This window comes from Ruegeria sp. AA6, from assembly GCF_056542865.1.
This window is the reverse complement of sequence record NZ_JBQGAN010000019.1, coordinates 1-57,671: the sequence shown is the minus strand read 5'-3', so window position 1 is coordinate 57,671 and position 57,671 is coordinate 1. Positions and strand designations below refer to the sequence as shown.

Sequence of the window (57,671 nt, the reverse complement as noted above, 5' to 3'; positions counted from 1 at the left end):
GGACAGGTGATGCGTCAGATAGGTCTCTGTTTCCGTGCGCATGGCAGGTGGTTTTTCCGCTTTCAGCAGGATCGGGTTGATGCGCCTGAACCAGTTGTCATGTAACTTATGGCGTATTTTTTCCGACAGCCCCGTCTCTTGCCCCATGTGATTGCGATAGCGTCCGGCGACAATCCGGCCTCCGATCCGGTTCAGCCATTGCTGACCCTTGGGCACGGTCGGATAGTAGGTTCGGTTGAACCAGGTCTGCACCGCCTCCACCTCCATCTCGGGCGCGCCGATATGGGTGGTGATACGGTCCAGGAAAGCCTGCTTGTCGGTCAGAAAATCCTCGAACATGGCGACATGCACGGCGTCACGCCCGAACACATCGAAATATCCGGCAATATGGGGCGCGTAAGTGGACCCCAGAATGATCGAACTGTGCCGGCTCAGGGCCTGTTCGAAGTTGCAGCTCAGCCGCCCGCTACAGATCAGATGCCAATATTGCGAATAGGCACGTTTGACCGGGTCGCGCAGCAGAAAAATCAGACGCACATCGGGCAAAAGCTCTTTGATGCGCCGCGCCGCCACTGCCGAAAAAAGATAGGTGGTGGAATCTTCTCCGATCAGCAGCTTGTCCTGAAACCCGGCAAACCGGGATGCATACCAGTCAAGGTTCGCTGTATGTTCGGGGCGCGTATCAAACCATTTCAGATCCGGCCCCCGTGCGTTCAGGAAATCCGGATGTGTAATTGGGTCATCCGCGTCAAAATAATGGATTTCGTTGTCCGGTATGCCGATCTGCGGGTTTTGCCCAAGGATGAAATGAAGGGAAGTCGTGCCGCATTTGGGGGCGCCGCCGATAATGAAATCAGGTAATCTTGTCAAAGTCCTGAGCTCTTTGGTCATCTGAGTATCTCAATAAAAATATACTGCGGCAAACGCGGCTAAAGAATAGACCGCGTCCGGTGGGGAATCCAGATTGCGGACCCAGCCTGTGCAAGAACGCTGGCGACATGCCGCACGGGTCATCTCTTTTTACCTTCTCAAAGCCTGCATTTAGGCGGTCGGGTCACAGGCGTGCGCTCAAACAGAAGGCACTCCGGCGGCCTGCAGAAGTTTTGTTGTTGTTTCCGATCCTTCAACAAACGTGCTTTTGGGCAAGGATAGCAACTTATTTTGCAACTTCAGCAAAGGCGAACGATCCTCAAGCAATTTGGCAACTTCAGCCTCCAGGGCTCGGTCCACCGGCTGATCCAGCAGAATCCCGCTGCCATGCTCATGCAACCAGCGCGCAGTCTCGGTCCCCGCAGGGGCCAGCGATGGCGTCGCGAAATACCCTCCCTCGTAGATCCGGTTGGGCAGCAGCCAAACGGAATTGGCCCCGGCTTCGTACCAGTCCCCGGCCCAGACCAGGTCAACCGCGCCATACAGAGCCGCAAGATCCCCAGGGGCGGAATACCGTCCGCCGAACGAGACATTTTTGTAGGGCCTGATCTCATCTTCGAAATTTGTGAACACACCGGGCGCAGGATAGCCGCGCAGGTTGATCGTGACATTATCGGGAAAGCGGCGCGCCAAACCCAGCAGCAGATCCAGCGAGCGTCGGCAACGCAGATTGCCGAACCACCCGATCCGCAGCGGCCCATCGGGCGTATACTCGATCAATTCGGGGCGCGGCGGGAAATCATCCCCTTCGATCATGAGGTTTTCCAGCAGGAACGCCCGATACGCCCCCGGATAGTGCACCGCGAAATGTTCGGTTTCGAAGCGCGGCGACGAAATCACCACAAGTGTACAATGCTTCAGCAGGCTTTTCTCAAACCGCCGCAGCGCCTGGGCAAGCGCCGTTTGACCCGTCAGCTTGTGGTGGACATCCAGACATTCGTAAATCAGGGGCGTACTCAGACCCAGCTTGCTGCGAGCGCGCACCGCCATTGCCAGCATATCCAGGTTGCGGGCATAGATGGCATCACATGTCTCCAGCAACCTACGTTCCCGACCCGCAATTGAAGCGCCGCGGAAAATCGACATGATCCTTTGCCCATAGGCGTTGTCGCGGGTTTCGCCCAAATCAACAACCGGCCAGTCCGTGGTTTGTTTGGCGCCCCGGTGCGGCATGAAACCGACAACCTCGTGCCCCGCACTTTGGAAAGCTTTGGCCCGCCGGCGGATGGCAGGTTCATTCGAGTTATGGCCGAAAAAAGCGATCTTGGACATGTCAGTTCAGGGTCTTTCGCTGACTGCGGAATGTTCTTCGGTCTTTTGTCTGCCCTGCAGCAGCCGCAACAGAAAGCCCAGCCCCCACGCCAGATGCATTGTTGCAAGCGCAAGGCTGGCTGCCAGACCGCAGAGGGATCGATGGCGCAGGGCAACCTGCACGCCGATGCCCGAAATGACGAGGCCATAAAACAGAGGCCAGAGCAGAAACAGCCGGGTCACCGGCAAGGCCAGCACGCTCAGCACAACAAGGCCCGTGTGAATGGCGGGTATGAGCTGCCTTGGACCCGGCCGGACCTTGTGTTTCAGGCAGGTCTGGGCCCGCCCGGTGCCATAGTTCCAGTACTGCTTCCACAGGCGCCTGGTCGACCGCCTTGGGAAATAGCCAATGCGCAGATCGGCATTCAGCCAAATCTTTCCACCCCCGCGGGTCAGTCGCAAATCATATTCGGCGTCCTCATTGGCAATGAACCCCACATCATAGCCGCCCAGGGCGCGAAAACTGGACAGACGAAAGGCAGCATGATGCCCATGGTCGTAATAGCCCGATGCAGTACCGCCGCGATGGGGTGACCCTCCGGCCCCCAGCTTGCTGTCCGCCACCCAGACAAGTCCACGCTGAAAGCATCCCCCGCTGTCGGCAATAGCGTCCATCGGCACCACGACCGAATCCACCTCTTTTTCAACAAGACATTGGGCAAGGCCACTGACATATCCGGCGGGGTAGGCCGCATGCGCATCGCATCTGATGGCAATGTCGAACCCGCCGAATTCCGGCTGCAGCAAAAGATTCATCGCCGCCGCCTGCGTTTTGCCGGGGTTGTGGATCAGACGCAGATTGTCAAAGCGGTCCGTCAGTTTTGAAACGATCGCACATGTGTCGTCGTCACTGCCACCATCGGCCACGATGATCGGACAGCGCGATGCGACCGGGTCGCCCTGTATGAGATCGCACAGGACGTTTTCAATCTGGGCCGCCTCGTTCAGGGTGGGGATCAGAACGACAACACGGGCCGGGTCGATGCTGTGCGATGTATCGGTCACCAGTTGTATGCCTCATCCTCAAGACGATCCAGTTCGGACACATCCCCAACCTCAGACGACGGCCGCGGGCGCGATCCGGCACGGGCACAAAAAACTGCGATGCGGGCAAACTGCGCGAACTCGCGCCCAGCCAGAGCCTCGCGCGCGCGCCAGGCAGAGCCGCGCCCCAGGGCGTTGACGATCGTTTTGCCCGTCGCCCCCCTTTGCGCCAGTGCCAGCAGTTGTTCGCGCACTGGGGAAAGGTAGGCCTGCCTGCTGCCGTGCTTTCCGGCCAGGGCCCGAATAACGATGTCGATCTCGGTCGCGGACAACCCTTTGGACGGCTCGATCTCCGCCGCTGTTTCAAAATCTTCAATTGCGGCGCCCCAATCACAGCGACGCGCGTACACGCATCCGCGTTGCAGATAACCTGCGCGCAGCGCCAGATCCTGCGACCCCGCGCGGAACAGAGCGGCATAGAACGTTATCGGCAACCGATCTCGCAAACCCGCAAAGATGTCTCTGTCGCTCTCCAGCCAGACGGCGTCCGACCGGGCCGCGGAATGCTGCTGCGCTGCAGGGCCACGCGCCCCGTCGTGCTTGCGCTGAAAGAACAGAACGTCATTGATCATTTCGATCGGATACCGGGTGCCCAGTCGGACAAACATCTCATAGTCAATGGATCGGCTAAGATCCTCGCGAAATGGGCCTATTGTTTCGTAACAAGACCGCCTGACCAGACACGCATTCTGGAAAAAAAATATGTCTTCAAGCAAGTGCCGAATGACACTGCCGGAGGAAAGATCGGGCCAGTAACCGGTCCCGAAAAAGGTCTTTTCCGCGGCGTGGTTCTCTACTGTAAACCGGGCATGTGCACCGGCTGCAATACTGACATCGCTGGTGTCCAGAACATGCGCCAGCTTTTCGGCAGCGTCCGGGCAGGCGATATCGTCGTCGTCGCATATCCATATATAATCGCCGCGAACTTCTTTCATCGCAGCATTCAACGCCGCGGATTTCCCCTGATTTTCGGCTCTGAAATATTGAAGAGATCCGGTTTTATCCGCCTCCATCGCCTTGCGCGCGACGTCCGGCGTTTCGTCGGTAGAACCGTCGTCCCAAATGACGATCTGACTGAGGGGCCTGGTCTGATTTAACAGCGCATCGATGGCTTCACCCAGAAACCTGCTTCTGCTGAAGGTCGGAATAATCGCCGAAATAGAACCTTGCAATGAAACGTTCCTTAAGTGAAATTTTGGCGGGCAGCCCAAAACAGAGAAACATGGGACATTTTCATATGTCTAGCGCTATGTGGCCGGGCAAGCCTCTGTTTGTTACTGTGATATTGCCGCGCCGTGCGGAAGGAACAAAATTATGCTTCGACTGCTTGTATTTTGCCTCGCAACCCTGATCGGTTCATCCTTGGGATATGCTCAATCGGAGGGAACATACCGCCTTTCCCCCGGAGATAAGATCAACCTGCGTGTGGTCGCCTGGAACGAGGATGAGCGCGATTACGTAATCTGGCAGGCAGTCAGCGGCGAATATCTGGTTCAGAACGAGGGGCGGATAATGGTGCCGCTTGCAGGTCGCATTCAGGCGGCGGGGCATACACCCGAGGAACTTGCCGACAATGTTGCAGACGCACTGAAGACGCAGATCCGCAGCAACAGCCTGCCATCAACAGCCGTCGAGGTGGTGGAATACGGCGCCTTTTTCATCATGGGAGCGGTCGCCAACCCTGGTGCTTATCCGGCACGCCCCGGGTTGACGGCGATACAGGCGTTTGCACTGGCAGGCGGCCAGCGGCGCCTGGGTGAACTGAGTGTAGACACTTTGGGAATTCTGCGCGATTCCGGCTCGCTGGAACAGATTCAGGCAGAGCTGTTGCGCGCCAAAATCACCGCAATCCGACTAAGAGCCGAGATTGAAGACCGGAGCGAATTGCATTTTCCCGAAGACTTGTCCCAACCGGACGGCCCAGCAGACCTGAGCGTTATGCTGGAAGAAGAAAGCAGGATTTTTACCGCACGCAAGACCGCACTGGAACGGGAACAAGCCTCTTTGACAGAACTCATCTCGTTGCTCTCCACTGAAATCAAATCCCTTAAGCAGAAGATCGAGAGCCACAAAGAGCAACTGGACCTGGCGGAAGAGCAGATGCGGAATACACAATCCCTTGTCGATAAGGGGTTGGCCAGAACACCTCAGCTGACACAAGCAAAACGGGCGGTCTTCGATCTTGAAACACAATCACTTGATCTGCAGAACAGCTTCTTCCGGGCCAGCCAAAGCATCCAGGAAGCCAAGCGCGACATCCTTACATTGATCGCAAATCGCACAACACAAGCCGCCGTAGAACTGCAGGCGATAAACGCGCGGATCGAATTGCTGAACAGCCGCCAGGACACCGCACGCAGGCTGCTGCTGGAGCGAGGCTCGGTCGGGTTTGAAGATGAAACCCGGCAATATGACACCATCTTCAGTCTGCAACGCGGTCGCGGAGATGGGCGCAAGGTCTTTCAGGGACCCGACACAATCGTTGTGCCCGGTGACGTTATCATGGTCGAACGGGTGCTGATCGATGCGGGCAAAGCCCCTCCCGGCTAAGTCGGCGCGGCAATCAGTCTACGGACTTCAGATAATCCAGAAGCTCGTCATTTTTCATCCGCACTTGCAGGCTGGACATCACTGCCTGCGGGTTTTCCTTTGTGCAGTCCTGATCGGAAATCATCGAGATCAGCGTTGATATGAACTCCTCGGGTGTGGACACCGCCGTAACAAGCCCCTCCAACGTGTCGCCATAGGCTTCGAGTGTTTGTTTGAACGTAAGAACCCGCATCCCGAGTTCCAGATATGTCCCGATCTTGATACTTATCCCGCTGGTCACCAGCATCGGCGCGATGCCGATCACATTCCCATTCCCCAATTCGCGCAGGTCTTCGATGAAGCCGAAACATCGCACGCCTTCGGGCTTGCCCCTGACCCAGTCCGAGATTTCGCCAACAATCCACAGCTCACAGTCCACCTCGGCCCGGACGCGCGGCCAGATCTCGGTCAGGATCAGATCCAGCGCGGCCCGGTTGCCGCCATGACTGACGCCAATAAACACGACGCGGGGCGTCGTGTCGGCATTGCCGGTGTTTTCAGTGATAACCGGACGCATCCAGATATGGTTGATTTGCGGCAGCATCTGTTGCAACTGACCCGCCTCAATCTGCGAGGCATGAATGCACAGATCAACCTGTTCCAGACGCCCGCATTCCTGTTCAAGGGTGATCGGAATGTGGTCTGGTGATTTGCCCGCCTGCTGAAACGACTGGGCGCGGCTGGAAAACAGGTCATGGAGCAGGACCGCCCGTTTTTTCGCCTCGCAACCACCAAGCAAGGGCGCAAGCGACGAATACTCGGCAACAACCACATCGCCGGGTACCTTGTTTGCCGCATCCTGAACCGCGTGCGCTTCTGACGGTTTCAGCGTTTTGCTCAGATCGCTGGGATAGGGTTTGCGAGTTCCGCCAAACCAGCGGGACGGCAGAGAAACCACGTAATAAGCCGCGCGGTGCAGGGCCTTTATCCAGACAGCAAGACGGGCTGAAAAGTAGACGCCCCCGACCTGAAACGTTCCGGGCCATTCGACCGTGATCCCGCGCTCGGCCAGAATCTGATCGGGCCTGCAGAATGGAATGCGACCGAAGCTGGTCACCGGGGCAAGCACGATCCGTATATCGTATCCCGCATCTGCCAGGCAGGTGCACAGACACATCAGATGCACACCGCTGCCTGACTGAAGGTTGTTTATCCGGCGATGCATCAGAATCGTTACACGCCGAGGCCTGCGCTGAGATTTCGAATTGCCTTCAGGAAGAAGCAAGATCCCGGTCACCTTAATGATGTATCATTTGCGAACCCGTCGGGACCCGACTGATCCAAATCTAATTTTGTTTTATCGTTGTAATCAATAAAGATATTCAGAATTGAGATTAGCTTGCTGACTTCAGGCCAAGTTTCTTGCCCGCGCTCTCGGCCAATTGGCGTGCCACTCTGGGCAAGACCGCTGGATGTTGGCCCGCAAGCCGCATCACATCACCCAGATGCATTGACTTCAGCGCCTGCATGATCCGCTCCGATTCCATCATTTCCCGCAAGCTGGTTTCACGAGCGCAAAACAAGGCAGCCGCCTCGGCGCTGATATTGTTTCTGTGTCTTTTAACAAATGCGTGGTCTGCCTTGATCAGAGCCTCAAAGTGATCTGGATTGATCCGATAGGACACCGAGCCTCGTCGAACCGTATAGAGGTAATCAGCCTCAGGCCAAATACACACCTTCGCCCCATTCGCCAGAGCCTCGAAGATCAGATGGCAATCTTCACCGTTGCGCAACGTGGGATCGTATCGCAGCCCTGTCCGCTCAAGAAAGGAACGGCGGATGAGCGGTTTGAGATATCCCAGACTTCTGGAGCGGCGGGACACCAGGTTGTCTGCGACATAGTCTTCCAGAGTAATGGGTTTCGCTGGATCAATAACTTCCAGCGGCACGAATGGTACACCGTCAAGCGGGCGACCGTCGCCATCGACCCTGAGGAAATTGCCCAGAACAATATCCGCCCCGACCTGTTCCGCCATCCCAATCATTCCGGTCAGCCTGTCCGGCAGCATCGTATCGTCTGAATCCAACACACAAGCCCAGGGCCCCTGGGCCAAATCCAACGCCGCATTCCGCGCCGCGGCAGGCCCTCCGTTTTCTTTCAGACGATGAACGATGATCTCTTCCCGATCCGGGAGATGAGCCGTGATATCATCATCGGATGCGTCATCTGCGACAACGATCCGGACGGATACCGATCGCTGTGCCAAAGCGCTATCAAGTGATCTTTTAATCGTTCCGGCAGCGTTCCACGCCGCTATTATTACCGTTGCATCGGTCATATGGCTCAACTACGATTTGGACGATTTCAATACTTTATATAGCGGGTTCGAATGATACACAGTTTGTGCCCTGCCGATGCAGGGTATGCAACATTTTATGGTGTCTCATTGCGTTCGGCCCATTTCCGTTTCTGCAAGGCCGCGCAAGACCGGCCTGCCATGCCCCCTGAAACCACACTGGTAGCTTAACCGTGAAGGGGCCCGGGAAACACGTCCAGATCGCCGTGATCATCCCGGCCTGGAAGGCGCAATCAACACTTCGCAGGGCAGTCAGTTCCGTTTTGACACAGGAGCAGGTGACGCTCGAGGTGCTGATCGTCGATGATGCATCCCCGGACGGGACGCTGGACTGCGCCAGGGTTCTGGCCGCGCAAGATGATCGTGTGCGGGTTTTGGCCCAACCCGAAAACCAAGGACCCGCCGCGGCCCGCAATCTGGCTTTGAACAACGCCTCAGCCCAATATGTGACCCCGCTGGACTCGGATGATTTCATGGAGCCGGGACGCCTTGCCCGGCTTCTACACATCGCAGGGCAGGGCGCGTGGGATTTTGTGGCCGATGATCTCTTCAAAGTGCCGGAAACCGATGTCGAAGGGCCGCGCACCCGGCTGTGGTCGGAGGATGAGATTGGCATCCAGCCTCTCGACTTTTCCACCTTCGTGCGCGGGAACCTGTCCAGTCAGCGGGGCGGGCGCAGAGAGTTGGGATTTCTCAAACCCCTGATCTCCACGGCATTCCTTGATCGGACGGGCCTGCGCTATGACGCCGATATGCGTCTGGGCGAAGACTACATGCTTTACGCGTCAGCGCTGACGCGCGGCGCACGCTTTTGCCTGACCGACCCGGCAGGGTATATCGCCGTGACGCGTCCAACCTCGCTGAGCGGGCAACATTCCACGCGCGATCTTGGAGCGATGGTCCGGGCAGATCAGAGACTGATGGACATCACCGGGCTATCTCAGGCAGAACAAGCTGTCCTTAAGGACCATTACATCGAAACACTGAAGACATGGCATTGGCTGCGTATGATCGACGCCGTCAAGGCACGCGACCTGGCAGAGGCGATACGCTGTTTCCGCGCGCCGCCGGCCGTAATCGGTGATTTGCTCGGCAAACTGGGAGAGCAGGCTCTCATTCGCGGGTCAGCGAAACTGCCGTTCCGAGCGGCGGGCGCGGCTGGCATGAAGGGGACGGACAGGAAAGGCGGAAGCCCGTGACGGTAACCAAGATTCGATGGGGTATTTTCGGGTCCGGGGGCATCGCCCGACGGTTCGCCCGGGATATGCAGTTCAGCCAGACCGGCACGCTTGCTGCGGTGGCATCACGGAATCCGGACAATGCACAGCATTTCGCAAACCTGTTCCCCGGCACCCGGGTTTTTGATGATTACAGCGACCTGGCCACTTCTGACGTGGTCGATGCCATTTATGTCGCCACCCCCAACGCCCTGCATAAGCAACACAGCCTGATCGCGATCAACGCGGGAAAAGCGGTGCTGTGCGAGAAACCCTTTGCCTGTAATGCAGCCGAGGCGCGCGCGGTCATCGAAGCCGCAGCTGCAGCCAATGTGTTCTGTATGGAGGCCATGTGGACCCGCTTCCTGCCGATCATGGCTGACCTGCGCCGACGCATCGCCTCGGGCGAATTGGGAGAGGCGGTTCACCTAGAAGCAACCCTGGGATTTGCCCGCACGGAAACCCCCGGCGATCCGATCACCGACCCATCACTGGGCGGCGGAGCCCTTCATGACCTGGGCTGTTACGGGGTGTCGATTGCAGAATTCCTGTTGGGGCCATTTCAGCTTGAGGGCGGAACAGTCGCAAGGTCTGAAACAGGGGCATCCAGAACCGCAGCATTTGTATTGCGCCATTCCAACACGGCAGTGTCGTCGATCAGTGTCAGCCACGCCACGCAGATGGGCAACACGCTTGTCTTGTCCGGGTCAAAATCCCGGGTTGTGCTGGACGCGCCCTTTATTCAGGCCCGGTATGGCGCCCGGTACCCGGTCAATTTCTCAGCCGCCGGAACAGCGCCTGAGACGCTGAAATCGCGTCTTTCCAACTCGCTGTATGGGCAAAAGCTGAAACGCGCGGTACGGACGGTTTTGCCGGGTTACAAGAAAATTTCGGCGCCGTTTCCTGGCAGCGGCCTGCAATTCCAAATAGACGAAGTCGGCACATGCCTCCATAATGGCAAAACAATCAGTGAGATCATGCCTCCAGCAACCACGATATCCGTATTGGAGGTTCTGGAGAAACTGAATGGATCATGCGCCTCGGTTCCCTGATGACGACTGCGCCATATCAGTTGGCCTACTACTGCTTTCAACACAGTTTTGCCATTCTCCTCCATTTGGAACACAGTTTTGCCAATGTTCGGGCGACAATATGCCATTTTGGCCGTTTATCCACAGGCTGAATGGGTCGTTGCATGCAATGACCGGCGGGATCTCGGGCGCGGTAAATTCCGTGTCATGACTCGGGATCTGAATATGTCGGGTACTTGTGTTTCGTCGGCCAAGCAAAGAGTGCGGATAGGCGGAATATGGAACGGCATCGATCAGTTTCACGCAGAAATTTGCCGATCTTTGTATCGTCGTTTGCGCGCTATGGTTCTTATGATTTTGGCCCGTTACGCCAGAATTACAGGCCTGGAGCGACACACTCACCCGCTTCGGCATCACAACAACACCGAATGCAGGACGGCTAAGGCCGTTCTCGCTTTGTGCGTCGGCCTTCTGGCCGGGCTTTCGGTATGCGAGGCGACTGGATCAGTTATGGACGACATGAATCTTACTATGGGGATGGAAGATCATTCCGGGCACGAAACAGGCGGGGCCGAACAGGATCTGATCGGATCCGGCAGCACCACTCTCGCCGAGGCGATCACATCGCAGCAGGAAATCCTGTCACATGCGACCCACTCTGCGCATACAGACGATTCCGTGAAACAGGGCGAGCATCTCAACTTGCTGAATCTGTTTCCGGACGCCAGCGACCCGAACACAGCCGTCGCAATCAATGGCGGGTCATGGTTCGAAGGGTCAACCTGGGCAAGCGGCACAGTACCCGGAGCGGGTGCGGATGTATATATTCCGCAAGGAATCTCAGTTGTTTACGATGGGGTAAGCACCGCCGAACTGGGCACTGTAGGTGTAGACGGGGGATTGCACTTTGCCGTCGATACAGACACACGGCTCGAGGTCGATTCCCTGCTGACCGGCGCGTCCTCCACTCTGACGATCGGCGTTCAGGAAAACCCTGTGCATCCGGATGTGTCCGCCGAGATCGTGATTAATGATAGTCCAATCGATCTTGCCGAGGATCCCACCCAACTAGGCCACGGTGTCGTCACGCATGGCGCGGTTGAAATTCACGGGGCTGCGAAAGCCCCCTACCTCAAGCTGGCGGTGGAACCTCTGGCAGGTGATACTACGCTGACCCTCGAAGGGGATGTCGGCAGCTGGCAGGTTGGTGACAGCCTTGTGGTCATGGGTACTCAGTATGTTGGCAATGATTCCGACGGTATCCTGCAAACACAAGACGAAGAGGTCACAATTGTTGCGATTGACGCCGAAACCGGCGTCGTCACCATTGATCGGGCGCTCCAGTATGATCACACGACCCCGGATTATGTTGGTCGTGACGGAATCGACAACGAACTGTCCGTCTATGTCGGCAACTCTACGCGCAATGTGACGATCTCGTCCGAGAACCCCGAAGGGGTGCGTGGTCATGTGATGTTCATGCACAACGCAGATGTCGAAGTGCGCTATGCGGAATTCCACGAACTGGGTCGGACTGACAAGTCGATACCAATCAACACCAACGAGCTTTGGGACGAAAACGATTGGTCAAATCGCGGCCCTGGCATCAAGAACGGGCCCGGCGAAGAAGTTATCGGCACCGCACGCAACCCCGGCGACGAAAACCCCGAAGGCCGCTATGCGCTTCATATCCATCGCACGGGTTCGGAAGCAGATTCGCAACTCGCGATTATCGAGGGCAACTCGGTCACCGGCAGCCCCGGCTGGGGCATTGTCCACCATGATAGCCACGCGGCCATCGACTATAACTTCGTGTATGGTGTCGCAGGTGCGGGCATCGTTTCGGAAGATGGGAATGAAACCGGCCAGTGGATCGGCAATTTCGTCACCTCTACAGTCGGCACTGGGCGAGACCCGGATTATAATGGCGATGCCAATGTCCTGACCTTGGAGAAAACCGGCGATTTTGGCATTGAGGGCGTCGCATACGAAAGTCAGGCCCGACAGATCCTTCAGCAGGATAACATCGCTGCAAACTCCAAGACCGCCTGGATGTTCAACACGTCCGAGACCAGCACCCAAGGCCCGACCGTGGATGTTATTCAGTTCGATCCTTCGGGCGATCCGTTCAAAGAAAAGGAACGCTTTGACGAAGAAGATACATCCATCATCGGATTTTCCGGCAACGAGATCATCGCGACCGAACAAGGCATCTTCACCGGTCATCGAAATATCGATAACGCAACCGACATTCAGCAAACATTTTCAGATCTGACAGCATACAACGTCCATACTGAGGCCGTTCACATCTTTAACTACACAAATGAATATGTGTTTAAAGACGTGCTGTTCGTTAATGTCGGACGAGCATTCAAAGTCGGAGACAAGGTCGAAGGCATCAACCTGTCGAATGTCCATGTCGAAGACTCATTCGAGCTTTTCAACGCACGTGGCTATAATGCTGACGGTGTCTATATTGACGTCACGACCCGGGATGTTGAACGCGGGATTACAGCACGCGATATGAATGGGAATCTGGTCAGCTTCGACAACCAGATCATTGACAGCGCCGATTTGACGCCAGTGGATCAAATCACCTTCCGGGCGGACTCGGACGCTAAGATGACAATACGCGCGGGCGGATCCGACCTGGATATCCGTGGCACCCTAACCGACAGCGCTGGTGAGTTCAGATTCCATGCGAACACCTGGTATCGTCAAGATGTACATACGTTCGACGGATTACAAACGACCATCCAGTCGCGTGATATTGAGTATATACTCGAAAAATATGGAGCGATCGAAAACAGCGATGGCAGCTGGGATCTGGCCTTCTACTGGTGGACCGGAGACCGGTTGACCGGCGAGAACCAGGCCGTGTTCATCCCGCTGCAACTTGAAGGGTTCGAAGATTCATATCTTGAACAATACAAAATCGATGGTTTCACACCTCCGTCGAACGAGATCCTGCCTTACTATGCGGACGGGATTCAGACCTTTGATCAGGACTTTTCCAGCGGGACGGACCATTCCGGTCACGGAACAGACGGCAGCGACGACGGTGGCACCGATCATGGCACCGGTGGAACAGACGGCAGCGGTGACGGTCACACCGATCATGGTACCGATGGAACAGACGGCAGCGGCGACGGTGGCACCGATCATGGCACCGGTGGAACAGACGGCAGCGGTGACGGTCACACCGATCATGGTACCGATGGAACAGACGGCAGCGGCGACGGTGGAACCAATCTGTACGAGTTTTCTGGAGACCAAGCATTCAACGGCCAGACTAGCGATGTCCTGAACCTGGCTCCGGAAGCGATCGGAGCCGCCTCTGACGTTGATATCGCGTTTTCATTTAATGCCTCGAATCTGTCGGGCACCCAAGGCCTGCTGTCGCGCGATGCCAGCGGGTTCACAGGGACTGGTCAGCATTTGAGTATATATCTGGAGAATGAGGAACTCGTCTTCCGCTTCCAGAACGGCGAAGCCTCCTATTTCGTCAGGTTGCCGGGGATCAAAGCCGGGCAAAATTATGATGTCGAACTGTCAATAGGTTCTGATGGGGTTGTAGCTTCCGTTGACGGTGAGATCATCGGACAAAATCCCGAGTTCGCCATGACCTGGAACGACAACCCCGAATATCTACAGATCGGTGCGCTTGGTTGGCGAGCTGATACTGGCGCGCCCGACTTTGAGGATGTCTTCAACGGCACGATTTCGGATCTGACAATCACCGATGGCAGCGGCGACGGCCACACCGACCACGATACCGGCGGAACCGATGGTAGCGACGATGGTCAAACCGACCACGATACCGGCGGAACCGACGGCGGCAGCGATGGCTCGATGCAGGGAACTGACGGAAACGATACTCTGAACGGCGGCACCGGCGACGACTCGGTCACAGGCTCAGGTGGCGACGACAACATCGACGGCGACACCGGCAATGACGAGCTCTGGGGCGGCGATGGCAGCGACATTATTTATGGCGATGACGGCGACGACAAGATCGGTGGCGGCAGGCAGAACGACCGCCTGAGCGGTGGCGGCGGCGACGACACCATTTTCGGCGGTGGCGGCAACGACGTGATCAGCGGCGGCGCCCAGAATGACAAGCTGGGCGGTGGTCGCGGCAACGACACCATTTTTGGCGGTACCGGCGACGATCAGCTCTTTGGCAAAAACGGCGATGACGAACTCTGGGGCGGCGATGGCAACGACTGGCTGGATGGCGGCAACGGCAATGACATCCTTCGCGGAGGGGCCGGTTCGGATATCCTGGTATTCTCGAAAGGCGCAGATCAGGTGTTTGGCTTTGATTCAAATGACCAGATCGATCTCTCGGGCGTGGCCGAGCTCAACGACTTTGACGACGTGCTGGAGCATCTGTCCGGCACTGAGGATGCGGTGATCGACGACGGGCGTGGCAACACCATGACGTTGATCGGCGTCAGGGCCGAAGAGCTGGAGACAAGCGACTTCATTTTCTAAGTTGTCTTCACAGCAGGCCGGTCCAGCTTCCAGTGATCGGCCTGCTCTGAAATCCCGAACTGGTGTTCGGAGCAGACCGTAATCGCGCTCAGCACCATTTGCATCCGCAACACACAAATCTGCCATGCACTAAAACCATCATCTCGATGGATCACAGACCAACGATGCACTAACAATCAACTTGATCCAGTCAGATGAGGCTACTCAGGACCCAACCGCATATCCATGCCGCCTCCCACATAATCAGTAGGTTATCGACGTCAGGTAGGTACTCGCTGGCAGTTGGTGTGCAGAGTCTAAGCCATGTCCGGACGGTAATGAGGATAGGGGAGAAGCTCAAACCGCAACACATGGGGTCCTTTGACCTTAAACTGAAATTCGGCTTCCTCTCCCCATTACTCCGTCTAATAGAAACCAATTTCTGTATTCTGGTAACCAATATGTTCCGTGGAAAGTAATGGGAAACCGGAGCCTAGTAATCAATTTTTTAATGTCACGGTTGACCTGAAGCCTAACTTGTTCCCAGCAACATCTGCAAGCTCTCCAGATTATTGATTATATGAAATAATTGACATGTATTGCGAACAGGCAGGTATTTACCATAGTCATCCGCAATGTTGTGCTCACGGACGCTCAAGACCAACTAGTACAGGATTTGGTCGCGTCCGGCCGCTATCAGAATTATAGAGAAGCGTTGCGCGCCGGCCTTCGGCAACTGGTGCGAGAAGAGGCGGGACTGGTATTTCTCAGACAACGCATATAGGAAGGCCTGCCTCAGGTGCAGGCCGGAGATCTGGCCGACGGCATCGGTGTGGATCCGATCCGCGGTGCCTTTGCAAGGCGCGACCCAAAGCGTGACCAAGTCTTTTTGAGTGACGCGCCGCGCAGAAGCCAACCGCACGGAGATCGCCCGATAGACCATCGAGAGGTTTGGACGGCACCAAGCCGATCTTCATGAACAGGAGTTGATTGCGCGCCGCCAGAACATCACAGAGGGCGGGGGAGCATTTCCTAGTCCACTTGGCTCAGCCGGACATGGTCATCATTGTTTATATCCTGCATTCTCGCTGCGACACGTTTTCGCGATGGCGATGTTGCCGGGTGCGGCAGGGGGGCGATGGTTAGATCGCTTAAATTCAGATTTCGTCCGGGCAGGGGCGTGGCGCCGCTTTTTACCCGTGACGCCCGTTTCCAGGCAAAATAAATCACACCTGAAAAGGGGAAACCTATACTGTTTGGCTGCATTTTCGGTTCCCATTAAGCCTTCGGATGGCCGAAGATCTTCTTGCAAAACCTGGGATCATTATCTCGCATCAAACAATCCGACTTTGGGCCGGGAAATTCGGGTGACAGTTTGCTAAAAACATCCGCAACCGATCGTCCGATCGCTTCTCCGACAAGTAGCGTCTGGATAAGGTTGCTGTAGTGATCTGGGGTAAGAAGCACTAGCCTTGCCGGGCAGTGGACCCGGATGGGTTCGTTTTAGATGTCTTGGTTCAAAACCGGTGTGATATAGCTCAACTCGAAGCCGCGTGAATATCGCGATCAGCCCAAGTTTCGCGACCGATCAGTTAACTTACAGTGCCCCTTGGCTCAGTTCCGCCTGCTGCTGCGCAAGCTATCGATTTGACCTCCGGGCTGCCTTTCAAGGCGTTTGCATCTGTTGAGGCCAAACGTGGGGACCTGTCACCCCTGCCTCGCTACGTGCAACATGGGCTGTGGCAAACATGTTATGATGTTCATACCGACTCTCGTAACACCAAGGACTTCAACCCGGAGGGCTGACTGACAACCTATCGCTGCATCGCGGATTTGATGAAGATTCGCCAAGAGATTCCCGCTTTCTTCGGGACATCCTGGTTTTATGATCCTGCTCTTATCGAGATCAGCCCCCGGTTGGCTTATCTTCAGGAAGTTCCGAAATCGGGCGGCGCATTCTTTATCTGGAATGGGCCAGGTCAGATTCATACGGACCGTGCGACGCTGACATCCAAGACGCGCCGAAAACTCTATGAAGCTGGGAAATACCTGCCGACTTGCTACACTATGATTTGGCCACGTCAGGCTCTGATCGAGTGGTCTGAAACGCTGTGACTGATCATTTGGCTATATATCTGCCTGTGAGCCGGGTGAGCGCGACTTTATAAATGCTAGTTCAATTCGGACTCTTCGGTTAGGACTCATGTCAGTGATATTTAAAGTAAGAGGCCCCTGATGGGTGTTAACAGCACGTTTTCCAAGCCTTTAAAGAACGCGATTGCTCACGGTTTGAACTTTCTACCCAAGACAGCCCGTAACAAAGCAAAATACATGATTGAAAATGCGTTCTGGAAAAGGGTTCTGAAAGATTCGAACCAGAAATTCTACAATGGACACATGGAGAAAGCTTTTACTGACGTCTTCCAGCTCGACAAATCCTTTTATGACAACAAGAAAATTCTCGACATCGGATGCGGCCCAATCGGCACTCTGGAATGGGCTGACAATGCGCAGGAACGCGTTGGCGCAGACCCACTGGCAGAATCTTATTTGAAAATGACGCAGGGCAAGCAGCAAATGAAATATGTGCATGCACATGCCGAACGCCTGCCTTTTGACGATGACTATTTTGATGTCGTCTCCATTTTCAACGCCCTTGATCATGTGGACAATGTGGATGAGGCAATCTCTGAGGCGTGCCGCGTTGTCGCGCCAGGAGGTACGTTTTTGTTGATTGTGGAGTTAAATCACAAGCCCACAGTCACCGAGCCCCATAGCATTGATAAAAATATCCTGGAAAAATTTGGATTTGATGTCGTTTTCGAAGGAACATATGCGCTGCGTGACGACCACAACGTATACGGATCTCTGTTCGATGCGCTGCCCCCAAGCGATCCAAACGCACCGGCTGTAATGTGCGCGCGCATGGCGACCTGATCACTTGGTACCCGGGGCAACAACACCGAATACGAAGCTGAAACGCGCGGTTTCCTGAAGGGCAGGAGTGAATCCGGAAGGGCTATTAAAGAAACAATTATCATGGCTTTTGCACTTCGGTTCCGGTCGCAGAACGATCCGGCGGCGTCAAAAACCACACTGTGTTTTTGTTTTGAACTCCGGCTTTGCTGACCCCAAAATGACTATATAATGGGCCTTGTGGTACCCCGCCGCCACGCGCAGGGAGATTATGCTTTCAACCACGTGCTCATCATGATGAAGAATCACCTTTATGTTTATAGTTCTTGTAAGTTTGTAACGATTTAGATTTGGAAGGTTATGGTGCCGACTTTTGCAGTGCAGAGCGAACCGGCGGGCTCTCGGGATTTGCCTGAACCTGGTCACACAGACGTGCCTCTGATCGTCGATCTGGACGGAACCCTGACCAAATCCGATACCATGCATGAGGCGCTTTTGCTCTTAATCGCCCGGCATCCGGCCAGATTGCCGCAGATCATGGGCTGGTTGTCCTCTGGGAAGGCCGGGTTCAAGGACAAGCTCGCGTCCGAGATCGTGGTTGATGCGGAGTCCGTTCCTTTGCGCGACGAAGTTCTACAGCTCATTGGCGTGGCCAGGGCCGAAGGACGCAGGGTGCTGCTGGTGTCGGCTTCAAACCAGCGGCAGGTCAGCCAGATCGCAGAGCAGCTGGATTTGTTTGACGAGGCTGTGGGCTCGGATGCATCGCATAACCTGTCCGGCAAGGCAAAGGCCGACTGGCTGGTTGATCGCTTTGGCGAAAAGGGCTTCGACTATGTCGGGGATTCCAGCGCGGATCTCAGCGTGTGGCCCCGGGCGCGCAAAGCGATCACGGTCGGCTCAAACACTGCACTACGGCGGAATGTAGACGACATGGGTATCGACAGCACCCATCTGACCGGTGACGATGCTGACAATCTCCTCGGTCGCACCCGGCACTACGTCAAGGCGATGCGCCCGCATCAGTGGCTCAAGAACCTGCTTGTATTTGTGCCCGCCCTTGCCGCGCATGACTTGGCTGCTTTGCTGCCGTCTCTTTTTGCCTTTGTCGCATTCTCGCTGGCGGCCTCCAGCATCTATCTGATCAATGACATGCTGGATCTTCATGTCGATCGCCAGCACCCGCGCAAATGCAAACGTCCCTTCGCGGCCGGAACCATACCGGTTTCACACGGCGTGGTTCATTCCGCAGTGCTGTTTATGATTGCGATGACCATCGCGGTCTTCCTGTCCCCGTCATTTGCCATGGTTCTGTTGGGGTATGTCGCTCTGACATTCGCATATTCGCTTGTGCTCAAACGCAAGCTCATGGTCGATATCTGGACGCTGGGCGCGCTTTATACCATCCGGATCGTGGCCGGGGGGGCCGCCGCCGGTATCGCCCTGTCGGAATGGCTGCTGGCATTTTCAATGTTCGTGTTCCTGTCTCTGGCCGCCGTCAAACGGATTTCTGAACTGAAAGATCTGGAGGCGCGAAACCTGACAAGCACGGATGGCCGGGGCTACCGTGTCGCAGATCTTCCGGTTGTTCTGGGTGCCATGCTGGCGTCGGGGTATTGTTCAGTCGTCATCCTGGCGCTTTATGTTTCGAATTCGAACGTGGCCAGCCTTTATTCTGAACCCAAGCTGCTGTGGCTGGCCTGCATGATGCTGTTGTATTGGATCAACCGGGTGGCCATCATTTCATACCGGGGTGAGATGGATGACGATCCCATCGTTTTTGCCTTGCGCGACCGGGTCAGCCTTGCGGTGTTTACGTGCTGCGGCGCGATATTCGTAGCGAGCGCACTGCTATGACACTCACCCAGCTTGTGTTTCGCTACAGCGCCTTTGCGGTTGTGGCCACAATCATCAACCTGCTGACGCAACGCCTGTCGCTAGCGCTTTATGGGGGTAGTTTCGCGATCCCGCTGGCGATTTTTGCGGGTACAGTCACGGGGCTGGTCGTCAAGTTTCACCTCGACAAGCGCTGGATCTTCTTCGACATGGCCCACAACGCGCAAACCCGGAAATTCGGTCTCTATACGCTGATGGGCGTGGTGACGACCATCATCTTCTGGGGCACCGAATACGGGTTCTGGTTGATCTGGCAAACCGATCTGATGCGCGAGGTGGGCGCGGTGTTGGGACTGACCGTCGGCTATTGCACCAAATATCACCTGGACAAACGTTTCGTCTTTGTTCCGCAGCCCGGGTTTGGACACAAGGCATGACCAAAGTTCAATCCTTGTCAGGCTGGGCGCGCTGGCCCCGAAGAGAATGCAGAACCGCGCCTCTGGATCCGGAATCCGTTGCTGACCTGGTCCCGCTGGCGGATCGGGGCATGATCGCCCGCGGGCTTGGGCGCTCTTACGGCGATATTGCGATGAACCCTGGCCTGACGCTGATGGGCGCCCAGCGAAACCGCATCCTGTCCTTTGATGCAACCAGCGGAAAGCTGGTCGCCGAGGCCGGTCTGAGCATCGCCGAAATCCTGCAGATATTTGTCCCGCGCGGGTGGTTCCCGGCAGTCACCCCCGGCACAAAGTTCGTGTCTCTTGCAGGTCTCATCGCGGTCGACGCCCATGGTAAAAACCACCACAAGGTCGGCAGCTTCGGCGATCACGTCGAATGGTTTGACCTTTATTGTGCTGATGGCCAGATACGCCGCTGTTCACCCACAGAGAACACCGATCTGTTCAACGCCACAATCGGCGGGAACGGTCTGACCGGACATATCCTGACGGTCTGCATCACGCTGCTGTCGATCTCATCGGGCTGGGTCGCTCAGAAAACCCTGTTGGCCAGCGATCTGGATCAGGCCATCGAGATTTTCGAAACCCATAGCAACGTCACTTATTCCGTCGCATGGATCGACTGCCTGGCAAAAGGGGCCGCGCGCGGGCGGTCTTTGGTGTTTCTCGGCGAACACGCGACACCTGATGAGTTGGACGGCGCCAAAGCGGACCGCCCGTTCGACATCCCTGCCCATCGCACTTTGCGTATGCCGATGGACGCCCCGTCCTGGGCGCTGAATTCATACACGCTGCGCGCGTTCAATCGTTTGTATTACAAGGTAAACTCCGGAAAACCGGACACCCGGTTGATTGACTACGACAAATATTTCTACCCGCTGGACGCCATTCTGGAGTGGAACCGTCTTTATGGTCGCGCCGGTTTTGCCCAATATCAATGTGCGCTCCCGCTCAACGAGTCCCGCGAGGGTCTTCTGAAGCTGTTGACGGCCATATCCAACGCGGGTCTCGGCTCATTCCTCGCCGTCCTCAAGCGGTTTGGGCCGGGCGCCCCAGAGCGCCCGCTGTCCTTCCCAATGGAGGGCTATACCCTGGCGCTGGATTTCCAGATGGCTCCCGATGCCTTGACGCTGATGACGGCCATGGACGAGATTACCTGTCAGCATGGCGGCAGGTTGTACATGGCCAAGGACAGCCGCATGAGCCAATCTACGCTGGAAACCGGATATGCCGAAGGTGTGTCCGCCTTTCGCGACCTGCGCGCGGCCACCAGATCGCGCCCGTTGTTTCAATCCCTGTTATCCCAGAGGTTAAATCTGTGACACCTGCCAATGCCCCCGCTCTGATCCTCGGTGCCCGCTCCGGTATCGCACGCGGCATCGCCATCGCACTGGCCAAACGGGGCCATCCGCTGATGCTGGCCGCGCGCAGGGCAGGGGAGCTGGACAGCGATGTGTCCGACCTTTCGATCCGCTACAATTGCGAGGTCACCGCACATGAGTTCGACGTTCTGGACCTGGATGGGCACGAGGGCTTTCTCGATAGGCTGCCATCGACCCCGTCAATCATCGTCTGCGCCATCGGCGTTCTGGGAGATCAGGAACAGGATGCCGGAGATGCCGCGGCCATGAAGCTGATCGTGGACAGCAATTATCTGGCGCCCTGCCTGTTTCTGGAACAGGCCGCCGCGCGTATGGCACAGGCGGGCGGCGGCTCGATCGTTGCCATCGGTTCTGTGGCCGGGGATCGCGGACGCGCAAAGAACTATGTCTACGGATCGGCCAAGGCGGGTTTCGCGACCTATATCTCGGGTCTGCGCCAGAAATATGCCGACAGTGATCTGCATGTGATGACCGTGAAACCGGGCTTTGTCAGAACCGCGATGACCGAAGGCATGGACCTGCCCGGACCGCTGACCACCGACGCCGAACCCTTTGCCGAACGGGTGGTTGTTGCCATGGGACGTGGCAGGCAGGTCTATTCCGACCTGCGGTGGCGCGCCCTGATGGCAGTGATCACACATTTGCCCGAACGTATATTCATAAAAACGAAATTCTGAAGAGGCCGGACACGACAATGGCATTGGAACGACGTTTTGAAGATTTTCTGCTGGCACTGGCTCTGACCTGCGCGGGCGCGGCTTTGGCCTGGCTGCTCTCGGGCGGGCTGCCTGCCATCGGTATCGACGATGCCGCCATTACGCGGTCTTATGCGGAAAACGTCGCTAATGGTGCAGGCTATGTCTACAATGTCGGCGGAGAGCGTGTCGAAGGGTCCACTGCATTCTTATGGGTCGGCATTCTGACTCTGGCCTACAGCCTGACCCCAACTCCGGAACTTATCATCATCGCGCTCTGCGGCACGTTTGCTCTGGCTGCGGTCTATATTGCGCTGAGGCTGATCCGCGCCATAGCCGATTGGGTGGGCATCGAAGCCGCCCCGGCCATCTGGGTCTTGTCTGTCTGCCTGATCGCCAGCCCGGGCTATTTCATGTGGTCCGTCTGGACGATGATGGAACTGGCGCTCTGGTCGATGCTGCTGATCTGGATGGTGTTCCTGCTGGCACGGCTGGTCGAGGATGACCGAGGGCCGGGCAACACCGTCTGCCTTCTTCTTGCCGCCGTCCTGATGCCTCTGGTGCGCCCTGAGGGGATTGCCGTTGCGGTCGGTCTGCTTGCCCTGAGCCTGATCCTTGCACCACGGCTCTGGCGCGCGTTGGGCGCGGCTGTTCTTGCAGCTATCGCTTCCTTCGTTGCGGTCACTTCGTTCCGCCTGTCCTATTTCGGCCAGCCCTTTCCCAATACGTTTTACGCAAAGGTCTCCTCGGACGAATTGCAGGGCCTGAAGGACGGACTTAAATATCTGGTGGATTTCCTGCTGAATGGTCCGTTCGTGGAAATCTTCGTTGTGGTCTGGGTGGGAGGCGCCATCTGGGCGCTGATAGGGGTCACACAGGCCCGACCCGGGGCGCGGGCATTGTTGGTCACTGCGGCCGCAGTATTCGGGATGCTGTTGATCTATGCAGCACTTGGCGGCGATCACTTTGTTCTGTGGCGCTTCTATCAGCCCGTGGCCCCGCTGATGCCGGTCTGTCTGGCGCTTCTGATCGCCACGGCCGCCTCATCCACTGCAGCATCCGTTCACCGAGGTCCGGCCGTGCTTGCCGCGGGCGCCGCCATGATCGGTATCATCGTGGTTGGATGGATGCATTACTACCAGTCCCGGTTCGACATTCGGAAAGAATACACGCTGGTCGAGCAGGGCTTGAGCTTTGGCAATTTTCTTAACGGAATCGAACCGCTTCCATCAATCGGAGTTGGCCCCGCGGGGGGCATAGCGCTGGCATATGACGGTGAAATCCTTGACCTGCTGGGCCTGAACTGGGTGGAGATGGCCCACGCCAATCCAGTCAAGGTCGGCATGCGCAATCACGCAAGCTTTGATAAAGGCACCTTCTGGAAGCACGCACCCGATGTGCTGGCCGCTTTCAACCGGTCTTGCACGAAGGACAATTCACTGGCGTTCTGGTCACATGCCGACAATGCCTTTGACGGGATATTTTCAGATGAAAAGTTCCAGCGCTCCTATGTACCCGTCGCCTTCGTACAAGGGGCCGAATGTTGGCCTGGCTTCGCCCAACCGCACTGGTTGTCCGAAGCAAACCCTGATAAGGCAATCAGGACTTTTGACTGGGCGGATGTGAAAACCCTGGATTGATCCGAAATGGCCAGACAGCAACCTTCCAATGGACATCCCGCCAAAGGATTTTTTGTCAATGTCAGCTCGCTGGTTTCGGCACGTCTGTTTCTGGCTCTGTCCCAGGTTCTGGTTCTGCCGATCGTTGCCCGTCATCTGAGTGTCGACGAATTTGCACTGATGGCAATGGCCATGTCGGTCGTGATCTTCTGCAGCGTGCTGAGCGACGCGGGCCTTGGGCGCTCGCTGATCCGCACACCAACTTACGATCACGACGAATGGGTCAGCGTTTTCTGGCTGCTGGTCGCGGTGGGGATTGGTCTGGCCTTGATCATACTTGCAATCGGACCACTCTGGGCTGCGTTCTTCGAGCAACCGTCTCTGGTATCGATCCTCAGCGCGCTGGCCATCGTTCCCTTGTGTCAGGCGATTTCAGCCACTCCAAATGCCGAAATTGAACGGCGCGAGAATTACACCGGTATCGCCAAGGTTCAGATGACGACGACCGTCATCAGCCTTGGTTTTGCAGTTGCCCTTGCCATTCTGGGGGCAGGGGTATGGGCACTTGTGGCTCAGCAGGTTTCTCTTGCAGTCGTCAGACTGGCGGGGATTGTCTATCTGTCCGAGTTCCGGCCCAACCTGACATTCAAACCACACCTGATCCGGGGGCACCTGCTGTTTGCCCGAAACGCCCTGACAGTCTCGGCCATTTCGGCAATCAAGGGCCAATTCGCCGTCATTGCTATCGGCAAGCTCAACGGCGAAGCCTCCCTGGGCCTGTTCTCGATGAGCGCGCGTTTCTCCAGGCTGCCGCAATTTGGTCTGGTCGGACCAATGTCGACCGTTGTCTATGTTCGCATGGCCAAAGCACAACACGATCCCAGGCGCCTGGTAGAAATTTATCTTGCCGCGATGAATCTAATGGCCACGCTTCTGTTTCCGGTCCTGGCGATGATAGCCGTTGCCGGGACAGCAATTTTCACTGTGATGTTGTCTGATAAATGGGCGCAAGTTGCGCCGATCTTCGCCCTATCCATACCCGGCCTTGCGTTTGAGGCGATTGCCGTAGTTCTGCTTGTCTGCATCTTCCGTGCGACCAACCACACGGATCTGCATGTCAGACTGAGTACGGAATCTGCAATTCTCTATATAGGTCTGGTTGCCGCCGCCGCTGTGCTTTCCGATGTATTAGCCGTTGCAACCGCTATTTCGACCTGGGGTTTTGCGGTAGTGCTACGTGGATGGTTTTTAGCGAAACGAGTTGTGCCAGTCAGGGTATCGGACTGCCTGCGCACGCTTTTCGTACCAACACTGCTGTCATTTGTCATGGTGTGCTGCCACGCCCTCTTGCGAAAGTTTCTGTCTCCCGGACATATTGCGGAAATAGCAATGGCCAGTTGCGTTCTGGCCGCGGGACTTGGACTGACGGTTTTTATACAGCGCAAGGACTTGGCCCAGGCCATACAGGTATTTCAGGAAACTTGATACCTGGAGATCGGCTTGATGCTGCCTTAGGATCTCGCAACCTTTAAATAAGTCCGGCCTGACCCGCACCGGACCGATCTCAGCCGTAAAACTCATGGCTTGGCTTCATAAAGCAGCCCTTCATGACACCATAGTGGAATCCACCCCGAAGCGCCCAAAACGCACGCCTGTTTTTGCTTGCCAACGAGGTCGCAGCGCGCAGGCCGCAATAAGATGCCTTGGCAAAGCTCTTGACCAACATCAGGGGAGTTTTACGTGTCTGGCCCTGCAAGGCACAAAACCCGTAGATAGTCCCCCGAGCCGTGGTTTTTACCCAAAGCCATTTGAAGGACAGGCGCGAGGGGTCCACCGGTTCGTGAACAACAGCCGATGTGCTGATCGCCATGGGAACGCCGCCCCGGTGCTGGCGAAAGAAAAAGTCGATATCCTCTCCGCCGGTCCGCCCGAAATCGAGGCTGAACCGGGCGTCACGCAGATCTGCATCGCGCCGATCCAACAGGACGTTTCCGGAAAACCCCGTCTCAACGGTTCCGTTCAACGCCGACGGAACACTTGAATGCACCTTGTTTTCCAGCATCCAGTCCGGTGCATCGGGTGGATAAACAGCATAAACAGGGCCAAATACAATCCGGGCCCGTTCCCGTTCTGCGGTTTCCAGCAGACCGGCTACCCAGCCCGGCTCGGCGGTTTCGTCATCGTCGATGAACAGCAGATAGTTCGCATCGGAATTTTCGAGACAAGCGTTTCGCGCGATCGAGATGTTGCGGGCCGGGGCGTGCACATAATCCAGATTCAGCCCCAACTCTCTGGCCAGCGCTTCAATCTCATGCTTCTTGACTGGCTGTTCGTCATTGTCCGCAACGATAATCCGGACAGTGATATTTTCCGGAGTCTTCTGAAGCGCCAGACTTTCTAACGTCCGCTGCAGGCTGTCGCGGCGAAATGTACAAATGCCAATATCAATATTCATGTCCCGCCACCTAAATGGCCATATTTTGCCAATAGACTTGCAAAGCAAGATTGCGGTTCCATTTATAGACGAAATCCCGCAACATTACCTCACTCGACTCCGCACGAGAACGGAAGCGATTTCGCTTATTATGACAGGCAGGATCCAGATAAGACATGATCATATCTAGGTTGTTTTTTTCCTTGGCCATATCCCTTGGGTTGTGTTTTATTATGTATCTGGTGTTTGGGGGGGCCTTACTCATGTGGATTTTCGCGGGCTGGCTTTTGTCGGCACCGCTGCTTCTGATCATCCTCTATGTCGAACACAGCGACCGCTTCAAAAATTGGCAGGGCACCCACAGTTCGCGTCAGACAGCGCCAGACAGACGGCCAGTCACGAACAAGAACACTGTTTTCAAGAAAATCTGAAGGTCAAGCTTCAGGCTTGAGTTACGCACATACCATACGTCGAGCGAGACACGCTCTTCGTAGGATGTGTCCGACCGGCCGCCAATCTGCCACGCGCCGGTGATACCTGGCTTTACCGCCACGTAATAAGCCTTGTCCTGCCCATAATACGACAGCTCTGCGCGCGTGACCGGACGGGGGCCAACAACACTCATATGTCCAAAGAACACGTTAAAAATCTGCGGCAGCTCGTCCAAGCTGGATTGGCGCATCAGATTTCCGAGCCCCGGAAAGACCCTGGGATCATCTTTCAGCTTCTTTGTTTCTTCCCACTCGCGGCGCAGAACAGGATTCTCAGCAAGTATCTTGTCGAGTACTTCTGCGGCATTGGGCACCATCGTCCGGAATTTCAGGCACGGAAACACCTTGCCATCCAATCCGACGCGATCGTGCAGGAAGATCGGCGACACCCGATAAACGGCTATTATATAGAGCGACAGCAAGGCCATGATTGGTGCGAACAACACAATCATCATTGACGACAGTACTATATCGCTCGCACGCTTCACAAGCTTCCCAGAGACCCGGTATTCTCCAGCAACGCGAACCTTGCCAGACTTACCAGAAGAGCAAAAATGCCGACAGGCTTCGTTCCTATGTCCCTCAAAAACCCTGTCTTCCCCCGACACTGTGGTCACGGAATCCAAAGACATTACTTTTACCCCCACGAACTCAACACGCAAAAAATTTTACCAATCAGTCGCCGCACTCACCCCGCCAAAAATACGGGCCGACAATACAGGAAGAGTTTATCAATCATTAACGCCACGGCAAGCTCCAAACACAACTACCTTAATTTTGCCTCTTTTTTCCCTATCTTGCGCCGCAAACTGATGCACTCGTATGTGATTCAGATAACAATTCCATAAAATTTTGGGCATTTATCTACACTCTGAGCCGAATCGCAACCTGAACACGGCGGCGAACACTTGATACGCCAGAAGGCGATCGCCATTTTTTGGCCACCCCTATGTCAGACCAGCTTTGTCAGCAGAGTTAAAAATTACTCTTACTTTTATCAAGATTTATCTGTGGGTGCCCCGGTTGCTGTGAGCGAATTCAAAGCATTGGAACGTCTGATTGGGTGCAGTCATGCCTCCGGCCTCTGATGTGTCGAAACACTATCGGCGGACTCTTATGGAGATGCGAAGCTTGGGTTCCAATCAGCTTAGCGGGCTCGTGGGCCACTAAATTATCCTGGTTTTCCCGGAGCTAATCTCAAGATCATCGTGTTCCGCAACTTGTTCTTCGTCCTCTCAATTCTGCAAGTTCGCGGTCAACAGTTTTGATTTAACGCAGATAGGCCTCGACCAGGAGAATGACGGCCTCTGACACGGCATCATTCTCAGAGCGGCAGCGCACGGCAAACAACCGGCCGTTTCGACGCTGTACCGGAAGCAGAATTCCATATTCCGCCAGGTATCGGAACAACATAACTTGCGATTGCCAATCTACATCTTTCACGACGACCGTGAAGCAGCCTCGGCAATAGCGCGCACCGTCTGACATAAAGTGCCGGAATAAGACGGACGTCATGGCCCGCAGTTTGCGCGATGCGACCCCAGTGGCGTGCAGTTTCGCAAGCTTCCATGCCGACGATACAAGGCGGTAACTCTGAAAGGAGTTTCTGGAGCTGTGGACGCGTCGACTCCCTCATTACTCAACATAACAATGGTTATCTGCGTGAAAACATGTAGCCGCAAAGCTAAAATATCACCCATGAGCAACTCAGGAATGTCACTCTGCCCTCAAAAATCATTGAGGACGACCGGACATGGGATGGGTGGTTATAAGCGAGCGCGAGTTGAACCGCGTAGAGGTGTTGGCGCAGGTCAATGATGGCCTTCACCAGCTCGAGGCCATCGCCGAAGGAAAATTCTTGAACTTTGCCCCGAAACTCTCAATTACCATTTGCAGGCTGGTTTGATGTCGACCCTGCAATCATAAGGATTGGTTTTGAAAGACGTACCCCCCAACATGATCCGAGCAATTCACTGGTTACAATTGTCGTAGCGACCTACAATCGCGGTGCAGTTCTGGCTCGCACGCTCAGAACAGTAAAAGCGCAAACCGAAACCAACTGGCAGGTCATTGTGGTCGGCGATGCCTGTACGGATGATACCGGAGATCGGGTTGCTGCACTGAATGACCCCCGCATCCGCTTCGTAAACCTGCCTGAAAGGTTCGGAGAACAGGCCGGGCCGAATTCCGTCGGCATGGCCATGGCGGATACCCCATATGTCGCCTTTCTCAATCACGATGACCTTTGGTTCCCCGAACATCTGACCCTTGCCATCAACCGGCTCGAACAGAGCGGCGCTGATCTTTTCTGGTCGCGGGCTGCATTCTTCACCAATCGTGGTGCCTGGAACAATCGGGGCTTTTTTGTCGAACTTTCCCCAACCGGGCGCACGCTGGATGACATCTACGAAAACAAGTTCTTCATATGTGAACCGCTGAGTTCCTGGGTTATGCGCCGGGATGCGCTGATGCGGTTGGGGCCGATGAAGCTGGCCAGTCAGACAACCATGGTCCCCATCGCTGAATACTGCGTGCGCGCAGCGCGCAATGGCGTAAAGCTGCATTCCGATGACACCATCACCGTTCTGAAAGATCGCATGTGGTGCCCGCCTCCACTGTACAACAACACATCGGAATACGCCGAACGCTGGGTTCAGATGTGCGAAGCCGGGCACACAGATCAGCTGCGGCAGGAAATCGAACGCGACATATGGCTGTCTACATCTCTTGGCCTGGATCGTTCGTTCTCAAACCCAAGCATCGGCAACAAATCGACCCCCAATGCACGGATCGATCGTGAAATCGGGTTGAACCTGACGGAAATGCACATGACCGCGCGAGGGGAACAGGGAAACTTGCTGGGTTCAACGTTAAAGCGCCGGACAGGTTGAGCAGCCTCATCTGACTGGTCCAAGTTGATTGTTAGTGCATCATCGGCCTGTGATCCATCGGGACGATGGTTTCGGGCGCTCATACCAGGAAGTCGGGTTTGGCACGCGTCAGGAATATGGCCCGTCCCTGCACAATGCCTTTGGTACACCGAAAGAGATGCGAAACTGGATTGCATCGCAGAATCCGTCGCCGCTGATCCAGATCAGGCAGAGCGATGAAGGCGGTCGGTTCATGCACGTCAAGGCAACATATCAGATTGCACTGATCAAGGACTGCCCGCCGCGTCACCAGTACCCCTTTGGGCAATGGATCCCCCTGTCGGTCATGGAAGAGCTTGTCGCCCGGCCGGGTGCGACGACAAATGAACTTCGGACAATTGCATCCATGATCCTCAGCACCGAGTTCGACGAGGCCTGCGCCAAAGAGTAATCCCGCCTCCGGTATCGGAGGTTCCACAGAACGGGGCAAATGCCTGCAGCAGGCCCTTACCCCCTGCCCGCTGATACGCGCCAATCGATTACCTTTGATTGAGGCACAGAGTTTTTTGCCTGGCGGCATCTCAAAGCCGGTGTAGGTGCGGACGCTTGGCTCTGCGACCCGCAAACCTCCTACCAGAAAGACACCGTCGGAAGTACAAACAACAGACTTCGAAAATACCTTCCCTGATCAACCGAACCTATGGCGCTTACAAACATCCCGATCTGCCCATAACTTCCGGATACAGGCGAATAACATGCCAGACTGGTATTTTTTTTCGGGCGTGTGCTAAACATGACAGCATTTACGAGTGCCGTGACCATTTTGTAAAAGGGACATTTATGAGTCAGCAAACGCGCGGAGAAAGGCTGACCCGAACAGGGGACAGCGCTCTGCAAAGTTACAAGAAGCGGATTGTCGGCAGTACGCGGCTGGTGGACCTGATCAAATACGAGGCCAGCACATTGTTCCTGATGAACCTGCCCGGTGCGCTGGGGCTGGTTGGCCAACAAAAAATCTATCCCGCCCTCCTCGGTCATTATGGCAAAGGTGCCGCCATTTCGCGGGCGGTCACTTTTCGCTACCCGGCCCGTCTGTCGCTCGGCGCGGGCACACTAATCGACGAAGGCGTTCTGTTCGACATCAAAAGCACCGCAGCTTCGGTCACGCTGGGTGACCGAAATCAGATCATGCAAGGGGTACATTTCGAAACCGGATACGAGGGGCATGTCACGCTTGGCAATGACTGTTTTGTCGGGGCCTACACAATCCTGAACGGCTACGGCGGGCTTGAGATCGGGGACAACGCCCTGATCGCCGGCCATTGTCATATCGTGGCAGGTGATCATGGATTTGCGGATCTGAACCGTCCAATGAACGCACAGGGTATTAACAGCAAAGGCATCGTGATCGAGGACGATGTCTGGCTTGGTGCCGGTGTCAAGGTTCTAGACGGGGTCCGGATCGGTCGCGGCAGCATCGTCTCGGCGGGTACCGTGGTGACCCGCGATATCGAGCCGTTCAGCATCATGGGTGGGGTTCCGGCCAAACTCATTCGCAAACGAGTGCAGGAAGATGACTGACACCGCCAAAACAGACCCTGATACGGCTGCTAAGAACCGCTGGCGCCCAGTCATTACCCTAGCAATCAAAGCAGCAATCAGTGCCGGGCTGCTGGCTTGGCTGCTTTACACCCAGATCGACAACATGGACGAAATCTGGAGTGCAATCGGCCAGGCCAGCCCCCAATTGCTGACCTTCGCCTTCTCTCTGAATGTGGCGGGCTATTTGCTGTGTTCCTGGCGCTGGCAGATCCTGCTGCGGGCACAGGGATTCTTCGTACCTCTGATCGAATTGATCCGCGCCTATACGATCGGGATTTTCTTCAACGCATTCCTGCCCGGCCTGATGAGCGGTGATTTCATGCGTGCGTATGATATTTCCGACCGGGTCCCATCCTATACCCGGTCCTTCACGATCCTGTTTGTCGAGCGGCTGACCGGAATGTTCGGCCTGCTGGTGCTGGCACTCCTTGCCCTGCCGATCATCGGCTGGGAGATCACCGGCCAGACTGGCATTGGCTGGATTCTTGCTGTGGTCACCACCCTGCTGCTGGCGGCCTGCCTGGGGTTGCTGGCGATGCGGCGGCAACGCAGCGGTCCGCTGTGGTCCCTGCCCGGCTTTCGCAAGCTTGGTCTGATCAGCGAACATATTACCGAAACCTCTCGAATGTTCGCCTCGCGCATGAGGGCGGTCTATGGCTGTATGGCAATCTCGGTCATCTTTCAGGCCAATGTGGTCCTGCATTATTACCTGATCGGTCTGGCCGTCGGAATTGACCTGCCAGCGCTGATCTATTTCGGGATCATCCCTGTCTCGGTTTTTGTGATGATGATCCCTGCCTCGGTGAACGGGATCGGCATTCGCGAGCAGATCTTCGTCTACCTGTTCGGCGCCTTTGGCGTCGGCGCGGCCGAGGCCATCTCGCTGGCGTGGATTGCTCTGGGCATGGTGCTGCTTCAGGCTGTGGTCGGCGGAATCCTGTTCGCGACCCGCAAACGCGATCGGGTGAAACCGGTCGAAACCTGGGCCAAAACCGGCAAAAGCGGCTGAACGCATGATTACGCATGCGGAATCTCAAACATAACGACTCAGCCCCATGAAATCAGGCCAAGTAAAGGGTGGATCACGTCTGCACCTTTGCCGAATGCGCTTCGCGCGCGGCTTCGGAAGTTGATTGAAAAGGGTTGAGCGTGGCGTTTTGAAGACTTCAGGGGATTTCTGATGCGTAAACGCGCTCTACTGAGGGTTAGCAGAAACGATCATCCCCCTGCCCGTTTGCGCACCCAGCCCAGGAAGGCGGCGTCGGGCTTGCGCAGACGGGGTGCGCCGGAACGGACCCAGACGCCCCGCCATTCCGCTTCCAGCCCGTAGACATCAGCGCCCGGCATCAGCGCCCGCGCGGCCTCGAGCGTTTCGGCGCTCAGGACCGGCGGCGGCACATTCGGTTCGATCAGACCCGCGCGCGGGCTGAACCGGATCAGGTCGCCCGGTTCCTCGCGCATCTCGTAATCGGGCAGATGCCCGGCCTCGATCATGTCGCGCAGCATCTTGCGGAACACCCGGCGCGGCGAGGCCGAACCGGATTTCTTCAGCAGCGTGTCCACCGACACCGTCCAGCCTGGCTGACGACCGCAATGTTTGCGCGCCAGTTCGTAGATGCGCCGCTCCAGCGGCTTGCGCAGGCGGAAGTAATCGCGGGAAAGCGTCAGCACAGATTTAGACAGCACCGCGCGGTACAGCCAGTCGGACAGCGTCACCGCCACGCTGACCATCCGCCCGCCGCGTGTCTTGCGCACGATCTCCCATTTCTCGATCAGACCGAAACCGGTGGTGGTCTCTTCTTCACCGGTGACGATGTTGGTGGTAATGCGGGTGCCGGCCAGCCGCTCGAACGCCTCGCGCAGCCGCCGATAGGCATCGCCCGAGGTTTCACGATTGGTGGCCACCAGCAGATCATGCGCCTTCAGCTGGATTGTCCGGCTGACCTGCCGCCCCGTGTTGATCGCCGCCATCAGCTGGCTGATGCAAAAAATCAGGATGTCCTTGTCATGGATCGTCGCCAGCCCCTTGACCGACGGCGTCACAGTGATCTGCACCCCGTTATGTTCGTATTCCAGAATCCGCCGGTCGGGACGGGTCGCCAACGAAAAGAGCGGATGCTCCATGCTGGCGATGTCATCCTTGGGGATCGCATCGAAGATATCGCAGACGAAAAAATCGCCCTGTTGCCGACGCTCGGGCAAAAGCCCCGCTGGTCCGCCTGTTACTGTCCTGCCCATGGCCCTCTTTCGGTGCCTTGTTATCGGTCGGTATCCGACTCGTTTTCTTTCGTGGTTTTAGTGACACCCACCCTAGAGTTATCCACAAGCCCGCACAACGGATTTTGGTGGATTTCAATCGGGGGTTCAGAGTCACCTTATCGGGGGTTTAGAGTCATTTCATCGGGGTTTCAGAGTCACTCAGGGTCTTAAAAAAAGGTACAACTATTTATTTTTAAAAACTATTTTTCGAGTTGAATGTCTTCCGTAACTATAAATAACACAAATCTAACACTTAAAAAAAAGCAGCCGATTAGAAAATGCGCTATATTCGCAGCAGCATCCCCTTAATTTGCTGAGAAAAATCGCCTCTTGTGCGCGTTTTGCTTCCATGTGCTCTGTTTTTCGGTATCATGGGGAAAACACAACACATCGAGCGGTTTTATCATGGCGAAGGACAGCACCCCCCTGCCCCCCTATTTCAATATCGATCCCGATGCAGCGCTTGCGGATCTCGACTTACCCACAGGCACCGATGGCTTTGCCGCCATTGCCGAAGCCTGCACCCGCGGTCGCAGTGATCTGGCCAGTCGGGGTATGGACGAGAAAGGGCGCAAATCCCTGCGTCTGTTTTCAACCTGGGAAATCACCCGCTATCTGATCCCGGTTGCACAGGCCCATTTCCGCCGCGTGCTGAAGCAGAACCCCGACCTGCCGCAAGGCCAGTCCGAGACCGAAGGCGGTGCCAAATGGTTCACCCTGGATGAGGTGCTGCGCCTGCGGGCCTTCTTCGGAGCGCAGGGATCAAAGGCCAAGAACTACCTGCCCTATCGTCCCGCCGGTCAGTCCGCCAAGATGGTGGCGGTGGCCAACTTCAAGGGCGGTGTCGGCAAAACCAGCACGGCGGCGCATCTGGCAATGTCGGCGGCGTTAGACGGTTATCGGGTGCTGGTGATTGATCTGGACAGCCAGGGCTCGATGACCTCGATCTTCGGGGGCCGGGTCGAAGATGAATGGCAAACCGCCTTCCCGCTGCTGGCGCGCCATTACGGAGAGTATCTGCGCATCGAAAACCAGCGCCGTCTGGACCGGGGCGACCCGCCCCAGCCGCTGGATGAGTCCTTAAGCGCGGCACTGGAGATGACGGCAGGCGATCTGATCCAGACCACCCACTGGCCCAATATCGACCTGATCGGTGCGCAGCTGAACCTTTATTGGGCCGAGTTTCAAATCCCCGTTTGGCGGATGCAGGCGCGCGGCTGGAAGCTGTGGGACGCGCTGACGGACCGGCTCGAAGCGGATGGGGTGCTGGACGACTATGACCTTGTCTTCATCGATACCCCCCCTGCCCTTGGCTATCTGACCATCAACGGGCTGGCGGCGGCGGATATTCTTTTGGTGCCCATGGGAGCCTCGTTCCTGGAATTTGATTCCACCGGCCGCTTCTTTGACATGCTGCATTCCACCTTCCAGTCCATCGAGGAAGGCGAGAATGTCGCTGCCCGAGCCCTGGGTCGCCCCGAGATGGCGTTTGAATGGGATGCGGTACGTGCGGTCATCACCCGCTATGACGGGGCACAGCAGGGCGAGCTTTCGGCGCTGATGCAGGCCTATCTGGGCAAGACGCTGTCACCGCACCGGCAGGATTTCACCGCGCTGATCGGGCAGGCCGGTGAGCAGGTCAGCGGCATTTACGAGGCCGATTACCGCAATTTCAACCGCGAGACCTATGCAAGGGGCCGCGAGACCTTTGATGCCACCTATGCCGCCTTCAAGCGCCTGTTGCTGGGTGTTTGGCGGCGGGAAGAACTGGCAGCGCAGCAGGCTGCGGAATAATCGGCCAGGAGGAGAGCAGAGATGGCAAAACGCAAGCGACTGACCCCGGCGCAACCGACATATCTGGACGGACCTGTCCCGAACCAGCGGGCCCCCGAAACCAAGGCGATGCCGCTCAGCGCCGCCCCTATTGCTCAGGTGGCGGGCGAAGCTTCGGCAACGGCAGCGCTAGAAGAGGTGGCGCAGGAATTGCACAGCGCTCGCGCCCAGGGACGGATGATCGAGCTGTTGCCACTGGAGGCGATTGATGAGCGGCATCTGGTCCGCGATCGCCTGGAGCAGAACGAAGAGGAGATGACCGCGCTGGTGGACAGCCTGCGCGCCCGTGGCCAGCAGATGCCGATCGAGGTGGTGGCCCTGCCATCACCTGCCGGAGGTCGTTCTCATGGTCTGATTTCAGGCTGGCGCCGTCTGACCGCACTCAGGCGGCTGTTCCGGGACACGGGGGATGCGAAATTCGCCACCGTGCGGGCGATGGTGATCACACCCGACACCGCGCAGGACGCCTATGTGGCGATGGTTGAAGAAAACGAGATCCGGGTGAACCTTTCTCATTACGAACGTGCGCGGATTGCGGTGCGGGCTATGAAGGAAGGGGTTTATCCCACCCAGAAAACCGCGCTTCAGGGTCTGTTTGGGAATGCTACGCGATCGAAACGGTCGAAGATCGGCACTTTCATTCAACTGGTCGAGGCCTTTGACGCGGTGCTCTATTTCCCCTCGGCCATCAGCGAAAAACTGGGGCTGGCGCTGGCGCGCGAGATGGGGCGCGATGCGGGCTTTGCCGATGCGCTGAAAGAACGGATGCAGAACAGCCCGCGCGACAGTGCCGAGGCCGAGATGCAGATTCTGTCCGACGCTCTGGCCGAAAGGCAGCAGCCCCCTGCCCCACCGACAGATCCAGCCCTTCCCGCCCGGCCACGCCTGCGATCAGCTGGCCCGACAACAGCAACAGGTGAACGGATTGTGTCTCGCGTGACCGCAGGTATCGAAATGCAGTTCACCCCGGATCAGGGCCGTATCGAACTTGTTGGCGATGCGGTCTCGGATCAACTGGCCGAAGCACTGCAGGACTGGCTGCGCTCGTTATGATCCTTGCCAAAATGTTTCGCGTGCGAAACATTCGGAGTCAGGCGTCCCCCGGACCTGACCCGAATAGGAGTTCTCTTTCGTGACCACCGCGCCCCAATCCAAGCATAAGCGCCTTGTGGCCGTGGTGGTGACCCATAACCGTCTGGACAAGCTCAGATCGACGTTGAACCGCCTGTTCGACGCCGATCCGGTGCATTTGCAGGCGGTTGTTGTGGTCAACAATGCTTCGACAGATGGCACCTCCGATTGGCTGGCCGCGCTGGATGAACCCCGGCTGGAGGTGGTGGCCAGTCGCGAAAATCTGGGCGGAGCAGGCGGGTTCGAACTGGGAATGCGCCACGCTATGGAGCGGTTCAACCCGGACTGGGTGGTGGTGATGGATGACGACGCCCGCCCCGCGCCTCGGGCGCTTTCCACGTTCCATGCCATCCAACGCCCGGATGACACAGCATATGCGGCGGCCGTGTATTTCCCTGACGGCCGTATTTGCGAGATGAACCGGCCTTCGGTCAATCCGTTCTGGAATGCCCGCCTGTTCCTGTGCTCCCTGATCCGGGGGCGGGACGGCTATCATATCCCTCATGCGGCGTATGAGGCGCAGTCCCCCTGCCCCATCGATCTGACATCGTTTGTCGGGCTGTTCCTGTCACGCCGAGCCATTGAAAAGACCGGTTATCCCGATCCCGGATTGTTTCTGTATGGCGATGATGTGATTTATACGCTGACCCTGCGCCGGCGGGGGCTGAAGATCCTGTTCGACCCTGCGCTGCATTTCGAGCATGATTTCAGCACCTTTCAAGCGCAGGGATCTCAGATCATCCAACCCATTTGGAAAGTCTATTATTTCTGCCGAAACCGGCTGCTGATGTACCGCAAGGCGGCCCCTGCGCTGTTCTGGCTTCTGTTGCCACTTATGGGTTTCAAGTGGCGCATGGCATCCTCGCGCTATGGAGCGGCTAAACCCCTCTACCTACGTCTCCTGCGACAGGCGCTGCGGGATGCAGTTCTGCGGAACACAGACCTCTCTCATGGAGAGGTTCTGGTGCTGGCCGGAGGGGGGGTTACTGGTTCAAAATATCCCGGTGGTAGCGGCCCAGCAGGATCAGGCCCATCAGCAGAGTCGACAGGCTGACGATCAGAACGAATATCTCGCTGATATAATGCGGGTGATAAGTGGGGTAGACACCGGACCGCATCAGGCCGGTGATATGGATTAGCGGATTGTACCAAAGGACGTTCTGAACACTGATCGGCATGTCCTCGTAAATGTAGAAAATGCCGGAAACCAAAAACAGCGGACGTGTCGCGATCGACCAGACCAGTTCATAGGTCGGAAAAAGGCCACCAATGGCGCAGTTCAGCGTACCTACACCCAGACCCAGCAATGCTGCCTGTCCCAGCGCCTCGGCAATGGGGCCAATTTCCAGTACTGCCCGGCTGTCGACGGTAGAGAGAATGGCGGTCATCAGCACATAGGTGACCAGTAGGCCGGTCAGAAGATTGAGGATGAACCGGGCCAGAACTGCATCGACCCACGTGACTACGGGGTACATCAGCAGCGGGCGTGAAAAAGCGATGGCACGGGCAACGGTCAGAGACAAGGTCTGATACAGATTGAAGACCAGATAGGCCGAGGCATAAAACAACAGGAAGCTGTTGCCCAAAGACGGGCTGCGCATCAGCAGGGAAAAACCAAAGCTGAGGATCACGATGACGCCCAGAGGCTCGAGAATGGCCCAGACATAGCCGCCGGGGTTGCGTCCGTAGCGGGTCGACATCTCGCGCAGAATCAAGGCCGTGATCGTACGCGGCGCAGTCCACCGTTGGGCTGTGCCACCTCCCGGTTCCACTACATGAGGTCCTGTGTCCAAGGGGGAATGCATATGCGCATCGTCTCGTTTTAGTCTGTGCGTCCCGATCTGTTTATGTAAGAATCAGATATGAAATTCAAATGTCTTTGAGACGGAACGGGAAGCGTATGGCTCAAAAACCAGATGCGGGCAAACCAGCGGTCAAGGTTGTGGATGAGGCGGCAAAGAACGCCGAAACACCAGGCCAAAAAAAGGCGCAAAGTCAATCTGCGGCTGCTGGGCAACCACAGCTGGCGGCAGTTTCCAATCAGGGGCCGGAAGCAAAGCCGGGGCAGGGTAAGCCTGCGGGGCAGCGCAAAGGCGGTCCGGGTAAACAAGGGGGGGCAGGCAAACAGGGGCGTCCCGGGGCAAAGAACCCGGCGCAGCGGCCCGTACCAACGGTCACTGTGCAACCGCTGGCGCAGCCCGCCAGCATGAAGCGGCGGCACTGGGGATTGATGCTCAGCTTTGTATTGATCGTGCTGCTGCCGTTGGTCGGGCTGACCTGGTATCTCTGGACGCAAGCCGAGGATCAGTATTCTTCGACCGCCGCCTTCACGGTGCGTTCAGAAGAAGGTGGATCGGCATCGGAACTGCTGGGCGGGCTGGCACAGTTCGCGAATTCAGGCACCGGGGTCGACAGCGATATTCTGTATGAGTTCATCCAAAGCCAAGAGATCGTCGAGGCCATCGAGGCCAAGCTCGGGTTGCGGGAACACTACGATACCTATTGGCCGCGGGACTGGATGTTTTCGATCTGGCCCGACGCCACGCTTGAGGACCTGGTCTGGTTCTGGCAGCGCATCGTACGAATCTCATTTGATCAGTCGACGGGGCTGATCGAAATTCGGGTTCTGGCCTTTGAGCCTGACTTTGCGCAACGCGTGGCGCAGGAGATCGTGCGCGAAAGCCAGGACCGAATCAATGCGCTGAATGAACAGGCCCGCGAGGATGCCATGCGCTATGCGCGCGAGGATTTGGAGGAGTCGATCGAGCAACTCAAGGCCGCGCGTGAAGCACTGACCCGGTTTCGCACTCGGACACGCATCGTCGACCCAGAAGCCGATATTCAGGGTCGCATGGGCGTGATGAATAATCTGCAGCAGTCGCTGGCCGAGGCGCTGATCGAATATGATCTGCTACGCGAAACGGTGGCTGCCGCGGACCCCCGCCTGACCAACGCGCAGCGCCGCATTGACGTGATCCGCGAGCGTATCGCAGCGGAACGGCAGACGTTTGCGTCAGACAGTACCGAGCTGGGTGCGGTGGGCGAGGATTACCCCTCGCTGATCGCTGAATACGAAAGCCTCAGCGTCGACCGCCAGTTCGCCGAAGAGACCTATCGCGTGGCGTTGACGGCGCTGGACGTGGCGCGGGACAATGCCGCACGGCAGAGCCGTTATCTGGCCACCTATATCAAACCGACCATGGCACAGAGTTCCGAGTTCCCGCGGCGGTTTATCCTGCTTGGGCTGGCGGTGGTGTTCCTGGTGATGTTCTGGTCGATCCTGGCGCTGATCTATTACAGTATTCGGGACCGTGGCTGAGGGCGGCGCATCAGGATGGAGCAGGGCCTGCAATGATCCGCTTTGAAAATCTGACCAAAAGTTTTCGGGTACAGGGCGAGCGCCGGATTGTCATCGACAATCTGAACGCCACCTTGCCCACGGGCAAGTCATTGGCGCTTCTGGGGCGCAACGGAGCGGGCAAGTCCACCCTGTTGCGGCTGCTGGCAGGCACGATGCGCCCGGATAGCGGACGGATCATAAGCGATGGTCGCATTTCATGGCCGGTCGGGTTTGGCGGGTCGTTCCACGGCGATCTGACCGGGGCGCAGAATATCCGCTTCATCGCGCGCATCTATGGGGTGGATACCGACAGCCTGATGGCCTTTGTCGAGGATTTCGCTGAGCTGGGAAAATACTTTCACATGCCGGTGCGTAGCTACTCCAGTGGCATGAGGTCGCGGCTGACCTTTGGCGCGTCGATGGGCATTCGGTTCGACACCTATTTGGTGGATGAGGTGACTGCCGTGGGTGACGCCGTCTTTCGCCGTAAAAGCAGAGCCGTTTTCGCCGAGCGTATGCGTAATTCCAGCGCTATTCTGGTCAGTCACGAGATGGCCCAGTTGCGACAGTTTTGCGATGCCGGAATTGTGTTGGCGGGCGGTCGGATTACTTATTTTGACGATCTGGATGAGGCCATTGCGCTGCATCTGGAATTGTTGCAATGAAGCCTGAAAAATTACAGCATTAGTTCAAAAAATACGGGCCCGAACACAATATGGAATCTTCTTCAGCGACCCCTGAACCACAGCGCTTCCTCATTATAGGTCTTCCCCGTAGCGGCACCACATATTTGATGACCTTATTGAACGCCCACCGGGATATTCTGTGTGCGGGTGAGCAGTTCAACCCATATGCCATTATTAGTGCCGATACCAAATCCGAGGAATATTCCGAACTGGTTCAAAGGGATGCCAATCCGCGTTTGCACTCGGATACCTTTTTTTCCTCGCATGCAGAGAGCGGGCACAAAAGTGTAGGATACAAGTTCATGATCGGGCACAATATCCGCATGCTGCGGTATCTGCCCGAGTTGACGGATTACAAACTGATCTACGTACATCGGGAAAACAAGTTGGCGCAGATCGCTTCACTCATCAAGGCAGCCAAGTCGAAACGCTGGGCTCAGTCTAAAATGGATTCCTACGTGGAAGAGAAAATCAGTGCTGGGCCTTTTCAGATCAGCCAGAAGTGGCATGAATTCGCCACCTTTGATTTCCTGTTCACGCAATGGTTCCGCACACTGCCGCAGGAAAAATGGAAGCTGGAGTATCGCCAGATGTTCGAAGAGGGGTTCGAGCAGCGTCTGTGCGATTTTCTGGGTGTCGATTTCGACCCGGAGATGAAAAGCCCCTTGGTGAAGCAGGGCGCAAATTCTATTCTAGAGCGGTTTCAGAAACCCGGCCCGATCAAAGCCTATTTCAGAAAGCTGGGGCGCGGGAAGTGGTTGGATAAAGAGATCTGATATTTTCATATTTTTGGGATTGCTATGCGCATTCTTTTTTACAACTGGGTAGATTACCTGGACGACGAAAAACGCGGCGGCGGTGTGTCGGTCTATCTCTGTAATCTGATGACCGAGCTTGGGGCGCAGCGGCAGGTTAAACCGGTCTTTCTGTCCTCGGGTATTTCTTATGATCTGATATCCCGCAGCCCCCGCTGGGAACGGATGCGTCACGGGGCGGAAGAAAATCGCGAGAACCGGTATGAGATCGTCAATTCCGGGGTGCTCTCGCCATCGCATCATTCCTTCGGCAATCCGGCGCAGATGACACATGCCGAAACGCGTGACGCGTTTTTTGACTTTGTCGAACAGACCGGCCCGTATGACGTGATCCATTTCCACAATCTTGAAGGGCTGCCCGCGGATGTGCTGGAGATCAAGGCGCGCTGTCCGGCAACAAAGGTGATCCTGTCGCTGCACAATTACTATCCGGTCTGTCCGCAGGTGAATCTGTGGCATCAGGAAAAGCGCGCCTGCACGGATTTCGAGGCCGGTGCCAAATGTGAAAATTGCCTGGTACACAAACATGATGAGCGCCTCGTGCGCATAGCCAATGCGGTTGCGTATCGGCTGAAATGTGCGGGCATTCGTCCGGGCACGCGCAGCTTTGACCTTTTGTTCGGCAATATGCTGCGGATTGCCCATCGGGCCGGGCGCGCGTTTGGCCGTCTGCGAAGAGGGGTGCGCCCCGAGAAGGCGATTGCCAGTGGCAATACTGCAGCCGGTTTTGCAGAGCGACGGCAGTCATTCATCCGGCAGATCAATGGGGGTTGCGATCTGGTGCTGTGCGTATCTGAACGTGTGCGTGAAATCGCTCAGGCCTATGGCATGGATCCTGGCATTCTGCGCACCAGCTATATCGGCACCCAGCAGGCGGCGCTTTTCCCTGACACCCGGCCCGCAGAATCCGTGCCCCGGACAAAAACGGCTCTAACACTGGGATATTTGGGGTACATGCGTCGGGACAAGGGCTTCTTTTTCCTTCTGGAAGCCCTTGAGGCGCTGCCGCCCGAACTGGCCGCAAAAGTGCGTCTGGTGGTGGCAGCCAGAACAGGTGAGGCCGAGGCGATGCGCCGGTTGGAACTGCTTCGGGTGCGGCTTGGGGGCGTGGCGCATCTGGACGGCTACAGCCATGACGGGCTGGACGATCTGCTGCACGACGTAGATGTGGGGGTCGTCCCGGTGTTGTGGGAGGATAACCTCCCTCAGGTCGCAATCGAGATGCATGCCCGCCACATCCCGTTGCTGACCAGCGATATGGGCGGGGCGCAGGAACTGGCAGGCGACCCGGATATGGTGTTCGCCGCTGGCGACACTGAAAGCTTTGCTGCGCGCATCCAGGCCTTGCTTGAGGGCAGGGTGGATATGGTGCGTTATTGGCAAAATGCCCAGGCACCGCAATCCATGGAGCGGCACCTGGAAGAGCTGAACAGGCTCTATAAAGGGGAAAAACCGGTCAGTAAGGCGAAGACGGCAGTTACTTCAACCGGGCTTTGACAAATTCGGTCTCGGTCCACGGGGCCGAGATGTCCGGATTGTAAATACGGTCGCGGCCTTCTGAAATAAGCGCCAGGTATTTGCGGTATTCTTCGGCGTCGTTGAAATGCTGACGGCGGGCCACTTCGTCCTGCGCTTTGCGGCGGAAATCGGCATTGTATTTGAAATGCCCGAACAGCAGTTCGTGCGCGGCAAGCTTTGCCCCAGCCACATAGTGCAACCCTGCCGACAGCCGCATGAAGGGGGAATATTTCAGCAGCGCGATCTTCTGGGCGACAAACAGTTCCCGGCGCGATCCGGGGATCAGGCGGTGGCGCAGCGCCGAGGTCCAGGTTGGCGCGTTGGAGTAGGGGCCGCGCCCGAATGAATCGCGCAGGAACGGGTCGCGGTCGGTGAACCCGGCCTCGGCAAAGGGGTTGCCGCTGGCAAAGGTGGCCTGCTCGAGCGGGCCTTGCGGATACATGTCGAGCATAAAGATGCGCACACCCTCGGCGGTGTCGAAATCGGGCTGGCGCAGCAAGTCGGGCAGGGTTTGTTGTTGTCGCACCTGCCAGGTCAGCAATTCGTCCGCATCAGCGACCAGCGACCAGCGCCCGGTGCGAAAATGCGCCATCAGGGCTTGCTGCCACGCGACCCCGTATTGCGACTGGCTATAGTCCGTGTCGACGGAAAACAGCGCCACATCCGGCTGATCGGCAAGATATTCCAGCGTGCCGTCATCCGAACAATTGTCGGCGATCAGAAAGCTTTCGACCCCCAACTTGCGGTAATGGGCCAGGAAATGCGGCAGCATGAACATCTCGTTGCGCATGGCTGCGACCACTGCCACCGGCGCGTCGCGAGCGGCAGTCAGTCGGTTGGTTCCGGTCACCATCTCCAGCGCATTGGTCTGTTCACCCAGTCTGGCGCTCTGATAGCTGGGCCAGATCTTTTTGGGAAACAGCCCCGGTTCGTCCAGGTGGCGGTTGGCGCGGGCCTGTGTGGCGGAATCGTCCAGATGCACCAGCTTGACCGGAGCGGTCAGGCTGGCGTCGAACCCGTTGAGCCAGCGCGACACTGCGATGCCACCGGGCCGCGCCCTGCGGCGGATCGAGATATGGTAATCTTCGTTTGCAGGAGAGATCCCGCCCAAAGCCAGCAGATCGCCCACCAGCTTGTCTTCCATGAAGGATACCTGAATCAGGGCCTGACCGGTTGCTTCCGAGGCCGTCTCGAGCAGGGTCGCCATGGCACGCCGGCTGAGTGCATAGCCTGATCCGCCATCGCAATAAGTGGAGGGCTCGGGCGATTTGTCGAACTCTAGACGGCCACGGTCTGAGGTGGATTTGGCGCAGTGCCAGGCCCGGTCCATCTGGCCCGGCACCCGGGTCAGGGTCCGGCCGTAATAGTCGAATTTGCGGAAGCTGAGTGAATGAAAAAACTCTCTGGGGTTAAGAAAGCAATCATCATCGATCTTCAGCATATGCGCAAAACCGGTCTGGTCGTGCACCCAGCGGATCGCCTCCAGAGATTTTTGTGGCAGTCCCTCGTAATCGTCCGGCGCATCCAGATGCAGGATGTCGCCGTTCAATGTGCCATCACCATCACCGGTGACGATGACGTAAGGCACCCCAAGCGCGGCCAGTCGCGACAGCCAGCCCGCCCGCAGTTCCGGGATACGGCTGTCGAGGTGGGCGCGGCAGGAGAACACCATAACCACGGTGTCAAACAGCGGATTAACCGGCCCGGGCAGGGGGGGCAGAGGCGCCATTGCGGCGGGTATCCCGATCCCCAGCGTCGTCAGGGCGGCCACGGCGTTGGCCTGACCTGATGCCGCGCGTTGCAGCAGGGCCTGCAGCGGCATTGCCAGAGCCGGGGTTCGGTCCGGGTCGGCAGGGTTCACTTCCGCCGTTTTAGCCCTGTTTAGAGCCTGTTTTATCCAGTCGGTCAGGCAATCCGCAGCCGTTGTTGCACCTGCGTCAAGCAATCCGTTCAACAGTCCCAGTGCCGCTCCGATTCCGACCCAAGCGTCCGATGCATCTGCAAGGCGGTTGAGATCCGGCAGCAATGCGGCACAACCTTCCAGAGGATCGTTTCCATCTGCGGCCGCAGCCAGCAGGTCCATCGCGCTGCGGCTGACGGCGCATTGCAAGGTGTAGCGGGGAGCTCGATCGACCAGATCGGACAGACATACCTGTCTGGTTCGGACAATCTCCTCCAACGTCGGGTCTGCCGGGCCGCTGTCGGGCGCGGCCAGGTGGCGCAGCGCCGCCTCTGCTGAATCAAGCCCGCTCTGCAGCAGTGCCGGCAAGGCCGGTGTCTCGGGGCCAGGCAGTCCGGCCGGGCCGAACAGATCACGCCGGATGCGCTGGCAGTCGGGGCACCCAACCCGTTCGAACAATGTCAGCCCGCCAGCGCGCGCAGTTGGTGGGGCATCGGGATCGTTTATCACTGCGAATGCGTTCCTTGCCGCGGCCATTCGTGGCGAAAGCGCGACGTTGCGTTCCGCAACCCGTGTCCAGAACAGGCGGGACATACCAAGGGCCTGCAGCAACGTTGTTTCGATCCAGCGGTCAAGGCGGGGAGGCAGGCGTGGACCGTCCGCAAGCAGCGCGACAGCGGCTTCGGTCAACTGGGTACAATGCGTTCTTTGCCAGTAATCTCCGGCGCGCCGCTCAAGAAACCTGAGAAAGGCGGCGATGATCTCTTCGCGCGCCGTATTGGGCACTGCCGGGTCAGCCAAAGCGGCGCGAACGGTCCAGGCCAGCGGTGGCGTCATGATCCAGCCGCCTGGTCTTTCCGCCAGCTGTGCCAGAATCTTGCAGAGCCGCGTGATCCGCCCATCCCGCAACAGATAGGGTAGCAGCCCGGAATTGAACCAGGCATTGTCACCGACCGGCAGTGCGGCCGTGTCGATATGCGCCCGCGCATGTGCATGAAGCAGATCAAAGGCATCACGCTGGCAGAACGGCTCGGTCAGCGCGATATAAAACGAAGAGCGCATATCCCCCGAGGGCGGCAACAGTTCATCCAGCAGACCGGGCAGCGCATCGGGCGTTTTGCCTTTGTTCAGAGCCTGAGCAATGGTGGCCAGAGCCTCTTGCAGGATGGTTTGGTCCGGCGGTTGCGCGTCCGGAGCAGGCGGGGTGTCCGGGGGAAGGTACCGCGCGAGCTCCAGTTGATTGGCCAGATGCATCAACTGGCTGCGCAGCGGTGGGTCGAGTTCGGCGGCGATACCGGAAAACCGGGCGTGTTCGATGATCTGCGTAGCCAGCACCGGATCCCCCGCAAGGTCGCCGGTCGTCAGCGCCACTCGCACCTGTTCAAGAAGGTCAGAGCGATGCAGACTCTGCTCAACCAGTACTGTGTCGTCTTTCATCACGCGCAACGACAGGGCGGCATTATCTGCACATCCCTGCCAGATCCGGCCCGGCAGGATCGACCGCAAAACTGTGCCCGTTGCATCTGTGGAGATGATAAGTGCCGGGGCTGGGCTGACACCGCCAATGTCCAGATGTAACTCACCGGGTTGATACCGACGGTCCAGCCTCCCGCGAAGGTCCAGCCGGGGAGACAGGGTCAGGCCAGCACCGCCAAGGTCCCTGTATTCCATATTGATCGTGCTGGCCTGGATGCCGCCCTGATAGTCCACGAACGCGATTTGACCCAGATTGGGAAAGCGCTGCCGTCCAATCATGTTTCCGAAGCTGAAAACCTTTTCCCCGTTCACCCGCACAGTTACGCGCGGGGGGGCGAAATGAATATCGATGCGGTTGCCTTCCGCATTCAGCGTGACCGGTTTTTTCTGTTCACGCCCCCAGTCTGCGGATGTCTCACCGCGGCGGTTGCAGACTGCCAGTGCCTCGTCGGCGCGCAGCGACAGGTGAAACAGGATATGGCTGCGTTCGGCGTCGAAGAACGAGATATTGGCAAACGAGTGCCGGACAAAGTCTGCACGAAAGGAAAGGTTTGAAAAAAGCGTTGTGGAAAAGACCAGCATTCCGGGCGAGACCTGAGGCAAGGGCGTTAGAAAGTGTTTGCCCGGCTCAAGGGGGGGATGCAACACTGAATCAGTGTGTTATGCGGCGCTGGCTCACCAACCAGGGTATAGGTGGGCTGAGATAGGGATCAAGCGGGCCTGACATTTTGTGCCAGCCACGTTTGCGCACCGACCGCATAGCCTGAAGGCGGAAGCGGCTGCGCGCGGCGGGCGACAGTCCGGCAAAGCACCACACCTCCCATAAAGCCCTTGCATAGAGCCTTCTTTCCCAGTCATCGGGCATCGCGGCGCGGATTTCGGATGACCACGAAGCCGCGGCGTCCTCAAGCATTCCGGCCAACGCCTCGGGCGTGACCGGCGCAGTCCAGAGCCGCCGGGTTTCTGTAGATTCCGAAATTTCAGCCCCGGGCCATGCGAAATACAGCACCCGGCGCGCGGCCATCGCAGCGCCGATGCAGATTTGCCAGTCCGACCGTGGCCCCGTGCCGAACCGCAGATCATTGTCGGCCAGAAAACTGCGGCGAAAGATCTTGGCCGTGGGATGACAGTGCAGCAGCAGGGCCTGGTCCGCATCCAGAGGCAGGGGGCCGGATTCAGGCGACTCTGCCCCCAATAGCGTCATGTCGTGAAAGCCTTGATGCACCTTGTCCGTTTCATTCAGCCCGACGCGGAATTGCGACATGCCGAAATCCGCGTCTTCGCGCAGCATCGTGTCTGTCCAATGGGCCAGCGCTGCCGGTTGCAGCCGGTCTCCGGCGTCGGCAAAGACCACCATTTCGCCCTGCGCGGCCTGCAGCCCCGCATTGCGGGCCGGACCCGCGCCAGCATGAGGAGGTGTCAGCCCGCGCGTGTTGGACAGCCCGATCTGTTTCGCCGCCGCAGCCCCGCGTTCGGCAGTTTTGGCGTCATCCGCCACGATCAGAATTTCAAACCCGCGTTGGGTCTGTCGCCGCAGCGCCTCCAGCGTGACGTGAAGGGGGTCGTCCTGCCCATCCCAGGGTATGACCACGCTGAGGGGGCAGGTGCCGCCCAACTCCAGGGCCCAGCTGGGAGGGAGGTCCGGGCCGGGCAGGCCGGGCAGGTCGGTCCGCGCCAGCCAGTCCCGCGCGGTGGCAACGAACCGTGCCCGGCGGTCCGGCGTGCGCAGGGCGGTGCTGCGTTCATGAATCAGTCTGTGTGCCAGGCGGGGCAGGGCGGTCTGCCCGCCGGGCTTCTCCGGCCCTGCCAACAGCCTCACCAGAGTGTCGAGAACCGTAAACTGTTCGAATGCTCGATCGGAATCGGAGGCAGTGATCTGTCCTTTGCGGCCTCGGGTTTGCAGATAGAGCGGTTCCGGCAGGTGCAGAAGGGCGCTGCTGCGGACTGCGGTGCGCAGAAAAAAAGCGTGATCTTCGAACCAGGTGCCTTCGTCAAAGCGAAGCCCCTCAATCAGAGAGCGGCGGTAAAGCTTGTTCCAGGCAGATGGGAAATGCGCGATTGCGTCCTCCCAGCTGGTCATCGGAAACAGCCGGGGCGCTGTGCCCTCCTCCAGATCCGGGCTGTCATGAAGGGCCGAATGGGTGTTGCTGCGACCATCGGCATGGATGTTGCGTAGCCCGCAGGCGACCCAGTCGGCGTCGCTGTTCGTCAGGGCGGCGTGCATGTGGTCAAGGAAATCCGGATCATATCGGTCGTCGCCATCGAGAAAGGCGATGAGGCTGCCGTGTGCGGCGTCCAGCCCCGTGTTGCGCGCTCCCGACAGGCCGCGATTTTCCTGCGAAATGACCCGGAACCGCGAATCCTCGCCGATTGCGGCGCGCAGCCGGGCCAGGCTGTCATCGGTCGAGCCGTCATCGACGACGATCGCCTCGAATTCGGTAAAGCTCTGGTCGCGCAGACTGGCCAGACAATCGCCGATATGGTCCTGCACATTGTGGACGGGTACTATGACAGAAATCTCCGGGGTCTGGCGCGCGGAGGTCGGGGTCTTCTGTGCTGTCATATGGTTGGCGGTTCCGTCTTCTGGCTGGCGTCGTCTGAATGTGATAGTGCCAACGGGGCCCAAAAGCCAAGCTTTGCTCGACCCGTCAGCGCGACCCGGCACCAAGATGCTGCACTCGGGGCGACTGCTCCGGGTGGTCAGCTGTGCCAGTTCCAGAATGCTGATATCGGTGCCCCAGCCGGCGATAATATGGCTCGACATAGGCTCTATATTGGCCTCATAGGCCGTTTCTGGCGGGGCGAGCACGAACTGAGAGGCCTCGGCCATGTCGTCGATATGCAGGAGCTCGCGCCGGTGCCCCAGATTGTCACCTCGTCCGTGCCCGACCGCGTCGCTTCGTGAAAACGCCTGGTCAGGGCAGGCAGCACGTGAGAGCTCTCCGGGTGAGCATTATCGCCTGAACCGGGTTTTTCCGGGCTTTATCGTGCCCTCACGTGATCCAATGGTTTCGCGAATATGGCAGAGACAGCGTCAGCATCAAAATCATGCCCGAGAAAGGCAAAAAGCTCTTGGATCCGGGAATGGTCGGCGACGTAATCGTCGTAATGCATCAGGATGGTCCGGTCGGATGACGCGTTGTAGCGGGCAAACCGGTCGTCGCAGGCCTTGAGCTTGGCTTTGACCTTTTGCGGATTCTGTTGGGCGAACCATCCCGATCTAGCGACATCGTCGACGTTGCGCGTGTTGAAGACAATTTTGGCATCAGGGAAGCTTTCCAGCAGGAAGTCCATATAGGCGGTGAACTGTGCGTCGCCCATGATTGCCGGTACATACCTGATTTCCTTGAAGCCCAGCAGTGTTTTCCCCTCCTGCGGGCGCAGCACATTTGTCACGAATGCATTGAGAAGGGCGTTGCGGAAAACAGTCGGGCGCAGATCTCCGGCCCCATACCAGGGTTCGTCCGGGTTCGATACCAGTCGGTTGCGCGCCAGTCTCTTGGTTTTGTCGACGGTGCGGATGGCCTGAAAAAGATGGAACAGCGCGTTGTAGTTTTCGCCGCAGATCTGCGCGCCCTCCAACGAGTTCAGCAGGCTTTGCAGCAAGGTCGATCCAGATCGGCCGTAGGTCACGATGAAGATATAGCTGTAATCTTTGAGTGCCATGCGACCTCGATCGGAAGAAGACAGAGAAGCTCTGAATGTGAGTTACAGCGCTTATGTGGAATTTTCCAGCGCCTGAAGTATCCGCAGCTGTCCGGGGCTGAACCGATCTCAGAGCGGCGATTTAGCAAAGGCCGGCATCGCGGTGCCCTCGGCGGTATGGGTCAGGAACATCCGGGCGGTGTCCAGCGCCTCGCGGATCGTTACGTCCATGTCCAGGTAGCGATAGGTGCCCAACCGGCCCACGAAGGTGGCGCCGGGGGTGCGTTCGGCCAATGCCACGTACTCGGCCAGCAGCGCCTTTTCCTCGACCAGGCGGATCGGGTAATAGGGGATGTCGTCGGGGCCGCACTCGCGCGAAAATTCCCGGTAGCACACGGTGCCTTCGTGGCTTTCCCAGGGGCTGAAATGCTTGTGTTCGGTGATCCGGGTCCAGGGGGTGTCGCGGTCTCCGTAATTCATCACCGCACAGCCCTGATAATCGCCCTGATCGCTGAATCGTTCGAAATCCAGCGTCCTGTAGCCCAGCCGCCCCAGCCGGCAGTCGAAATAGCCGTCCAGCGGCCCGGACCAGAACACGTGATCATAGTCGGTCTCATTGCCGGGCTCGAACAGCGTGTCCAGATGCACGGTGATGTTGGCGTGATCCAGAATATTTTCGACCATCGGGGTATAGCCATTTTCCGGCATCCCCTGAAAGCGGTGGAAAAAGTAATTGTCGTCGTAATTGAACCGCAGCGGTAGGCGCTTGAGGATTGAGGCGGGCAGTTCCGTCGGTGAACAGCCCCACTGCTTTTCCGTATAACCCCTGAAAAAGGCGTCATAGAGATCGGGTCCGACGAACCGCAGGGCCTGATCCTCGAAGGTTTGCGGATCGCTGATCGAAGTGTCGGCCTGTTCCTCGATGAAGGCGCGTGCCTCGGCGGGGCGCAGAGTGCGCCCGTAGAACTGGTTGATCGTATGCAGGTTGATCGGTAACGAATAGACCGCACCCTGCGAGGTGGTCATGACCCTGTGCTTGTAGGGCCGGAACTGTGTGAAGGAATTGACGTAGTTCCAGACTTCTTCGTCGTCGGTATGGAAGATATGCGGCCCGTAGACATGGACCAGGACATTGGTGTCCGCATCCCGCTCGGTATGGCAGTTGCCCCCAACATGCGAGCGCCCTTCCATGATAGTGATGCTGTGCCCATGCTCGGCCAGGCGGCGCCCAATCACTGCGCCCGAAAGGCCGGCTCCGACGAGAAGAATGTTCATAAAATACGACCGCTTGCTGTCTGAAAAACAGGAGTTACCCGAGTTCTTGCAGACCGGCTGCGGGATTACAACATGGTAGTGCCGTGTATGGCCTTTATCGGCGGAGGTACCGGTGTGATCGGCCCCGTTACTCACTTGCCCTGGGTAACGGGGCTGGGCCGTCAGATCAGAACCAGCGTCCCGTCGCCGTGGCGTGCACGGCGGCCGGAGCTGCGGCCCCGGCGCTGTCCCAGACATTGAGCGTGACGCCGGCGGCGCTCAGATCGCCATGCTCGGTGACGATGCGCGGCGCGGTGGGGTGCCGGGCCGTAGTCTGCAGGCTCAGGCCCCCGGTCGAGGCGAATGTGGCGGGAAAGCTCCAGATGTGGCTTGTGTCTTCTGTTTCGAAAAACCGGGTGCAGATCTGAGTGCCGTCGGCAAAGCGGACATAGTTTCCGTCGGTCGAGGCTCCGTGTTCGATGATGGCTCCGGTGGGGGTGCCGTCGGTTTCCGAGACCGGGCCGAGGATCGTTGTCTGATCGTAGATCTGCCGCCAGTTGCCCCAGGCACCGCTGATATGTGCGCGGGTCCAGATGCCGTGCTCGAAATTGTTGCGCCAGGCGGTCTGTCTGAGCAGCGTGCCGCTGTTGCGCTCGATCCGGATGACGCCGTAGCTATTTTGCAGCTGTTCGGGGAAATCTTCCGTTCCGGGCGTGGTGGAGATGTAACGGTACGAGCCTGCGGGCGTGTCCGTCGCCGCGATATCAGGGATCGGCAGGACGGCCCCGCTTTCACCCAGCCCGAAGGCGCCGACTGTCATCAGCCGCCCCGCCGTGTCGTCCCCGACATAGGACTGCACCGCGCGGCCCGTGGCATGGCCGGTTACGCCGTCCAGCCGCAACGCCTCGGTCCAGGCGGTGCCGTCATCAGAGACCTTGACCGAGAACGCGTTTTGCCCGGCCAGCCCCAGTTCCGCATGGCCGGTCCAGCCGGACTGGAACAGCAGGCTGGCAGTGTCATCCACGGTGGCCTTGTTTATCTTCACCCGATGATCCTGCCCGTCATGGCTGAGCAGGGTGGCGTCGGACCGGACCGCAAGGCGGTTGACGTCATCTGCGCTGGTCCCGATGCCGACGCCATCTAGATTGTCGAGTTCGGGGCGCGGGACGATCCAGCCAGAGTCATCCCACACCAGCAACTGCTGTGCCGCCGCGTCCCAGGCGCGCCATCCGGTCTGCGGTTCAAGAAATTGCCAGTTTGTGTCAAGCCAGACCGCCAGCATGTTATCCTGCCCGGCCCACACACCCGTTGCGCCGCTGCCGAGACCGTGGATTTCGCCCTCTTCCGCCGTGGCGGGCGGGATGGTCGCGCCGGTCTGCTGCAGGCGTAGCTGCACCACGATATCAAGACGGCGCAGCGCCTCGTTATGGGTGACGTGCTTCTGGGCTTGTGACGGCTGCAGGAACGGCAGGTCCAGATTTGGCGAGTTCTGCGTCATGAAGGAATCCCCTTGGTCCGAATAGGTCTGCGGAGCCTTGCGCGATTGTAGTGAAATCTGGACTAAGCGGGCGTCCGGCCCTGTCACCATCCGTTTACATCTTTCATCGAAAGCTGGCTGTATGGGGGTGCAGTTCGCTGCTGTTCAACTGTCGTCCAGGGGGGTATGAAACAACAAAATGAATTGCACGGAACGGATTTGGAATGTTGATCGGGGTTGATAAACGGTTTGTATTCGTGGCCAGCACCAAGACCGCTTCGACGTCGCTGGAGCAGGTTCTGATGCCGCATGCCGATATATTCCGGACCGGGTCGTCGCCGCGCAAGCATATCGCTCTGCCCGAGATATTCCCGGCGTACAGTTTTCTGTTTTCGCAGCCCGATTACGGGCCGGATAGCTTTTTCAAGTTCGGCGTGATGCGGGATCCGCTTGACTGGATTCGGTCCTGGTATCGCTATCGGCTGGGAAACGAAGTCGAAAGCCCGCTGCCCGAGGGCATGAGTTTTGCCGATTTCTGGGCCAGAAAGGACTGGAACATCCTGCGTGGGGACGGAAGCAAGCACCTGCAGCGCGACATGTTTCTCGGGCGCGACGGGCAGCTCATGGCGGATGTGATCATTCCCTATGACCGTTTGGGCAGCATGTTCAGCGATATTTGCGCCGCCCTTGAAATTCCCCACGCCCTGCCGCGTACGAATGTCAGCCGCATTCAGGAAACCGAGCGTCTGCCAGCCGGGTTGGAGGAAGAGGTCCGGGCTTTCTACGAAGAAGATTACAGGCTTTATGCCCGGTTGGATGAGATCAACGCTGAAGGCATGGCGCGGCTGCGCGCCGGTCGTGGCGCGTTTCGGCCTGTCCGGCTGGCCGCCGAGGCGTCTGCCGCGGTGGCGGCACCCAAACGGCATGTGTTTGTATTCAGCTACTGCCCCGAGGCCGGTGGCAGCGTCCAGAAAGCGCTTAACGCTCTGCCCGGTTACTGCATCCGGGGCGAAATCAATGACACGGTTTTGCATCTGATGCGCGCAAGGAACGCGATTGCGAACGATCCGGAGATGACCGAACGGCGTCAGTCGGGCAAGGCGACCGATGCGTCGGATTCCCGATATGGCGCCGAAAAGATGTTCCCGCGGGAGTATGGACGGGCGCTGGCCGCAGCCTTCGCGCAGAAAATTCTCAAACCGGAGGCCGATACCCGGGTCGCCGGGTTCAGAACCACACTGGTGCCCGACTATACCGGCATTCTGCAACGCTATGTGACTTTCCTTCTGGAGCATTTCGAAAATGCGCAGATTCTGTTCGTGGCGCGCAGGCATGCCGACGTTGCCGCGGATTGCAGGAACGATCCGGATCGCCTGGAAAGCATCGACGCCTTTTACCAGAGCTGTGGTGAAACGCATCCCAACCGGTGCCGGGTGATCGACTATGAGCGCTGGACGCCTGACCTGCAAAGCCAGCCGGAGCTGACGGCCTTTCTCGGCGAAAGCTGAGGACGACGGCGGTTTTGTTCCGTCGGCGGCCTGATCTTATTGCCACATGATGCCCTGGTCTATTTCGTTGGTAAGGTCAGGCGAATTTTAGATGTTTCCTCCGTAATCTTCCCGATTTCGACACAAATGGACCCCGGGGCAGGCCGGATCGGTCCGCCACTCTGAAACCGGGTGATATTTTGGGGGCGGGGGAAATGGTCCTGCAATTCGAGGCGCGGCTGGCGTCCGGTCATGACGTGCTGGATCGCGACGTGCGCGACATGCATTTGGTCTTCGGAGCAGAAGGTGCAGTTCTCTATACCGGGACCGGGCAATCCGGCGGTATGAGCGTTTACGAGATTGCACCCGGGTCGGCGGTTCAACTGGTGGACACCGCATATTTCTCGAGCCTGCCTGCGAGGATGACCGAAATCCGGCTTGGCATGATGTCGGTTGATGGCGAAGACGCGCTGTTCATTGGAACCAGCAGCAGCGGAAGCCTGGTTTATTTCGAACTAGACCCCGATGCCGGGCTGAATGCGGCCCGCGCTGCCGGGCTGGCGGGCGTCGACCTGACCGCCTGGACTGCGGAAGACCCCGGGGACGACCGGTTCTATGCCATCGATCCGAATACAGGAACCGTCAGCGCCTATGAGATGGGGGGCGAGGGTGTGCAGCCCGTGGCCGTGGCCGCAGGAGTGCTGCCCGAAGGCAGCCTTTTGACGACGGTCGATACCCCGTCCGGGTTGGTTCTGGTTGTGGTCGAGGGGGGGCTGGTTCCCGGTCTGGTCAGTTACCGGGCTTCGTCTGAGGATGGAACGATGGACGTCGTAGACAGAACCGGCCCGGCCGAGGGGCTGGGGCTTGCGGCGCCCACCGCCATGGAGAGTATCACCGCCTTTGATGCATCCTGGGTGATTGTCGGATCGGCGGGCAGCAATACGCTGAGCGTTTTGCGCGTTGCGCCGGATGGGCAGTTAACCGCAACCGATCATGTGCTCGATACGCTGGATACTCGCTTTGGCAACGTGCAGGCGCTGGCTGTGGTCGAGGCTCAAGGCCAGGTCTTTGTCTTTGCCGGCGGCGGCGATGACGGGCTGTCGGTTTTTTCTCTGCTGCCGAACGGACGTCTGGTGCTGCGGCAGAGCCTGGCTGACGCGCAGGGGCTTGGGCTGAATGACATCACCGCGATCGAGGCAGGGGTGATCGGAAACGAGATCCAGATTTTTGTCGCCTCCGAAGGCCTGCCGGGCCTGTCGCAGTTTTCCTGGAGTATCGAGGAACTGGGCCAGGTGCAGAACGGTACTGCGCCCTGGTTGCAGGGTACGGCGGGCGACGACATCCTGATGGCACCTGCGACCGGGGCGGCGACCCTGATCGGCGGCGCGGGGGATGACATCCTGATCTCGGGGGGCGGAGTGTCCGTGCTTCAAGGCGGTGACGGGGCAGATATCTTTGTCCTGGCCGCGACCGATGCCCCGCAACGGATCACCGACTTTCAGCCTGGGCTGGACCGGCTGGACCTGTCGCTACTGCCGATGCTGCGGTCTGCGTCGCAACTGACTGTTACGCCGCTGTCGGACGGAATCGAGCTTGCCTTTCAGGCCTTTCGCGTGATCGTCAACAGCGCCTCGAAGGATACGCTGGATGTGGGCGATATCTGGTTTGCCGGCCGCTTTTCGGGCCCGGACCGCCTGTTGCCTGAGACTATCCCGGTGCCGAAGACCATCGTGGGGTCCGGCAATGCCGAGGCACTGAGTGGCGGCGAGGGCCGGGACACGTTGTTTGCCGAAGGGGGTGATGACACGGTTTCAGGGGCCGCAGGCGAGGACAGCCTGGATGGTGGGTTCGGTCACGATGTAATCTGGGCGGGTGGTGGCGATGATACAGTTCATGGTGATTGGGGGCGTGATACAGTCGGTGGGGCCGCAGGGGCAGATCTGATTGATGGCGGCGGCGGCTGGGATGAACTCTGGGGAGGGTCGGGCAGCGATACCCTCTATGGAGGAACAGGCCACGATACGCTTGGTGCCGGCGCGGGAAATGACCTGCTGGCTGGCGATGGCGGAAATGACATGGTCTGGGGCGGCGATGGAGACGACACTGTTTTTGGCGGTGACGGCAACGACAACCTGGCTGGCGGCAAAGGGGCCGATCTGCTCATTGCGGGGGCTGGCAATGATACGATCTATGCGGCTGGTGGCCATGATGTGATTAATGGTGGCGCAGGCGATGACGAGATTTGGGGCGGGAGCGGCGATGACGGGCTTCACGGTGGCAATGGCCATGACGATCTGAGAGGCGGTGACGGCGCCGATACATTGAATGGCGGTGCCGGCAACGATGTGCTGCGCGGCTTGGCCGGCGCGGATGTTTTTGTCTTCGAGGAAAGTTACGGGCAGGACCGCGTACTAGATTTCGAGCCAGGGCTGGATCGCATCGAAATCTCCGGTGGAATTGGTTTTTCGGACCTGATTTTTGCGCAAGCCACTGATGGAACTGAAATTTTCAGCGATTTTGGGACGATCCTGCTGGAAGGGATAATCTTGGATCAGGTGGGTGCGGGCGATTTCCTGTTTTATTGAGGTCCGGCGGCCAGCCCGCGCGGACATTGGAAGCAGTTTTATGCGAATGCGGGCGCTGTATTCCTCCTGACTGGTCCCGGTGCTTGAATTACCCGGGGCTGACACCCCGGATGGCGGTTCGGGCGCGGGGCTCCGCCCGCAAAAAGTGGATCGTTGGCCGGAAATCGGGTATCTTACCGGCAGGTCAATTGTCATTCACGAGGACCTTATTAGCTGCGGCGGAGGAGAGTGGGCCGTGATTTGTGATCGAGTGAACTGGGGCAATCTGGCCTCGAATATCGAGTTTTTGGAACAAACCGGGCTCTTGGATTCTCCACGCCGTATTCTCGAAATCGGCTGCGGACGCTGCCAGTTGATGCTCAAGCTGAAAGAAGACGGGCATGATGTCGTCGCAATCGATGTCAGCCAGGAGGTTGTGGATGCAGCACCCGCCGGGCTGGACGTGCGATTGGCGGACGGCAGCGAACTGCCATTTCCCGATGACAGTTTCGACATGGTGCTCAGTTTCGACGTTATCGAGCATATCCCCGATACGGACGCCCACTTGGGGGAAGTACGCCGGGTGTTGAAGTCCGACGGGTATTACCTTTTGCAAACTCCGAACAAGTGGACGAATATCCCTTTCGAGATGGTGCGCTGGTCAACCACATACGGTGTGCGGCGCATGTTCGATTTCCTGAAACCGCCACAGCATTGCGCGCTGCACAGTTATCGCCAGTTGAAACGACGCATGCGGGACAATGATTTTTCGATCCAGTTCTACGATGTGCCAGTGGTCAACGACTATTTTAGGGAAAAGGTAAAAGCGTATCTCGGGGCGGCCGGGGTGGCGACGTTGAAGGTCGTCAATCCGGACAAGCTGCCGCTTCCGATGCGCACGAATTTCTATGTGAAATCGCAACCCTTTTCCGGGTAGATGCGCCGCCCGGAATTCACAAGTTCCGGACGGCGTTTTGGCAGAGTTTCCCTGGTCACGCCAAGAAGATGAAATCGCCCGCGTCGAGCGTGCCCTCGGCCACACCGAGCAGGGTCAGCGTGTTGCCCAGCCCATCGCTGATGATCGCCTCGGC

General features: G+C 57.8%; 42 protein-coding genes and 1 pseudogene (1 of these 43 running past the window's edge). 28 read left to right on the top strand and 15 right to left on the bottom strand.

Annotated elements, in window-relative coordinates:
* From ACR0LN_RS18425 to ACR0LN_RS18410, 4 genes are all read right to left on the bottom strand, one after another.
* A protein-coding gene (locus ACR0LN_RS18425; protein WP_480431721.1) for a sulfotransferase family protein crosses the window boundary here: on the bottom strand, positions 1 to 891 show its 5' portion. 72 nt of this gene lie to the left of the window's left edge; the window shows 891 of its 963 coding nt (coding positions 1-891); its start codon is at positions 889 to 891; its stop codon lies beyond the left edge, outside the window.
* Between the two features lie 177 nt (positions 892 to 1,068).
* Positions 1,069 to 2,202, bottom strand: coding sequence for a glycosyltransferase family protein (locus ACR0LN_RS18420; protein ID WP_480431720.1), 1,134 nt, complete (start codon positions 2,200 to 2,202; stop codon positions 1,069 to 1,071).
* Positions 2,203 to 2,208: 6 nt separating this feature from the next.
* Positions 2,209 to 3,246, bottom strand: coding sequence for a glycosyltransferase family 2 protein (locus ACR0LN_RS18415; protein ID WP_480431718.1), 1,038 nt, complete (start codon positions 3,244 to 3,246; stop codon positions 2,209 to 2,211).
* Entirely contained in the window at positions 3,243 to 4,457 is a 1,215-nt protein-coding gene (locus ACR0LN_RS18410) for a glycosyltransferase family 2 protein (protein WP_480431716.1), read from the bottom strand. Before ACR0LN_RS18410 ends, ACR0LN_RS18415 begins: the two co-directional genes overlap by 4 nt.
* A gap of 142 nt (positions 4,458 to 4,599) precedes the next feature.
* Between ACR0LN_RS18410 and ACR0LN_RS18405 the strand changes: the two genes are divergently transcribed.
* Positions 4,600 to 5,835, top strand: a complete 1,236-nt coding sequence (locus ACR0LN_RS18405) for a polysaccharide biosynthesis/export family protein (protein WP_480431714.1) — start codon at positions 4,600 to 4,602, stop codon at positions 5,833 to 5,835.
* A 13-nt stretch (positions 5,836 to 5,848) separates the two neighbouring features.
* Here the strand turns inward: ACR0LN_RS18405 and ACR0LN_RS18400 are convergent, their stop codons facing one another.
* Both ACR0LN_RS18400 and ACR0LN_RS18395 read right to left on the bottom strand, forming a co-directional pair.
* The gene (locus ACR0LN_RS18400) at positions 5,849 to 7,099 is read right to left on the bottom strand and encodes a glycosyltransferase family 4 protein (protein WP_480431712.1); all 1,251 of its coding nucleotides are present in this window, start codon (positions 7,097 to 7,099) and stop codon (positions 5,849 to 5,851) included.
* A 109-nt stretch (positions 7,100 to 7,208) separates the two neighbouring features.
* A complete protein-coding gene (locus tag ACR0LN_RS18395; RefSeq protein WP_480431711.1) occupies positions 7,209 to 8,153 on the bottom strand; it encodes a glycosyltransferase family 2 protein in 945 nt (314 codons plus the stop codon).
* 191 nt (positions 8,154 to 8,344) lie between these two features.
* On the opposite strand from ACR0LN_RS18395, the gene ACR0LN_RS18390 reads away from it, so the two are divergent.
* The 12 genes from ACR0LN_RS18390 (at position 8,345) to ACR0LN_RS18335 (ending at position 25,283) form a co-directional block, all read left to right on the top strand.
* On the top strand, positions 8,345 to 9,370 hold the full coding sequence (locus ACR0LN_RS18390) for a glycosyltransferase family 2 protein (RefSeq protein ID WP_480431710.1): 1,026 nt from the start codon (positions 8,345 to 8,347) through the stop codon (positions 9,368 to 9,370).
* The gene (locus tag ACR0LN_RS18385) at positions 9,367 to 10,440 is read left to right on the top strand and encodes a Gfo/Idh/MocA family protein (RefSeq protein WP_480431708.1); all 1,074 of its coding nucleotides are present in this window, start codon (positions 9,367 to 9,369) and stop codon (positions 10,438 to 10,440) included. Before ACR0LN_RS18390 ends, ACR0LN_RS18385 begins: the two co-directional genes overlap by 4 nt.
* A 489-nt stretch (positions 10,441 to 10,929) precedes the next feature.
* The gene (locus tag ACR0LN_RS18380) at positions 10,930 to 14,916 is read left to right on the top strand and encodes a G8 domain-containing protein (RefSeq protein WP_480431707.1); all 3,987 of its coding nucleotides are present in this window, start codon (positions 10,930 to 10,932) and stop codon (positions 14,914 to 14,916) included.
* A gap of 619 nt (positions 14,917 to 15,535) precedes the next feature.
* Positions 15,536 to 15,679 carry a ribbon-helix-helix domain-containing protein gene (locus tag ACR0LN_RS18375; protein WP_480431746.1) on the top strand — a complete coding sequence of 48 codons (144 nt, stop codon included), beginning with the start codon at positions 15,536 to 15,538 and terminating at the stop codon, positions 15,677 to 15,679.
* A gap of 1,052 nt (positions 15,680 to 16,731) precedes the next feature.
* On the top strand, positions 16,732 to 17,010 hold the full coding sequence (locus tag ACR0LN_RS18370; protein WP_480431705.1) for a hypothetical protein: 279 nt from the start codon (positions 16,732 to 16,734) through the stop codon (positions 17,008 to 17,010).
* Between the two features lie 120 nt (positions 17,011 to 17,130).
* On the top strand, positions 17,131 to 17,832 hold the full coding sequence (locus ACR0LN_RS18365) for a class I SAM-dependent methyltransferase (RefSeq protein WP_480431704.1): 702 nt from the start codon (positions 17,131 to 17,133) through the stop codon (positions 17,830 to 17,832).
* A 342-nt stretch (positions 17,833 to 18,174) separates the two neighbouring features.
* Positions 18,175 to 19,665, top strand: coding sequence for a UbiA family prenyltransferase (locus ACR0LN_RS18360; protein WP_480431701.1), 1,491 nt, complete (start codon positions 18,175 to 18,177; stop codon positions 19,663 to 19,665).
* Positions 19,662 to 20,081, top strand: a complete 420-nt coding sequence (locus ACR0LN_RS18355; RefSeq protein ID WP_480431699.1) for a GtrA family protein — start codon at positions 19,662 to 19,664, stop codon at positions 20,079 to 20,081. Before ACR0LN_RS18360 ends, ACR0LN_RS18355 begins: the two co-directional genes overlap by 4 nt.
* On the top strand, positions 20,078 to 21,424 hold the full coding sequence (locus ACR0LN_RS18350; protein WP_480431698.1) for an FAD-binding oxidoreductase: 1,347 nt from the start codon (positions 20,078 to 20,080) through the stop codon (positions 21,422 to 21,424). The genes ACR0LN_RS18355 and ACR0LN_RS18350 overlap by 4 nt, the downstream gene beginning before the upstream one ends.
* Positions 21,421 to 22,161 (top strand): SDR family NAD(P)-dependent oxidoreductase, encoded by a 741-nt coding sequence (locus ACR0LN_RS18345; protein ID WP_480431696.1) that lies wholly within the window; start codon positions 21,421 to 21,423, stop codon positions 22,159 to 22,161. The genes ACR0LN_RS18350 and ACR0LN_RS18345 overlap by 4 nt, the downstream gene beginning before the upstream one ends.
* Positions 22,162 to 22,178: 17 nt before the next feature.
* Entirely contained in the window at positions 22,179 to 23,819 is a 1,641-nt protein-coding gene (locus ACR0LN_RS18340; protein WP_480431695.1) for an LTA synthase family protein, read from the top strand.
* A gap of 6 nt (positions 23,820 to 23,825) precedes the next feature.
* A complete protein-coding gene (locus tag ACR0LN_RS18335; protein ID WP_480431693.1) occupies positions 23,826 to 25,283 on the top strand; it encodes an oligosaccharide flippase family protein in 1,458 nt (485 codons plus the stop codon).
* Between the two features lie 79 nt (positions 25,284 to 25,362).
* On the opposite strand, the gene ACR0LN_RS18330 is transcribed toward ACR0LN_RS18335, so the two are convergent.
* Both ACR0LN_RS18330 and ACR0LN_RS18325 read right to left on the bottom strand, forming a co-directional pair.
* Complete coding sequence (locus ACR0LN_RS18330; protein WP_480431692.1) at positions 25,363 to 26,253, bottom strand: glycosyltransferase; 891 nt, start codon at positions 26,251 to 26,253, stop codon at positions 25,363 to 25,365.
* 349 nt (positions 26,254 to 26,602) lie between these two features.
* Positions 26,603 to 27,355 (bottom strand): sugar transferase, encoded by a 753-nt coding sequence (locus tag ACR0LN_RS18325; protein ID WP_480431745.1) that lies wholly within the window; start codon positions 27,353 to 27,355, stop codon positions 26,603 to 26,605.
* 1,233 nt (positions 27,356 to 28,588) lie between these two features.
* On the opposite strand from ACR0LN_RS18325, the gene ACR0LN_RS18320 reads away from it, so the two are divergent.
* From ACR0LN_RS18320 to ACR0LN_RS18300, 5 genes and pseudogenes are all read left to right on the top strand, one after another.
* Positions 28,589 to 29,614, top strand: a complete 1,026-nt coding sequence (locus ACR0LN_RS18320) for a glycosyltransferase family 2 protein (RefSeq protein ID WP_480431690.1) — start codon at positions 28,589 to 28,591, stop codon at positions 29,612 to 29,614.
* 49 nt (positions 29,615 to 29,663) lie between these two features.
* Entirely contained in the window at positions 29,664 to 30,044 is a 381-nt protein-coding gene (locus tag ACR0LN_RS18315; protein WP_480431689.1) for an NDP-hexose 2,3-dehydratase family protein, read from the top strand.
* 60 nt (positions 30,045 to 30,104) lie between these two features.
* A pseudogene (locus tag ACR0LN_RS18310) lies at positions 30,105 to 30,275 on the top strand (IS30 family transposase); the annotation flags it as partial.
* Positions 30,276 to 30,433: 158 nt separating this feature from the next.
* On the top strand, positions 30,434 to 31,174 hold the full coding sequence (locus ACR0LN_RS18305) for an acyltransferase (RefSeq protein WP_480431687.1): 741 nt from the start codon (positions 30,434 to 30,436) through the stop codon (positions 31,172 to 31,174).
* Positions 31,167 to 32,204: a lysylphosphatidylglycerol synthase transmembrane domain-containing protein gene (locus ACR0LN_RS18300; protein WP_480431686.1), complete on the top strand. Its 1,038-nt coding sequence runs from the start codon at positions 31,167 to 31,169 to the stop codon at positions 32,202 to 32,204. The genes ACR0LN_RS18305 and ACR0LN_RS18300 overlap by 8 nt, the downstream gene beginning before the upstream one ends.
* A gap of 209 nt (positions 32,205 to 32,413) precedes the next feature.
* On the opposite strand, the gene ACR0LN_RS18295 is transcribed toward ACR0LN_RS18300, so the two are convergent.
* Positions 32,414 to 33,433, bottom strand: coding sequence for a replication initiator protein A (locus ACR0LN_RS18295; protein ID WP_480431685.1), 1,020 nt, complete (start codon positions 33,431 to 33,433; stop codon positions 32,414 to 32,416).
* A gap of 426 nt (positions 33,434 to 33,859) precedes the next feature.
* Here ACR0LN_RS18295 and ACR0LN_RS18290 point away from each other — a divergent pair, with 426 nt between their 5' ends.
* The 3 genes from ACR0LN_RS18290 to ACR0LN_RS18280 all read left to right on the top strand — a co-directional run bounded on the left by ACR0LN_RS18290 (position 33,860) and on the right by ACR0LN_RS18280 (position 37,472).
* Entirely contained in the window at positions 33,860 to 35,248 is a 1,389-nt protein-coding gene (locus tag ACR0LN_RS18290; protein ID WP_480431684.1) for an AAA family ATPase, read from the top strand.
* A 21-nt stretch (positions 35,249 to 35,269) separates the two neighbouring features.
* Complete coding sequence (locus tag ACR0LN_RS18285; protein WP_480431682.1) at positions 35,270 to 36,340, top strand: ParB N-terminal domain-containing protein; 1,071 nt, start codon at positions 35,270 to 35,272, stop codon at positions 36,338 to 36,340.
* 79 nt (positions 36,341 to 36,419) lie between these two features.
* Complete coding sequence (locus ACR0LN_RS18280) at positions 36,420 to 37,472, top strand: glycosyltransferase (RefSeq protein ID WP_480431680.1); 1,053 nt, start codon at positions 36,420 to 36,422, stop codon at positions 37,470 to 37,472.
* Here ACR0LN_RS18280 and ACR0LN_RS18275 read toward each other — a convergent pair.
* Complete coding sequence (locus tag ACR0LN_RS18275; protein WP_480431678.1) at positions 37,402 to 38,190, bottom strand: ABC transporter permease; 789 nt, start codon at positions 38,188 to 38,190, stop codon at positions 37,402 to 37,404. The genes ACR0LN_RS18280 and ACR0LN_RS18275 overlap by 71 nt on opposite strands.
* 128 nt (positions 38,191 to 38,318) lie before the next feature.
* Here ACR0LN_RS18275 and ACR0LN_RS18270 point away from each other — a divergent pair, with 128 nt between their 5' ends.
* From ACR0LN_RS18270 to ACR0LN_RS18255, 4 genes are read left to right on the top strand one after another with little or no spacing between them, the layout of a single operon-like run.
* A complete protein-coding gene (locus ACR0LN_RS18270) occupies positions 38,319 to 39,737 on the top strand; it encodes a KpsE/RkpR family capsule polysaccharide export protein (protein WP_480431677.1) in 1,419 nt (472 codons plus the stop codon).
* A gap of 32 nt (positions 39,738 to 39,769) precedes the next feature.
* Positions 39,770 to 40,423 (top strand): ABC transporter ATP-binding protein, encoded by a 654-nt coding sequence (locus tag ACR0LN_RS18265; RefSeq protein ID WP_480431676.1) that lies wholly within the window; start codon positions 39,770 to 39,772, stop codon positions 40,421 to 40,423.
* A gap of 50 nt (positions 40,424 to 40,473) precedes the next feature.
* Positions 40,474 to 41,220, top strand: a complete 747-nt coding sequence (locus ACR0LN_RS18260; protein ID WP_480431674.1) for a sulfotransferase — start codon at positions 40,474 to 40,476, stop codon at positions 41,218 to 41,220.
* A 24-nt stretch (positions 41,221 to 41,244) separates the two neighbouring features.
* Positions 41,245 to 42,756, top strand: a complete 1,512-nt coding sequence (locus tag ACR0LN_RS18255; RefSeq protein ID WP_480431673.1) for a glycosyltransferase — start codon at positions 41,245 to 41,247, stop codon at positions 42,754 to 42,756.
* On the opposite strand, the gene ACR0LN_RS18250 is transcribed toward ACR0LN_RS18255, so the two are convergent.
* From ACR0LN_RS18250 to ACR0LN_RS18230, 5 genes are all read right to left on the bottom strand, one after another.
* The gene (locus ACR0LN_RS18250; protein ID WP_480431671.1) at positions 42,737 to 46,735 is read right to left on the bottom strand and encodes a glycosyltransferase family 2 protein; all 3,999 of its coding nucleotides are present in this window, start codon (positions 46,733 to 46,735) and stop codon (positions 42,737 to 42,739) included. The genes ACR0LN_RS18255 and ACR0LN_RS18250 overlap by 20 nt on opposite strands.
* A 70-nt stretch (positions 46,736 to 46,805) precedes the next feature.
* Positions 46,806 to 48,983: a glycosyltransferase family 2 protein gene (locus tag ACR0LN_RS18245; protein ID WP_480431670.1), complete on the bottom strand. Its 2,178-nt coding sequence runs from the start codon at positions 48,981 to 48,983 to the stop codon at positions 46,806 to 46,808.
* 152 nt (positions 48,984 to 49,135) lie between these two features.
* A complete protein-coding gene (locus ACR0LN_RS18240) occupies positions 49,136 to 49,819 on the bottom strand; it encodes a sulfotransferase (RefSeq protein ID WP_480431669.1) in 684 nt (227 codons plus the stop codon).
* Between the two features lie 108 nt (positions 49,820 to 49,927).
* Positions 49,928 to 51,073, bottom strand: coding sequence for a UDP-galactopyranose mutase (glf, locus tag ACR0LN_RS18235; protein ID WP_480431668.1), 1,146 nt, complete (start codon positions 51,071 to 51,073; stop codon positions 49,928 to 49,930).
* A gap of 166 nt (positions 51,074 to 51,239) precedes the next feature.
* Positions 51,240 to 52,550 (bottom strand): DUF2793 domain-containing protein, encoded by a 1,311-nt coding sequence (locus ACR0LN_RS18230; protein ID WP_480431666.1) that lies wholly within the window; start codon positions 52,548 to 52,550, stop codon positions 51,240 to 51,242.
* A 203-nt stretch (positions 52,551 to 52,753) separates the two neighbouring features.
* Here ACR0LN_RS18230 and ACR0LN_RS18225 point away from each other — a divergent pair, with 203 nt between their 5' ends.
* The 3 genes from ACR0LN_RS18225 to ACR0LN_RS18215 all read left to right on the top strand — a co-directional run bounded on the left by ACR0LN_RS18225 (position 52,754) and on the right by ACR0LN_RS18215 (position 57,517).
* Complete coding sequence (locus ACR0LN_RS18225; protein WP_480431665.1) at positions 52,754 to 54,037, top strand: sulfotransferase family protein; 1,284 nt, start codon at positions 52,754 to 52,756, stop codon at positions 54,035 to 54,037.
* Positions 54,038 to 54,231: 194 nt separating this feature from the next.
* Positions 54,232 to 56,601 carry a M10 family metallopeptidase C-terminal domain-containing protein gene (locus tag ACR0LN_RS18220; RefSeq protein ID WP_480431663.1) on the top strand — a complete coding sequence of 790 codons (2,370 nt, stop codon included), beginning with the start codon at positions 54,232 to 54,234 and terminating at the stop codon, positions 56,599 to 56,601.
* 79 nt (positions 56,602 to 56,680) lie between these two features.
* Positions 56,681 to 57,517 (top strand): class I SAM-dependent methyltransferase, encoded by an 837-nt coding sequence (locus ACR0LN_RS18215; protein ID WP_480431661.1) that lies wholly within the window; start codon positions 56,681 to 56,683, stop codon positions 57,515 to 57,517.
* Positions 57,518 to 57,671 lie beyond the last annotated feature (154 nt).

Coding starts and splice junctions, on each gene's coding strand:
- ACR0LN_RS18420 (WP_480431720.1), bottom strand. CDS start 2,202: ATGTCCAAGATCGCTTTTTTCGGCCATAACTCGAATGAACCTGCCATC.
- ACR0LN_RS18405 (WP_480431714.1), top strand. CDS start 4,600: ATGCTTCGACTGCTTGTATTTTGCCTCGCAACCCTGATCGGTTCATCC.
- ACR0LN_RS18395 (WP_480431711.1), bottom strand. CDS start 8,153: ATGACCGATGCAACGGTAATAATAGCGGCGTGGAACGCTGCCGGAACG.
- ACR0LN_RS18380 (WP_480431707.1), top strand. CDS start 10,930: ATGGACGACATGAATCTTACTATGGGGATGGAAGATCATTCCGGGCAC.
- ACR0LN_RS18370 (WP_480431705.1), top strand. CDS start 16,732: ATGAAGATTCGCCAAGAGATTCCCGCTTTCTTCGGGACATCCTGGTTT.
- ACR0LN_RS18365 (WP_480431704.1), top strand. CDS start 17,131: ATGGGTGTTAACAGCACGTTTTCCAAGCCTTTAAAGAACGCGATTGCT.
- ACR0LN_RS18355 (WP_480431699.1), top strand. CDS start 19,662: ATGACACTCACCCAGCTTGTGTTTCGCTACAGCGCCTTTGCGGTTGTG.
- ACR0LN_RS18350 (WP_480431698.1), top strand. CDS start 20,078: ATGACCAAAGTTCAATCCTTGTCAGGCTGGGCGCGCTGGCCCCGAAGA.
- ACR0LN_RS18340 (WP_480431695.1), top strand. CDS start 22,179: ATGGCATTGGAACGACGTTTTGAAGATTTTCTGCTGGCACTGGCTCTG.
- ACR0LN_RS18335 (WP_480431693.1), top strand. CDS start 23,826: ATGGCCAGACAGCAACCTTCCAATGGACATCCCGCCAAAGGATTTTTT.
- ACR0LN_RS18330 (WP_480431692.1), bottom strand. CDS start 26,253: ATGAATATTGATATTGGCATTTGTACATTTCGCCGCGACAGCCTGCAG.
- ACR0LN_RS18325 (WP_480431745.1), bottom strand. CDS start 27,355: ATGTCTTTGGATTCCGTGACCACAGTGTCGGGGGAAGACAGGGTTTTT.
- ACR0LN_RS18305 (WP_480431687.1), top strand. CDS start 30,434: ATGAGTCAGCAAACGCGCGGAGAAAGGCTGACCCGAACAGGGGACAGC.
- ACR0LN_RS18300 (WP_480431686.1), top strand. CDS start 31,167: ATGACTGACACCGCCAAAACAGACCCTGATACGGCTGCTAAGAACCGC.
- ACR0LN_RS18295 (WP_480431685.1), bottom strand. CDS start 33,433: ATGGGCAGGACAGTAACAGGCGGACCAGCGGGGCTTTTGCCCGAGCGT.
- ACR0LN_RS18290 (WP_480431684.1), top strand. CDS start 33,860: ATGGCGAAGGACAGCACCCCCCTGCCCCCCTATTTCAATATCGATCCC.
- ACR0LN_RS18285 (WP_480431682.1), top strand. CDS start 35,270: ATGGCAAAACGCAAGCGACTGACCCCGGCGCAACCGACATATCTGGAC.
- ACR0LN_RS18270 (WP_480431677.1), top strand. CDS start 38,319: ATGGCTCAAAAACCAGATGCGGGCAAACCAGCGGTCAAGGTTGTGGAT.
- ACR0LN_RS18265 (WP_480431676.1), top strand. CDS start 39,770: ATGATCCGCTTTGAAAATCTGACCAAAAGTTTTCGGGTACAGGGCGAG.
- ACR0LN_RS18260 (WP_480431674.1), top strand. CDS start 40,474: ATGGAATCTTCTTCAGCGACCCCTGAACCACAGCGCTTCCTCATTATA.
- ACR0LN_RS18255 (WP_480431673.1), top strand. CDS start 41,245: ATGCGCATTCTTTTTTACAACTGGGTAGATTACCTGGACGACGAAAAA.
- ACR0LN_RS18250 (WP_480431671.1), bottom strand. CDS start 46,735: ATGCTGGTCTTTTCCACAACGCTTTTTTCAAACCTTTCCTTTCGTGCA.
- ACR0LN_RS18245 (WP_480431670.1), bottom strand. CDS start 48,983: ATGGCCGAGGCCTCTCAGTTCGTGCTCGCCCCGCCAGAAACGGCCTAT.
- ACR0LN_RS18240 (WP_480431669.1), bottom strand. CDS start 49,819: ATGGCACTCAAAGATTACAGCTATATCTTCATCGTGACCTACGGCCGA.
- glf (WP_480431668.1), bottom strand. CDS start 51,073: ATGAACATTCTTCTCGTCGGAGCCGGCCTTTCGGGCGCAGTGATTGGG.
- ACR0LN_RS18230 (WP_480431666.1), bottom strand. CDS start 52,550: ATGACGCAGAACTCGCCAAATCTGGACCTGCCGTTCCTGCAGCCGTCA.
- ACR0LN_RS18225 (WP_480431665.1), top strand. CDS start 52,754: ATGTTGATCGGGGTTGATAAACGGTTTGTATTCGTGGCCAGCACCAAG.
- ACR0LN_RS18220 (WP_480431663.1), top strand. CDS start 54,232: ATGGTCCTGCAATTCGAGGCGCGGCTGGCGTCCGGTCATGACGTGCTG.